The organism is Streptomyces sp. NPDC052701 (genome assembly GCF_040678355.1).
Classification (GTDB): domain Bacteria; phylum Actinomycetota; class Actinomycetes; order Streptomycetales; family Streptomycetaceae; genus Streptomyces.
Genome location: NZ_JBFATO010000014.1, coordinates 1 through 56,734 on the forward strand (window position 1 = coordinate 1; position 56,734 = coordinate 56,734).

Annotated in this window: 49 protein-coding genes, 2 pseudogenes and 1 riboswitch (1 of these 52 cut by a window edge); of the genes and pseudogenes, 32 read left to right on the forward strand and 19 right to left on the reverse strand. The window is 73.4% G+C overall.

The genetic code is table 11. The features are described 5' to 3' along the window. Both AB0L29_RS17700 and AB0L29_RS17705 read left to right on the forward strand, forming a co-directional pair. Positions 1-289, forward strand: a pseudogene (locus AB0L29_RS17700) (dehypoxanthine futalosine cyclase); the annotation flags it as partial. Between the two features lie 7 nt (positions 290-296). Then, a complete protein-coding gene (locus AB0L29_RS17705; RefSeq protein ID WP_365828095.1) occupies positions 297-902 on the forward strand; it encodes a hypothetical protein in 606 nt (201 codons plus the stop codon). Positions 903-929: 27 nt separating this feature from the next. Here the strand turns inward: AB0L29_RS17705 and AB0L29_RS17710 are convergent, their stop codons facing one another. Then, positions 930-1,931: a chitinase gene (locus AB0L29_RS17710; protein WP_365828097.1), complete on the reverse strand. Its 1,002-nt coding sequence runs from the start codon at positions 1,929-1,931 to the stop codon at positions 930-932. A gap of 201 nt (positions 1,932-2,132) precedes the next feature. Between AB0L29_RS17710 and AB0L29_RS17715 the strand changes: the two genes are divergently transcribed. Then, positions 2,133-2,828, forward strand: coding sequence for a demethylmenaquinone methyltransferase (locus AB0L29_RS17715; protein WP_365828100.1), 696 nt, complete (start codon positions 2,133-2,135; stop codon positions 2,826-2,828). Here AB0L29_RS17715 and AB0L29_RS17720 read toward each other — a convergent pair. After that, a complete protein-coding gene (locus AB0L29_RS17720) occupies positions 2,825-3,166 on the reverse strand; it encodes a PASTA domain-containing protein (protein WP_365828102.1) in 342 nt (113 codons plus the stop codon). The two genes, AB0L29_RS17715 and AB0L29_RS17720, sit on opposite strands and share 4 nt — an antisense overlap. Positions 3,167-3,258: 92 nt before the next feature. After that, on the reverse strand, positions 3,259-3,765 hold the full coding sequence (locus AB0L29_RS17725) for a GNAT family N-acetyltransferase (RefSeq protein WP_365828104.1): 507 nt from the start codon (positions 3,763-3,765) through the stop codon (positions 3,259-3,261). 97 nt (positions 3,766-3,862) lie between these two features. Here AB0L29_RS17725 and AB0L29_RS17730 point away from each other — a divergent pair, with 97 nt between their 5' ends. Further along, the gene (locus tag AB0L29_RS17730; RefSeq protein ID WP_365828106.1) at positions 3,863-5,155 is read left to right on the forward strand and encodes a geranylgeranyl reductase family protein; all 1,293 of its coding nucleotides are present in this window, start codon (positions 3,863-3,865) and stop codon (positions 5,153-5,155) included. A gap of 311 nt (positions 5,156-5,466) precedes the next feature. On the opposite strand, the gene AB0L29_RS17735 is transcribed toward AB0L29_RS17730, so the two are convergent. Further along, positions 5,467-6,282, reverse strand: coding sequence for a C40 family peptidase (locus tag AB0L29_RS17735; RefSeq protein WP_365828108.1), 816 nt, complete (start codon positions 6,280-6,282; stop codon positions 5,467-5,469). A gap of 794 nt (positions 6,283-7,076) precedes the next feature. On the opposite strand from AB0L29_RS17735, the gene AB0L29_RS17740 reads away from it, so the two are divergent. From AB0L29_RS17740 to nuoN, 14 genes are read left to right on the forward strand one after another with little or no spacing between them, the layout of a single operon-like run. Beyond that, entirely contained in the window at positions 7,077-7,436 is a 360-nt protein-coding gene (locus AB0L29_RS17740; RefSeq protein ID WP_003967084.1) for an NADH-quinone oxidoreductase subunit A, read from the forward strand. A 14-nt stretch (positions 7,437-7,450) separates the two neighbouring features. Continuing rightward, a complete protein-coding gene (locus AB0L29_RS17745; RefSeq protein ID WP_187747878.1) occupies positions 7,451-8,005 on the forward strand; it encodes an NADH-quinone oxidoreductase subunit B family protein in 555 nt (184 codons plus the stop codon). After that, positions 8,002-8,742 (forward strand): NADH-quinone oxidoreductase subunit C, encoded by a 741-nt coding sequence (locus AB0L29_RS17750; RefSeq protein WP_365828110.1) that lies wholly within the window; start codon positions 8,002-8,004, stop codon positions 8,740-8,742. Before AB0L29_RS17745 ends, AB0L29_RS17750 begins: the two co-directional genes overlap by 4 nt. Further along, positions 8,739-10,085 carry an NADH-quinone oxidoreductase subunit D gene (locus AB0L29_RS17755; RefSeq protein WP_365828112.1) on the forward strand — a complete coding sequence of 449 codons (1,347 nt, stop codon included), beginning with the start codon at positions 8,739-8,741 and terminating at the stop codon, positions 10,083-10,085. The genes AB0L29_RS17750 and AB0L29_RS17755 overlap by 4 nt, the downstream gene beginning before the upstream one ends. Next, the gene (nuoE, locus tag AB0L29_RS17760; RefSeq protein WP_365828113.1) at positions 10,082-10,942 is read left to right on the forward strand and encodes an NADH-quinone oxidoreductase subunit NuoE; all 861 of its coding nucleotides are present in this window, start codon (positions 10,082-10,084) and stop codon (positions 10,940-10,942) included. Before AB0L29_RS17755 ends, nuoE begins: the two co-directional genes overlap by 4 nt. After that, positions 10,939-12,288, forward strand: a complete 1,350-nt coding sequence (gene nuoF, locus AB0L29_RS17765; protein WP_365828115.1) for an NADH-quinone oxidoreductase subunit NuoF — start codon at positions 10,939-10,941, stop codon at positions 12,286-12,288. Before nuoE ends, nuoF begins: the two co-directional genes overlap by 4 nt. Continuing rightward, positions 12,285-14,789 carry an NADH-quinone oxidoreductase subunit G gene (locus tag AB0L29_RS17770; protein WP_365828117.1) on the forward strand — a complete coding sequence of 835 codons (2,505 nt, stop codon included), beginning with the start codon at positions 12,285-12,287 and terminating at the stop codon, positions 14,787-14,789. The genes nuoF and AB0L29_RS17770 overlap by 4 nt, the downstream gene beginning before the upstream one ends. Next, complete coding sequence (nuoH, locus tag AB0L29_RS17775) at positions 14,786-16,165, forward strand: NADH-quinone oxidoreductase subunit NuoH (RefSeq protein ID WP_365828119.1); 1,380 nt, start codon at positions 14,786-14,788, stop codon at positions 16,163-16,165. Before AB0L29_RS17770 ends, nuoH begins: the two co-directional genes overlap by 4 nt. After that, positions 16,158-16,808 carry an NADH-quinone oxidoreductase subunit NuoI gene (nuoI, locus tag AB0L29_RS17780; protein ID WP_365828121.1) on the forward strand — a complete coding sequence of 217 codons (651 nt, stop codon included), beginning with the start codon at positions 16,158-16,160 and terminating at the stop codon, positions 16,806-16,808. The genes nuoH and nuoI overlap by 8 nt, the downstream gene beginning before the upstream one ends. Next, complete coding sequence (locus AB0L29_RS17785) at positions 16,805-17,647, forward strand: NADH-quinone oxidoreductase subunit J (RefSeq protein WP_365828123.1); 843 nt, start codon at positions 16,805-16,807, stop codon at positions 17,645-17,647. Before nuoI ends, AB0L29_RS17785 begins: the two co-directional genes overlap by 4 nt. Beyond that, the gene (gene nuoK / locus AB0L29_RS17790) at positions 17,644-17,943 is read left to right on the forward strand and encodes an NADH-quinone oxidoreductase subunit NuoK (protein ID WP_030401737.1); all 300 of its coding nucleotides are present in this window, start codon (positions 17,644-17,646) and stop codon (positions 17,941-17,943) included. Before AB0L29_RS17785 ends, nuoK begins: the two co-directional genes overlap by 4 nt. A gap of 15 nt (positions 17,944-17,958) precedes the next feature. Continuing rightward, positions 17,959-19,929, forward strand: a complete 1,971-nt coding sequence (nuoL, locus tag AB0L29_RS17795; protein WP_365828125.1) for an NADH-quinone oxidoreductase subunit L — start codon at positions 17,959-17,961, stop codon at positions 19,927-19,929. 5 nt (positions 19,930-19,934) lie between these two features. Then, complete coding sequence (locus tag AB0L29_RS17800) at positions 19,935-21,506, forward strand: NADH-quinone oxidoreductase subunit M (RefSeq protein WP_365828127.1); 1,572 nt, start codon at positions 19,935-19,937, stop codon at positions 21,504-21,506. After that, positions 21,503-23,152, forward strand: a complete 1,650-nt coding sequence (gene nuoN, locus AB0L29_RS17805) for an NADH-quinone oxidoreductase subunit NuoN (RefSeq protein WP_365828129.1) — start codon at positions 21,503-21,505, stop codon at positions 23,150-23,152. Before AB0L29_RS17800 ends, nuoN begins: the two co-directional genes overlap by 4 nt. A 75-nt stretch (positions 23,153-23,227) precedes the next feature. On the opposite strand, the gene AB0L29_RS17810 is transcribed toward nuoN, so the two are convergent. Then, complete coding sequence (locus AB0L29_RS17810; RefSeq protein WP_365828131.1) at positions 23,228-23,830, reverse strand: Uma2 family endonuclease; 603 nt, start codon at positions 23,828-23,830, stop codon at positions 23,228-23,230. 200 nt (positions 23,831-24,030) lie between these two features. Here AB0L29_RS17810 and recQ point away from each other — a divergent pair, with 200 nt between their 5' ends. Next, entirely contained in the window at positions 24,031-26,046 is a 2,016-nt protein-coding gene (gene recQ, locus AB0L29_RS17815) for a DNA helicase RecQ (RefSeq protein ID WP_365828390.1), read from the forward strand. Between the two features lie 234 nt (positions 26,047-26,280). On the opposite strand, the gene AB0L29_RS17820 is transcribed toward recQ, so the two are convergent. Continuing rightward, positions 26,281-27,219 carry a M56 family metallopeptidase gene (locus AB0L29_RS17820; RefSeq protein WP_365828133.1) on the reverse strand — a complete coding sequence of 313 codons (939 nt, stop codon included), beginning with the start codon at positions 27,217-27,219 and terminating at the stop codon, positions 26,281-26,283. A 337-nt stretch (positions 27,220-27,556) separates the two neighbouring features. After that, a complete protein-coding gene (gene fahA, locus AB0L29_RS17825) occupies positions 27,557-28,768 on the reverse strand; it encodes a fumarylacetoacetase (RefSeq protein WP_365828135.1) in 1,212 nt (403 codons plus the stop codon). 332 nt (positions 28,769-29,100) lie between these two features. On the opposite strand from fahA, the gene AB0L29_RS17830 reads away from it, so the two are divergent. From AB0L29_RS17830 to AB0L29_RS17850, 5 genes are all read left to right on the forward strand, one after another. Then, positions 29,101-30,357: a DegT/DnrJ/EryC1/StrS family aminotransferase gene (locus AB0L29_RS17830; RefSeq protein WP_365828137.1), complete on the forward strand. Its 1,257-nt coding sequence runs from the start codon at positions 29,101-29,103 to the stop codon at positions 30,355-30,357. After that, positions 30,350-32,755, forward strand: coding sequence for a lipopolysaccharide biosynthesis protein (locus AB0L29_RS17835; RefSeq protein WP_365828139.1), 2,406 nt, complete (start codon positions 30,350-30,352; stop codon positions 32,753-32,755). Before AB0L29_RS17830 ends, AB0L29_RS17835 begins: the two co-directional genes overlap by 8 nt. Before the next feature lie 339 nt (positions 32,756-33,094). Then, positions 33,095-34,918 carry a glycosyltransferase gene (locus AB0L29_RS17840; RefSeq protein ID WP_365828141.1) on the forward strand — a complete coding sequence of 608 codons (1,824 nt, stop codon included), beginning with the start codon at positions 33,095-33,097 and terminating at the stop codon, positions 34,916-34,918. Next, complete coding sequence (locus tag AB0L29_RS17845; protein ID WP_365828143.1) at positions 34,915-35,355, forward strand: hypothetical protein; 441 nt, start codon at positions 34,915-34,917, stop codon at positions 35,353-35,355. Before AB0L29_RS17840 ends, AB0L29_RS17845 begins: the two co-directional genes overlap by 4 nt. Continuing rightward, positions 35,352-36,674 (forward strand): glycosyl hydrolase, encoded by a 1,323-nt coding sequence (locus AB0L29_RS17850; protein WP_365828145.1) that lies wholly within the window; start codon positions 35,352-35,354, stop codon positions 36,672-36,674. The genes AB0L29_RS17845 and AB0L29_RS17850 overlap by 4 nt, the downstream gene beginning before the upstream one ends. 15 nt (positions 36,675-36,689) lie before the next feature. Here AB0L29_RS17850 and AB0L29_RS17855 read toward each other — a convergent pair whose 3' ends face one another. The 3 genes from AB0L29_RS17855 to AB0L29_RS17865 form a co-directional block, all read right to left on the reverse strand. After that, positions 36,690-37,445 carry a polysaccharide deacetylase family protein gene (locus tag AB0L29_RS17855; RefSeq protein ID WP_365828146.1) on the reverse strand — a complete coding sequence of 252 codons (756 nt, stop codon included), beginning with the start codon at positions 37,443-37,445 and terminating at the stop codon, positions 36,690-36,692. 311 nt (positions 37,446-37,756) lie between these two features. Beyond that, complete coding sequence (locus AB0L29_RS17860; RefSeq protein ID WP_365828148.1) at positions 37,757-39,052, reverse strand: glycosyltransferase; 1,296 nt, start codon at positions 39,050-39,052, stop codon at positions 37,757-37,759. A gap of 15 nt (positions 39,053-39,067) precedes the next feature. Beyond that, a complete protein-coding gene (locus AB0L29_RS17865; protein WP_365828150.1) occupies positions 39,068-40,132 on the reverse strand; it encodes a GNAT family N-acetyltransferase in 1,065 nt (354 codons plus the stop codon). A 242-nt stretch (positions 40,133-40,374) separates the two neighbouring features. On the opposite strand from AB0L29_RS17865, the gene AB0L29_RS17870 reads away from it, so the two are divergent. Continuing rightward, entirely contained in the window at positions 40,375-41,187 is an 813-nt protein-coding gene (locus AB0L29_RS17870; RefSeq protein ID WP_365828152.1) for an HAD family hydrolase, read from the forward strand. Positions 41,188-41,251: 64 nt separating this feature from the next. Here AB0L29_RS17870 and AB0L29_RS17875 read toward each other — a convergent pair whose 3' ends face one another. Continuing rightward, positions 41,252-42,088, reverse strand: coding sequence for a LysM peptidoglycan-binding domain-containing protein (locus AB0L29_RS17875; RefSeq protein ID WP_365828154.1), 837 nt, complete (start codon positions 42,086-42,088; stop codon positions 41,252-41,254). 5 nt (positions 42,089-42,093) lie between these two features. Then, a riboswitch (cyclic di-AMP (ydaO/yuaA leader) is annotated at positions 42,094-42,250 on the reverse strand. A 602-nt stretch (positions 42,251-42,852) separates the two neighbouring features. Here AB0L29_RS17875 and AB0L29_RS17880 point away from each other — a divergent pair. The 5 genes and pseudogenes from AB0L29_RS17880 to AB0L29_RS17900 all read left to right on the forward strand — a co-directional run. Next, the gene (locus AB0L29_RS17880) at positions 42,853-43,863 is read left to right on the forward strand and encodes a polyprenyl synthetase family protein (protein ID WP_365828156.1); all 1,011 of its coding nucleotides are present in this window, start codon (positions 42,853-42,855) and stop codon (positions 43,861-43,863) included. A gap of 337 nt (positions 43,864-44,200) precedes the next feature. Next, a complete protein-coding gene (locus tag AB0L29_RS17885) occupies positions 44,201-45,418 on the forward strand; it encodes a sigma-E factor regulatory protein RseB domain-containing protein (protein ID WP_365828158.1) in 1,218 nt (405 codons plus the stop codon). Between the two features lie 81 nt (positions 45,419-45,499). Continuing rightward, positions 45,500-46,486, forward strand: coding sequence for an ABC transporter ATP-binding protein (locus tag AB0L29_RS17890; protein WP_365828160.1), 987 nt, complete (start codon positions 45,500-45,502; stop codon positions 46,484-46,486). Beyond that, positions 46,473-47,345, forward strand: a complete 873-nt coding sequence (locus AB0L29_RS17895; RefSeq protein WP_365828162.1) for an ABC transporter permease — start codon at positions 46,473-46,475, stop codon at positions 47,343-47,345. The genes AB0L29_RS17890 and AB0L29_RS17895 overlap by 14 nt, the downstream gene beginning before the upstream one ends. 85 nt (positions 47,346-47,430) lie before the next feature. Then, positions 47,431-47,763, forward strand: a pseudogene (locus AB0L29_RS17900) (nuclear transport factor 2 family protein); the annotation flags it as partial. Positions 47,764-47,856: 93 nt separating this feature from the next. On the opposite strand, the gene AB0L29_RS17905 reads toward AB0L29_RS17900, so the two are convergent. From AB0L29_RS17905 to AB0L29_RS17915, 3 genes are read right to left on the reverse strand one after another with little or no spacing between them, the layout of a single operon-like run. Beyond that, on the reverse strand, positions 47,857-48,441 hold the full coding sequence (locus AB0L29_RS17905) for an NAD(P)H-dependent oxidoreductase (protein WP_365828164.1): 585 nt from the start codon (positions 48,439-48,441) through the stop codon (positions 47,857-47,859). Between the two features lie 25 nt (positions 48,442-48,466). Then, the gene (locus AB0L29_RS17910) at positions 48,467-49,591 is read right to left on the reverse strand and encodes an amidase (RefSeq protein ID WP_365828166.1); all 1,125 of its coding nucleotides are present in this window, start codon (positions 49,589-49,591) and stop codon (positions 48,467-48,469) included. 38 nt (positions 49,592-49,629) lie between these two features. Beyond that, entirely contained in the window at positions 49,630-50,124 is a 495-nt protein-coding gene (locus AB0L29_RS17915; protein ID WP_365828168.1) for a DUF6668 family protein, read from the reverse strand. Positions 50,125-50,297: 173 nt separating this feature from the next. Between AB0L29_RS17915 and AB0L29_RS17920 the strand changes: the two genes are divergently transcribed. Beyond that, positions 50,298-51,647: a tetratricopeptide repeat protein gene (locus AB0L29_RS17920; RefSeq protein ID WP_365828170.1), complete on the forward strand. Its 1,350-nt coding sequence runs from the start codon at positions 50,298-50,300 to the stop codon at positions 51,645-51,647. 28 nt (positions 51,648-51,675) lie between these two features. Here AB0L29_RS17920 and AB0L29_RS17925 read toward each other — a convergent pair whose 3' ends face one another. From AB0L29_RS17925 to AB0L29_RS17940, 4 genes are all read right to left on the reverse strand, one after another. Beyond that, positions 51,676-52,623 carry a M28 family metallopeptidase gene (locus AB0L29_RS17925; protein ID WP_365828172.1) on the reverse strand — a complete coding sequence of 316 codons (948 nt, stop codon included), beginning with the start codon at positions 52,621-52,623 and terminating at the stop codon, positions 51,676-51,678. A gap of 133 nt (positions 52,624-52,756) precedes the next feature. Continuing rightward, a complete protein-coding gene (locus AB0L29_RS17930) occupies positions 52,757-53,221 on the reverse strand; it encodes a VOC family protein (protein ID WP_365828174.1) in 465 nt (154 codons plus the stop codon). A gap of 499 nt (positions 53,222-53,720) precedes the next feature. Next, a complete protein-coding gene (gene rarD / locus AB0L29_RS17935; protein ID WP_365828176.1) occupies positions 53,721-54,740 on the reverse strand; it encodes an EamA family transporter RarD in 1,020 nt (339 codons plus the stop codon). A 122-nt stretch (positions 54,741-54,862) separates the two neighbouring features. Further along, positions 54,863-55,717, reverse strand: coding sequence for an NAD(P)H-binding protein (locus tag AB0L29_RS17940; protein ID WP_365828178.1), 855 nt, complete (start codon positions 55,715-55,717; stop codon positions 54,863-54,865). 92 nt (positions 55,718-55,809) lie between these two features. On the opposite strand from AB0L29_RS17940, the gene AB0L29_RS17945 reads away from it, so the two are divergent. Further along, the gene (locus AB0L29_RS17945; protein WP_365828180.1) at positions 55,810-56,211 is read left to right on the forward strand and encodes a helix-turn-helix domain-containing protein; all 402 of its coding nucleotides are present in this window, start codon (positions 55,810-55,812) and stop codon (positions 56,209-56,211) included. A 13-nt stretch (positions 56,212-56,224) separates the two neighbouring features. Here AB0L29_RS17945 and AB0L29_RS17950 read toward each other — a convergent pair whose 3' ends face one another. Further along, a protein-coding gene (locus tag AB0L29_RS17950) for a 2-oxoacid:ferredoxin oxidoreductase subunit beta (RefSeq protein ID WP_365828182.1) crosses the window boundary here: on the reverse strand, positions 56,225-56,734 show its end. Its footprint extends 570 nt past the window's final position; the window shows 510 of its 1,080 coding nt (coding positions 571-1,080); its start codon lies beyond the right edge, outside the window; it ends in the stop codon at positions 56,225-56,227.

Below are 56,734 nucleotides of genomic sequence, written 5' to 3' on the forward strand. Positions count from 1 at the left end.
CCAGCTCTCCCTGCACTACGGCGCCGACGACCTGGGCTCGATCATGCTGGAGGAGAACGTGGTCTCCTCCGCCGGCGCCCGGCACCGCTCCAACCGGCTGGAGATCATCGAGCTGATCCGCTCGGCGGGCCGGGTCCCGGCCCAGCGCTCCACGACCTACGAGCACCTGGCCGTCCACGAGGACCCGGCCGACGACCCCGTCGACGACCGCGTGGTCTCGCACATCTCGTCCACGGCGATCGAGGGCGGCACCGCCCACCCCGAGCTGAAGCTGCTGGCCTCCAACTAGGGCCCGCGTGCTGACGATCCACGCCGACTCCAGGGGCCGGGCGCTCGTCGTCGAGGGCGCCCGGGTCAAGGACGCCGGGGCGGTGCAGGACCTCCTCGCCGCGCACCCGCACGCGCGCGTGCGGCGGTGGCCCGGCATCCTCACGCCCGGCCTGGTCAACCCGCACGGCACCGAGCTGCTGGAGGAGGCCTACCACCCGGATCCGCGGGAGGCCGGCGAGCTGGGCACCGAGCCGCTGACCGGCGACGCGCTGGCCGCGCTCGCCCTCGACGACGCCCGGTGGGGCGCGAGCGCCCGGCGCGGGGTGCAGCGGATGCTGGCGCACGGCACGGTCGCGGCGGCCTGCGAGGAGCTGCGCAACCGCGCGGTGCGGGACGCCGTGCGCCGCTCCGGGCTGGGGATCGTGGGCCGGCTCGGGCGTCCCGGCGGCGTCCCCGCGCTCGACCCGTACGCCGGTGGCGGGCAAGTGGAGTTCGCGCCCCCCAGGGAACGCGGCTCGGCCGCCCGGTTCGCCGTGTTCGACGTGCGGGACGAGGCCGAGCTGGCCGAGCGCGGATCGGGCACCTGCGTGGCCACGGTCGTGGACGGCCGACTGGTGTTCCGGCGCCGGTAGGACCACCCGGCCCGCCGCGCCGGCCGGTCAGCCCGCGAGCGCCTCCCCGAACGCCCCCGGGCTCTGCTCCACCCCGCTGCAGTCGGTCGGCGCGCCGTCGGCACCGGCGTCCCCGCCGTCCCCGCCCCCGCCGTCCCCGTCCTCGCACGCCCGGTCCCGGAAGGCCGCCCACATCGACACCCAGCCGATGCCCTTCTCCTCGGCGAACGCCCGCACCCGGGCCGCGTCCGCGAGCGTGAACGTCTCGCCGGCGACGTCGTTGACGCCGATCATCGGAGTCAGCGCCATGCCCCGCCAGGCCTCCGCGTCCGAGGCGGCGAAGACCTCCTTCAGCTGGGCGTGGGCGGCCCGGGCCGCCCGGAGCGCGTGGGCGCCCATGTCGCCGGTGCGGGACTCGCCGTAGTTCATCGTCATGAGGTTGACGGTGGAGACCCGCACGCCGTGGTCGTCGGCGGACTCCAGCAGCGCCAGAGCGTCCCCGTCCAGTCCGGAGGACATCACCGGGAGGGTGAAGGTCACCTCCAGGCCGCTGCGCTCCCGCTGCAGCAGCGCGACGGCCCGCGAGCGCAGGGCCACCGAGTCCGGGTCGGTCAGCTCGTCGCCCTCGACGTCGAAGTCGGCCCGGGAGGAACCGGCCGCGTCCAGCGCCTCGCCGTACGCCCCGGCCAGCTCCGGGGCGCTGTCGCAGGCCGCGGCGAGCTCGGTGCCGGAGGCCCCGCCGAAGGAGACGCGCAGGTCGGCGCCGTCCTGTCCGAGCCGCGAGATCCGGGCGGCCACCGCCGGGTCGCCGACGGCCCGGGTGCCGTCCCACGCCGGTGCGCAGTCGCCGCCGCCCGCGACCACGAACGCCAGGTTGTACGCCGTGGGGGAGCCCGCGAAGTCGCTGCCGGAGGCGGTGGTGGCGCTGACGTAGGGGGCGTAGGAGGTGCCGGCCGCGGGTGCCGCCGTACCGCCCTGCCCGGAGCAGCCCGTGACGGCCAGGGCGAACAGGCCCGCCAGGCCCGCCGCCGGCATCCTCGGACTCCTCATCGCGCAGGCACCCGCTCTCGGTGGTCCCCGTCCCGGCCCGGAGGCCCTCGGGAGGGGAACAGGCCGGTCCGCCTCTCCCGGGCTCTCCCGGGCCGCTCACCGGAAAGTCCGAGTTTACGCCGTGCGGGCTCCCCGGCGTCCGGGGAACGCGCTGCGGGCCCGTCACCGAAGGCCGTACCGCCGTGCTGCAAGAATGGGCCCGTGACCCGCGCATCCCTGGACAAGCAGCCGCACGAAGTCGCCTCGATGTTCGACGACGTGGCGGAGCGGTACGACCTGACCAACGACGTGCTGTCCCTGGGACAGGCCCGGCTGTGGCGCAGGGAGGTCGCCAGGGCGGTCGGCGCCCGGCCGGCGCAGAAGGTCCTGGACCTCGCCGCCGGCACGGCCACCTCCTCGCTGCCCTTCGCCCGCACCGGCGCGTACGTCGTCCCCTGCGACTTCTCCCTCGGCATGCTCCAGGTCGGCAAGGAGCGGCACGCCTGGCTGCCCTTCACGGCGGGCGACGCGACCCGGCTGCCGTTCCGCGACGACGTCTTCGACGCCGTCACCATCAGCTTCGGCCTGCGCAACGTGCAGGACACGGACGCGGCCCTGCGCGAGATGCACCGCGTGACCCGGCCCGGCGGCCGGATCGTCATCTGCGAGTTCTCGCACCCGACCTGGGCGCCGTTCCGGACCGTCTACACCGAGTACCTGATGCGGGCGCTGCCGCCGGTCGCGCGGGCCGTGTCGTCGAACCCGGACGCGTACGTCTACCTCGCGGAGTCCATCCGCAGCTGGCCCGACCAGCCCGCCCTCGCCGGGCGGCTGAGGAAGGCCGGCTGGGCGAAGGTGGCCTGGCGGAACCTGACCGGCGGGGTGGTGGCCCTGCACCGGGGCTTCAAGGCGAGCTAGGGGGAGCCGAGGACCGCGTACGCGGGGTCCTCCGGCTCGTCCAGTTCCCGTCGGAGCCCGCCGCCGGGCGGTCCCGGCAGCCGCGGCTCCCGTACGCCCCCGCCGCCCTCCCCCTCACCGAAGTCGAACCACACGTACACCAGGGAGTCCCGCGGCACCTCGGCGCCGGGCTGCGGGTACTGCCGTACGACGTGGTCGACGACGGTGCGGTGGAAGTCGGGCCGGTCGGGTGCGCCGAGGGCCAGGCCCCGCGTCCGGGCGGCCTCCCGCGCGTCCACGGCCATCAGGCCGACCAGGCGCGGTACGCGAACTTCGGATGTTCTGCGGGATCCGTGCACAGATGTCACCCCCAGCGGTACCGGCAGGGTAGCCCCGGGGCCGGCCGGCCGGAAGCGTCAAGTCGCTATCTGTGACACTTGATTACTCTCGGCTACAGGTCGAGTCGGTAGCAGTGCCCCAGCCGGCGCGAGAGCGGCGCGGTGAACGTCTCGGCCAGGCGCATGCCCAGCCGCTGCGTGACCGCGACGGACCTCCTGTTGTCCGCGGCCACCATCGCCACCACGCTCGGCACACCCGCCGCGCGCACCCGCTGGAGCGTCTGGAGCGCGGCCGCGGTGACGTACCCCTTGCCCCAGGACTCCCGCGCGAGCCGCCAGCCGATCTCGATCTCCCCCCGGGGGCCCCAGTCCTGCTCCCAGGGCTGGGCGCCGGTGAAGCCGATGACCCGGTCGTCCTCGTCGAGCATCGTCCACAGGCAGAAGCCGCGTTCGGCGTCGTGCCGGCGCTGGCGGGCGGTGAGCTCCTCGTACACCGACAGCTCCTCGGCCCGGCCGCCCTGGAACTCCATGACGTCCGGGTGGGCGAAGATCCGGTGCCAGGCGACCGCGTCCTCGTCGGTGGGGACGCGCAGCCGCACTGCGGGGAGAGCTCGGTTCACGGGGCAGCCCTTCAGCCGGGTGATCGGTGACGCTGAATAGACTGCCCGTGTCCTGTGCCGGTCGGCACGCAGATTTCGAACTTGGGGAGATCCCGCCGTGACCGTCGTGACCGAGCCCCTCTCCGAGAACACCGCCGATGTCATCGTCGTGGGCGCGGGGCCGGCCGGCTCCGCTACCGCCTACCACCTGGCCAGGGCCGGGCTCGACGTGCTGCTGCTGGAGAAGACCGAGTTCCCGCGGGAGAAGGTCTGCGGCGACGGGCTCACCCCGCGCGCCGTCAAGCAGCTCGTGGCCATGGGCATCGACGTCTCCGAGGAGGCCGGCTGGCTGCGCAACAAGGGCCTGCGCATCATCGGCGGCGGTGTGCGCCTCCAGCTGGACTGGCCGGATCTCGCCTCCTTCCCCGACTACGGACTGGTCCGCAGGCGCGACGACTTCGACGAGCAGCTCGCCCGCCAGGCGCAGAAGGCGGGCGCCCGCCTGTACGAGCGCTGCAACGTCTCCGGGCCGATCGTCGACGACCGCACCGGACGCATCACCGGCGTGAGCGCCAAGCTGGGCGAGGAGAAGCGCGAAGTCACCTTCCACGCACCGCTGGTGGTGGCCGCCGACGGCAACTCCACCCGCCTGTCCCTGGCGATGGGCCTGCACCGCCGCGAGGACCGCCCGATGGGCGTCGCGGTCCGCACGTACTTCACCTCCCCGCGCCACGACGACGACTACCTGGAGTCCTGGCTGGAACTGTGGGACCGCCGCGGCCCCGAGGACCGTCTCCTGCCCGGCTACGGCTGGATCTTCGGCATGGGCGACGGCACCTCCAACGTCGGCCTCGGCGTGCTGAACACCTCGGACTCCTTCAAGGAGCTCGACTGGCGCGAGGTCCTCAAGGCCTGGTGCGCCTCCATGCCGGAGGACTGGGGCTACACCCCGGAGAACATGACCGGCCCGATCCGCGGCGCGGCCCTGCCCATGGCCTTCAACCGCCAGCCCCACTACACCAGGGGCCTGCTCCTCGTCGGCGACGCCGGCGGCCTGGTCAACCCCTTCAACGGAGAGGGCATCGCCTACGCGATGGAATCCGGCCAGATCGCCGCCGACGTCATCGTCCAGGCCCAGGCCCGCTCCACCCCGGCCCAGCGCGAGACGGCCCTGCGGCGCTACCCGCAGATCCTGAAGGACACCTACGGCGGCTACTACACCCTCGGCCGCGCCTTCGTGAAGCTGATCGGCAACCCCAAGGTCATGAAGATCGCCGCCCAGCGCGGCCTGACCCACCCCCTGCTGATGAAGTTCACCCTGAAGCTGCTCGCCAACCTCACCGACCCGACGGGCGGCGACGCGATGGACCGCATCATCAACGGCCTGAGCAAGGTGGCGCCGAAGGCGTGACGCCCGCGGGGCGGCCACCGCCGTGAGGACGCCACGGGTGGCCGGGAACCGGGCTTCCGGCCACCCCCGCGGACGTTTCCTCGCGGGAGCCGGGAGCCGGGAGCCGGGAGCCGGGAGCCGGGAGCCGGGAGCCGGGAGCCGGGAGCCGGGGAGGGCTGAGGCAGGGCCGGGGCCGGGGGCCGCACCGCCCGCCCGGGCCCGACCGGTGGTATCGCCCGAGGTGCCCCGATGCGCCGGGGAACATGCCGGAAGGGCCGCTGCCCCCGAGCGGCTGCGGCCCTTCACTCCGTACGGCGCTACGGCCGGTGTACTCAGAGCACCCGCACCGCGCCGGTCGGCGGGTCGTACGACAGCGGCTGCTCGACGATGCCCGTGGAGGGGTTCTGAGCGCCGATGAACTTGCCGTCGCCGATGTAGACGGCGACGTGGTACGCGCTGCCCGCGCTGCCCCAGTACAGGATGTCGCCCGGCTGCAGGTTGCTCAGCGACACCGGCGTGCCGGCGGTCGACTGGTCCTGCGAGACGCGCGGCAGGCTGATGCCCACCTGCTTGAAGGCGGCGCCCACCAGACCGGAGCAGTCGTAGGCGGAGGGACCGGTGGCGCCCAGGACGTAGGCCTTGCCCACCTGTGCCTTCAGGAAGGAGATCACGCTCGCGGCCGAACCGGTCGCCGTGGACGTGCTCGCGGAGGTCGCCACGCTCGCCGTCGCCGTGAGGGTGGGCCGCTCGGTGTCGCGCGCGGCACGCTCGGCGCGCTCGGCAGCCGCCTGGCGCGCGGCCTCCGCGGCCTTCTTGCGGGCCTCGGCCTTCTTCTTGGCCTCGGCGAGGTCCGCCTTGGCCTCCTTGGCGGCCTTGGCGGCGGCCGCGTCACGCTCGGCCTGCAGCTCGTAGTTCGCGGCGGCCAGCTCCGTGGCGGTCGCGGACTCGGCGACCTGGGCGGCCAGGTCGGCCGTCAGGGTGGGCAGTTCCAGGGTCTGCGTCACCGGTTCGGCGGCGTTGGCCGCCCCCGATGCACCCGCCACTGCCAGGGTGCTGAGGACGCCACCGGCAACTCCGGCGCGCATCGCGATCTTCGACGCGCTGCGGCGGGGCTTCCGGTGGCTGCGTATGTGAGCGGTGTGGGACATGGGAACAACCGGTACCAGGGGCTCCTTCATATCTTCAAGGAACGTGTGCTGCGCCACAGTTGTTCAATCCACTCCCCGAATTCCGGCAAGACGATTCTTTATTGACGCCGTAACGGACATTACGGGCGCGACGTAATGGGCCTGTGATCTCGGTCTTTGATCATTTCGCCCGAATTGCCCCGCGCCTACCACTGGTTGGGGCAATTGGCCAACTCCCGCCGTCCGACGCCCCTTGCGAATGTGGCGGAGGTCACGGAACGGTCAACCCGGCGGGTGCGTCCCGCGCGGGATCGCGGACCGGTTGCGGACCGGTCGTGGGTCGGCTGCGGACGGACCCCGGGCGGACGCGGCTCCACGGAGATCGTGAAAGCGTGCACGCGTTCACAGCGCGCCCAGCGCCCCCGCGAGTGTGAACGCGGCCCTCTATCAAGAGATCGACTCCGGCGCCAATTTGCATGCAAGGGAACTCTCTTGATATAGAGACGCCCCTTCCGACCTGCTGCGACGAGCCAAAATGTCACCTGTCGTGATCACTCGGACGCTTCGCGTGTGAAGATCACCGCTCATACGACTTCATGATCCTTCGTCAGGTGGTGGAGATCACAAAGCTTGTGCAATACCCCGTGTCGCAGATCACAGAGCGACAGGCATAAGATGCACGCGGTTGGGCTTGTGACCTGCTTCACATGTTCCCGATCTCCGCCGGGGCGGGCGGGGCTCGAGGGACGGGTGGGGCGCGCGTGAGCCCGGCACAACCGCCAGCAGTCAGTGCCGACTGAGAGGAGCGAGGAGCGGTGAACGCGTATGCGCCCATCCTCGTACTGGGAGCCCTCGGGGCAGGCTTTGCGATCTTCTCCGTGGTCATGGCCACGCTGATCGGTCCGAAGCGGTACAACCGCGCCAAGCTCGAGGCCTACGAGTGCGGCATCGAGCCGACCCCCACGCCGGCCGGCGGCGGGCGCTTCCCCATCAAGTACTACCTGACGGCGATGCTCTTCATCGTCTTCGACATCGAGATCGTCTTCCTCTACCCCTGGGCCGTCAGCTTCGACGCCCTGGGGATTTTCGGGCTCGTGGAGATGCTGCTCTTCGTGCTCACCGTCTTCGTCGCCTACGCGTACGTCTGGCGACGCGGCGGCCTGGAATGGGACTGAGGGGCCTTTAAGTCATGGGACTCGAAGAAAAGCTGCCGAGCGGCTTCCTGCTGACCACCGTCGAGCAGGCCGCGGGCTGGGTGCGCAAGGCGTCGGTCTTCCCGGCCACGTTCGGCCTCGCCTGCTGCGCCATCGAGATGATGACCACCGGCGCGGGCCGCTACGACCTGGCGCGCTTCGGCATGGAGGTCTTCCGCGGCTCGCCGCGCCAGGCCGACCTGATGATCGTCGCCGGCCGGGTCAGCCAGAAGATGGCACCGGTGCTGCGGCAGGTCTACGACCAGATGCCGAACCCCAAGTGGGTGATCTCCATGGGGGTCTGCGCCTCCTCCGGCGGCATGTTCAACAACTACGCCATCGTCCAGGGCGTCGACCACATCGTGCCGGTCGACATCTACCTCCCCGGCTGCCCGCCGCGGCCCGAGATGCTGATGGACGCCATCCTCAAGCTCCACCACAAGATCCAGCACTCCAAGCTCGGCGTGAACGCCGAGGAGGCGGCCCGCGAGGCGGAGGAGGCGGCGCTCAAGGCCCTGCCCACGATCGAGATGAAGGGGCTGCTGCGGTGAGCGACGCCAACGGCAACGGGGTCAACCCCGAGAAGGAGCTCTCCGCCGAGAACCTCCCGGGCCGGCGCGGCCAGGGCGGCGAGGAGATCCGCGTCCAGCGCGGCATGTTCGGCGCGGACAACGGCGGCGACACCTCCGGCTACGGCGGCCTGGTCCGCTCGGTCCGGCTCCCGGGACCGGCGAGCAGGCCCTACGGCGGCTGGTTCGACGAGGTCGCCGACGAACTGGAGGGCGCGCTGGAGGAACAAGGGCTGCTGCCCGAGAACGCCATCGAGAAGACGGTCGTCGACCGCGGCGAGATCACCTTCCACATCGAACGCGAGCACCTGGTCCGCGTCGCCCGCACCCTGCGCGACGACCCGGCGCTGCGCTTCGAGCTGTGCACCGGCGTCAGCGGCGTCCACTACCCGGGCGACAAGGGCCGCGAGCTGCACGCCGTCTACCACCTGCGCTCGATCACCCACAACCGGCTGATCCGCCTGGAGGTCAGCTGCCCCGACGGCGACCCGCACATCCCGTCGCTGTTCCCGGTGTACCCGACGAACGACTGGCACGAGCGCGAGACGTACGACTTCTTCGGCATCGTCTTCGACGGTCACCCGGCCCTGACGCGGATCATGATGCCGGACGACTGGCAGGGCCACCCGCAGCGCAAGGACTACCCCCTCGGCGGCATCCCCGTCGAGTACAAGGGCGCCCAGATCCCGGCTCCGGACCAGCGGAGGTCGTACTCATGAGCACGCACACCCCGTCCTCCGCGTCCGGCACCGCCGCCTCGGCGCGCGAGACCACCGAGGGCACCGTCTACACGGTCACCGGCGGCGACTGGGACGAGGTCGTCCAGTCCGCGGCCCGCGCCGACGACGAGCGCATCGTCGTCAACATGGGCCCGCAGCACCCCTCCACCCACGGCGTGCTCCGCCTGATCCTGGAGATCGAGGGCGAGACGGTCACCGAGGCCCGCTGCGGCATCGGCTACCTGCACACCGGCATCGAGAAGAACCTCGAGTACCGGACGTGGACCCAGGGCACCACGTTCGTGACGCGCATGGACTACCTGACGCCGTTCTTCAACGAGACGGCGTACTGCCTCGCGGTCGAGAAGCTCCTCGGCATCGAGGACGACGTCCCGGACCGGGCCTCGGTCATCCGCGTGCTCCTGATGGAGCTGAACCGGCTCTCCTCCCACCTGGTGTGCATCGCCACCGGCGGCATGGAGCTCGGCGCCACCACGATCATGATCTACGGCTTCCGCGACCGTGAACTCATCCTCGACATCTACGAGCTGATCACCGGCCTGCGGATGAACCACGCCTACATCCGCCCCGGCGGACTCGCCCAGGACCTGCCGCCCGGCGCGGTGGACCAGATCCGCGAGTTCGTGAAGAAGATGGACAAAAACCTCCCGGAGTACGACAAGCTCGCCACCGGGAACCCCATCTTCAAGGCCCGCATGCAGGACGTCGGCTACCTCGACCTGGCCGGCTGCATGGCCCTCGGCGCGACGGGCCCGATCCTGCGCTCCACCGGCCTGCCCCACGACCTGCGCAAGGCCCAGCCCTACTGCGGCTACGAGACGTACGACTTCGACGTCCCGACCGCCGACACCTGCGACGCCTACGGCCGCTTCCTGATCCGCCTGGAGGAGATGCGCCAGTCGCTGCGGATCATCGAGCAGTGCCTGGACCGGCTCCAGCCCGGCCCGGTCATGGTGGCCGACAAGAAGATCGCCTGGCCCGCCCAGCTCGCCCTGGGGCCGGACGGGCTCGGCAACTCCCTCGACCACATCAAGAAGATCATGGGCACGTCCATGGAGGCCCTGATCCACCACTTCAAGCTGGTCACCGAAGGCTTCCGCGTCCCGCCGGGACAGGCGTACGCGGCGGTCGAGTCGCCCAAGGGCGAGCTCGGGGTGCACGTCGTCTCCGACGGAGGCACCCGCCCCTACCGGGTCCACTTCCGCGACCCGTCCTTCACCAACCTGCAGGCCATGGCGGCGATGTGCGAGGGCGGCCAGGTCGCCGACGTCATCGTCGCCGTCGCGTCCATCGACCCCGTGATGGGAGGCGTCGACCGGTGACCACCTCATCCTCCGAGCGGGGCGTCAGCCTGGGCATGCCCGAACCGCCCGCCCCCGCCTACCCGGACGACGTCCGCGCCCGCCTGGAGACGGACGCGCGCGAGATCGTCGCCCGCTACCCGGACTCCCGGTCCGCCCTCCTGCCGCTGCTGCACCTGGTGCAGTCGGAGGAGGGACACGTCACGCGCACCGGGATGCGGTTCTGCGCGGACGTGCTCGGCCTGACCACGGCCGAGGTCACCGCGGTCGCCACCTTCTACACCATGTACCGGCGCAAGCCGAGCGGCGACTACCAGGTGGGCGTCTGCACCAACACCCTGTGCGCCGTCATGGGCGGCGACGCCATCTTCGAGGAGCTCCAGGAGCACCTGGGCGTCGGCAACGGCGAGACCACCGACGACGGCAAGGTCACCCTGGAGCACATCGAGTGCAACGCGGCCTGCGACTACGCACCGGTCGTCATGGTCAACTGGGAGTTCTTCGACAACCAGACCCCGGCCAGCGCCAGGCGCCTCGTCGACGACCTGCGCGCGGGACGGCCGGTCAGCCCCACGCGCGGTGCGCCGCTGTGCACCTTCAAGGAGACCGCCCGGATCCTGGCCGGCTTCCCCGACGAGCGCGAGGGGGCCGTCGAGGCCGGCGGGAGCGCGGGACCCGCCTCCCTGGTCGGACTCAAGCTCGCCAAGGGGGAGACCGCTCCCGCGCGCGTGGTGCACCCGCGCGGCGCGGCGTCCGCGGACGAGCCGCCGCACCAGCCGTCGCCCACGGAGCACCTGAGCTCGCACGACGCGCCGCAGGACACGTCGGCCTCCGATCCCTCCCACCCGGCGGGACCTGTCGCCGAGGAGGGGGAGTGATGACCTTGGCAACCGAACTCAAGGACATGAGCCCGGAGAAACTGCTCGCACCGGTGCTGTCGGCCTTCTGGGACGAGGACAAGTCCTGGACGCTGGACGTGTACCGCAGGCACGACGGGTACGAGGGGCTCCGCAAGGCGCTGGCCATGTCGCCGGACGACGTCATCGCCTACGTCAAGGACTCCGGCCTGCGCGGCCGCGGCGGCGCCGGGTTCCCCACGGGGATGAAGTGGCAGTTCATCCCGCAGGGGGACGGCAAGCCCCACTACCTGGTCGTCAACGCCGACGAGTCGGAGCCCGGGACCTGCAAGGACATCCCGCTGCTGTTCGCCAACCCGCACAGCCTCATCGAGGGCATCGTCATCGCGTGCTACGCCATCAGGTCGTCGCACGCCTTCATCTACCTGCGGGGCGAAGTCGTCCCCGTGCTGCGGCGGTTGCACTCGGCCGTGCGCGAGGCCTACGCGGCGGGCTACCTCGGCACGGACATCCTGGGCAGCGGACTCGACCTGGAACTCACCGTGCACGCCGGCGCGGGCGCGTACATCTGCGGTGAGGAGACCGCGCTGCTGGACTCGCTCGAAGGCCGCCGCGGCCAGCCGCGGCTGCGTCCCCCCTTCCCCGCCGTCGCGGGCCTCTACGCGTGCCCCACCGTGGTGAACAACGTCGAGTCGATCGCCTCGGTTCCCGCGATCATGCACCGGGGCAAGGAGTGGTTCCGCTCGATGGGCAGCGAGAAGTCCCCGGGCTTCACGCTCTACTCCCTGTCCGGCCACGTCGCCAACCCCGGCCAGTACGAGGCCCCGCTCGGGATCACCCTGCGCCAGCTCCTGGACATGAGCGGCGGGATGCGCCCCGGGCACCGCCTCAAGTTCTGGACGCCGGGCGGCTCCTCGACCCCGATGTTCACCGACGAGCACCTCGACGTCCCCCTCGACTACGAAGGAGTGGGCGCCGCGGGTTCCATGCTCGGCACCAAAGCCCTCCAGTGCTTCGACGAGACGACCTGCGTCGTGCGCGCCGTCACCCGCTGGACCGAGTTCTACGCCCACGAGTCCTGCGGCAAGTGCACGCCCTGCCGCGAGGGCACCTACTGGCTGGTGCAGCTGCTGCGGGACATCGAGGCCGGCAAGGGCAAGCCCTCCGACCTCGACAAGCTCGCCGACATCGCCGACAACATCAACGGCAAGTCCTTCTGCGCCCTCGGCGACGGCGCCGCCTCGCCGATCTTCTCCTCGCTCAAGCACTTCCGCGAGGAGTACGAGCAGCACATCACGGGCCGGGGCTGCCCCTTCGACCCGGCCAGGTCGACGGCCTGGGCCGACCGCACGGAGGTGAACGCATGACCGTGACCACCAGCGCTCCCTCCGGCGGGGGGGAGGCGGCGGTCCCGCCGGAGGACCTCGTCACGCTGACGATCGACGGCATCGAGATCAGCGTGCCCAAGGGCACCCTGGTCATCCGGGCCGCCGAACAGCTCGGCATCGAGATCCCCCGGTTCTGCGACCATCCCCTCCTCGACCCGGCCGGCGCCTGCCGGCAGTGCATCGTCGAGGTCGAGGGCCAGCGCAAGCCCATGGCGTCCTGCACCATCACCTGCACGGACGGGATGGTGGTGAAGACCCACCTGACCTCGCCCGTCGCGGAGAAGGCCCAGAAGGGCGTGATGGAGCTCCTGCTCATCAACCACCCGCTGGACTGCCCGGTCTGCGACAAGGGCGGCGAGTGCCCGCTGCAGAACCAGGCGCTGTCGCACGGCAACGCCGAGTCCCGCTTCGAGGGCAAGAAGCGCACGTACGAAAAGCCCGTGCCGATCTCCACGCAGGTGCTGCTGGACCGGGAGCGGTGCGTGCTGTGCGCCCGCTGCACCCGGTTCTCCAACCAGGTGGCGGGCGACCCGATGATCGAGCTGCTGGAGCGGGGCGCGCTCCAGCAGGTCGGCACCGGCGAGGGCGACCCGTTCGAGTCGTACTTCTCCGGCAACACCATCCAGATCTGCCCCGTCGGCGCGCTGACCTCGGCGGCGTACCGCTTCCGCTCCCGCCCCTTCGACCTGGTCTCCTCGCCGTCGGTGTGCGAGCACTGCTCCGGTGGCTGCGCCACGCGCACCGACCACCGGCGCGGCAAGGTCATGCGGCGCCTCGCGGCCCTCGACCCCGAGGTCAACGAGGAGTGGATCTGCGACAAGGGACGGTTCGCGTTCCGGTACGCGCAGCAGCGCGACCGGCTCACCACACCCCTGGTGCGCAACGCCGAGGGCGAGCTGGAACCGGCCTCCTGGCCGGACGCCCTGCAGATCGCCGCCCAGGGGCTGCTCGCCTCCCGGGGCCGCACCGGTGTCCTGACCGGCGGCCGCCTCACCGTGGAGGACGCCTACGCCTACAGCAAGTTCGCGCGGGTGGCGCTCGACACCAACGACATCGACTTCCGCGCGCGCGTGCACAGCGGCGAGGAGGCCGACTTCCTCGCCGCCCGGGTCGCCGGGCGGGGCCGGGACCTGGACGGCACGGGCGTCACGTACGCCTCCCTGGAGAAGGCGCCCGCGGTCCTGCTGGTCGGGTTCGAGGCCGAGGAGGAGGCGCCCGGCGTCTTCCTGCGGCTGCGCAAGGCCTGGCGCAAGCACGGGCAGAAGGTGTTCGCCCTGGCCACGCACGCCACACGCGGTCTGGAGAAGGCCGGCGGAACGCTGCTTCCGGCCGCTCCCGGCACCGAGACCGAGTGGCTCGACGCGCTCGCCGGCGGTGTCGGCCTGGAGGGCGACGGCGCCTCGGCGGCCGAGGCGCTGCGCACCGAGGGAGCGGTGATCGTCGTCGGCGAGCGGCTGGCCGCCGTGGCCGGCGGTCTCACCGCCGCGGTGCGGATCGCCGCCGCGACCGGCGCCCGGCTGGCGTGGATCCCGCGCCGGGCCGGGGAACGCGGGGCCGTCGAGGCGGGCGCCCTGCCGTCGCTGCTGCCGGGCGGCCGCCCGGCGACCGACCCCCGCGCGCGTGAGGAGGTCGCCGCCGTCTGGGGCGTGGCCGCACTCCCGCACCGCTACGGCCGCGACACCGGCCAGATCGTCGAGGCCGCCGCGGCCGGCGAGCTCCAGGCCCTGCTGGTTGCGGGCGTGGAGATCGCCGACCTGCCCGACCCGGCACGCGCGCGTGCGGCCCTGGACGAGGTCGGCTTCCTGGTCTCGCTGGAGCTGCGGCCCAGCGAGATCACCGAGAAGGCCGACATCGTCCTGCCCGTCGCTGCCGTCGCCGAGAAGGCCGGCACCTTCCTCAACTGGGAAGGCCGGGTCCGCTTCTTCGAGGCAGCGCTCAAGCCCGACCAGATGACCCACCGCGTCGCCCCCACCGACGGGCGCGTGCTGCAGATGCTGGCCGACGCCATGGACGTCCACCTGGGCCTGCCGGATCTGCGCACCACGCGCGCGGAGCTGGACCGGCTCGGCGTCTGGGACGGCCCGCGGGCCACCGGACCCCTGGAGACGGCGGGCACGCTGCCGCGGCCCGCCGCCGGGGAGGCCGTGCTCGCCGGGCACCGGCTGCTGCTCGACCAGGGCGTCCTGCAGGAGGGCGACGAGGCGCTCGCCGGCACCCGGCACGCGGCCCACGCGCGCCTGTCGGCCGCCACGGCCGCCGAGGCGGGCGTCGAGGACGGCGGCCTGCTCACCGTGACCGGCCCCGCCGGGGCCGTCGCACTCCCGCTGCGGATCAGCGAGATGCCCGACCGCGTGGTGTGGCTCCCGCTGAACTCCACGGGCGGGGGCGTCGCCTCCGACACCGGGGCGCTGCCCGGCTCCCTCGTCCGCATCGGCCCGGCGGCGCCCGCCGCCGAAGCCCCCGAGGAGGTGGAGGCATGAGCCCGTACCTCGCCGCTGAAGACCTCTCGATGTTCGGCCGCGACCCCTGGTGGCTGGTCGTCGTCAAGGCGGTGTTCTGCTTCGCCTTCCTGATGGTGACCGTGCTGGTCTCCATCGTCATGGAGCGCAAGGTCGTCGCCTGGATGCAGCTGCGCATCGGCCCGAACCGGCACGGCCCCTGGGGCCTGCTCCAGTCGCTCGCCGACGGCGTCAAACTGATGCTCAAGGAAGACCTCGTCGTCAAGCGCGCGGACAAGGCGGTGTACGTCCTCGCGCCGGTCGTCGCGGCCATCCCGGCCTTCATGGCGATCGCGGTGATCCCCTTCGGCCCGGCCGGCAACGAGATCTCGATCTTCGGCCAGCGCACCACGATGCAGCTCACCGACCTGCCGATCGCGATGCTCTACATCCTCGCGGTCGCCTCGGTCGGCATCTACGGCATCGTGCTCGCGGGCTGGAGCTCCGGTTCGACCTACCCGCTGCTGGGCGGCCTGCGCTCCTGCGCGCAGATGATCTCCTACGAGATCGCGATGGGCGCCGCCTTCGCCTCGGTGTTCCTCTACTCGGGGTCGATGTCGACCTCGACGATCGTCGAGCAGCAGACCGACCGCTGGTACATCCTGCTGCTGCCGGTCTCCTTCATCCTCTACATCGTCACCATGGTCGGCGAGACCAACCGCGCCCCGTTCGACATGCCGGAGTCCGAGGGCGACCTGGTGGGCGGCTTCAACACCGAGTACTCGTCGATCAAGTTCGCGATGTTCATGCTCGCCGAGTACGTCAACATGGTCACCGTCTCGGCCGTCGCCACCACCCTCTTCCTCGGCGGGTGGCGGGCCCCGTGGCCCGTCAGCACCTTCTGGGAGGGCGCGAACCACGGCTGGTGGCCGCTGCTCTGGTTCACCGTCAAGGTCCAGCTGCTGCTGTTCTTCTTCGTGTGGCTGCGCGGCACCCTCCCACGGGTCCGCTACGACCAGCTGATGAAGCTCGGCTGGAAGGTCCTCATCCCGGTCTCGCTGGTGTGGCTGATGCTCGTCGCCTCCGTGCGGGCCCTGCGGAACGAGAACTACGACTTCGCCGACATCGCCCTCTACATCGGCGGCGGCGTCCTCGCCCTGCTGCTGCTCTCCTTCGTCGCCGACATGTTCCGCGAGAAGACGAAGCAGGCCGAGCGGCCCGCCGGGCGGCCGGCCGCCTTCGACCCGATGGCGGGCGGATTCCCCGTACCGCCGCTGCCCGGACAGGAACTGCCGCCGGTGCCCCGGCGCCGTCCGCGCGGCGAGCAGCGGGAGCTGATCGTCAGTGGCGGCCCCGATACCCACGGTGACGGACCTGTGGGCGGACCTACGGATGGAAAGGAGGCGTCCGATGGCTGAGGAGCCCAAGGAGGCCGGGCAGTCGAAGCCCGGTTTCCAGAACCCCGTGGCCGGCTTCGGCGTGACCTTCAAGGCCATGTTCAAGAAGCGGCTCACCGAGCAGTACCCGGAGCAGAAGAAGACCACCGCTCCGCGCTTCCACGGACGGCACCAGCTCAACCGCCATCCGGACGGCCTGGAGAAGTGCGTGGGCTGCGAGCTGTGCGCCTGGGCCTGCCCCGCCGACGCGATCTACGTGGAGGGCGCGGACAACACCGAGGAGGAGCGCTACTCGCCGGGCGAGCGGTACGGCCGCGTCTACCAGATCAACTACGCCCGCTGCATCCTGTGCGGCCTGTGCATCGAGGCGTGCCCCACCCGCGCGCTGACGATGACCAACGAGTTCGAGCTCGCCGACTCCAGCCGCGCCAACCTCATCTACACCAAGGAGCAGCTGCTCGCCGGGCTCGACGAGGGCATGGTGGAGGCCCCGCACGCGATGTACCCGGGGACGGACGAGCAGGACTACTACCGGGGCCTGGTGACCGAGGCCGCGCCCGGCACGGTCCGCCAGGTCGCGCACTCCAAGGGCGAGGTCGTCCAGGAGGCCGACTCGACCTTCGGGGGGACCGAACCGGCGTCGGAGGAGGTGACCGGCCGATGAGCGCCCAGCTCGCCGCCTACACCACCTCCGCCGGCGAGGCCGTCCAGTTCTGGATCCTCGGCACGGTCGCCGTGATCGGCGCCCTGTGCACCGTCTTCATGAAGAGGGCGGTGCACAGCGCCCTCTGCCTCGCCGGGACCATGATCGTCCTGGCGGTGTTCTACCTCGCCAACGGCGCCTACTTCCTGGGCGTCGTCCAGATCGTCGTCTACACCGGCGCGATCATGATGCTGTTCCTGTTCGTGGTGATGCTCGTCGGCGTCACCGCGGCGGACTCCCTGAAGGAGACCATCAAGGGGCAGCGCTGGCTGGCCCTGCTGTGCGGGCTCGGCTTCGGCGTCCTGCTGGTCGCGGGCATCGGCAACGCCTCCCTGACGGAGTTCAACGGCATCGGCCGGGCCAACGCGGGCGGCAACGTGGAGGGCATCGCCGCCCTGCTGTTCACCAGGTACGTCTTCGCGTTCGAGATCACCGGCGCCCTGCTCATCACGGCCGCCGTCGGTGCCATGGTGCTCACCCACCGGGAGCGCACCGAGCGGGCCAGGACCCAGCGCGAGCTCGCCGAACAGCGCGTACGCGAGGGGAAGTACCTGCCGCCGCTGCCGGCGCCCGGCGTGTACGCCCGGCACAACGCCGTGGACATCGCGGGCCTGCTGCCCGACGGCACCCCCTCCGAGCTCACCGTCAGCAAGACGCTGCGCGAGCGCGGCCAGGTCCGGGACGTGTCGCAGGAGGCGCTCAACGACCTGCGGGCCCTGGAGCGGCGTGCCGAGGAGCGCCTGGAGCGCAGGGCCGTCGAGCCGGCGACCTTCAAGCGGCCCGAGGAGGCGTCGAAGTGAACCCCGTCAACTACCTCTACCTCGCGGCCCTGTTGTTCACGATCGGCGCCACCGGCGTGCTGGTCCGGCGCAACGCGATCGTCGTCTTCATGTGCGTCGAGCTCATGCTCAACGCCTGCAACCTCGCATTCGTCGCCTTCTCCCGGATGCACGGCAACCTCGACGGCCAGATCATCGCCTTCTTCACGATGGTCGTCGCCGCCGCGGAGGTCGTGGTCGGGCTCGCGATCATCGTGTCCCTGTTCCGTTCCCGCCACTCGGCCTCGGTCGACGACGCCAGCCTGATGAAGCTGTAAGGGGCACTGGACCGTATGAACACAGAGAACCTGATTGCGCTGCTGGTGGCGGCGCCCCTGCTCGGAGCGGCGGTCCTGCTGTGCGGCGGCCGGCGGCTGGACGCCGTCGGCCACTGGATCGGCACGGTGCTGGCGGGCGTGTCCTTCGTGCTCGGCCTGGTGCTCTTCACCGACCTGCTGGGCAGGGGCGCCGGCGAACGCACCGTCACGCAGCACCTGTTCAGCTGGATCCCGGTGGAGGGCTTCCAGGCCGACGTCGCCTTCCGGCTGGACCAGCTGTCGATGACGTTCGTGCTGCTGATCACGGGCGTCGGCTCGCTGATCCACCTGTACTCGGTCGGGTACATGGAGCACGACGAGCGGCGCCGCCGCTTCTTCGGCTACCTAAACCTGTTCCTCGCGGCGATGCTGATCCTCGTCCTCGCCGACAACTACCTGCTGCTGTACGTCGGCTGGGAGGGCGTCGGTCTCGCCTCCTACCTCCTGATCGGCTTCTGGCAGCACAAGCCCAGCGCCGCGACCGCCGCGAAGAAGGCCTTCCTGGTCAACCGCGTCGGCGACATGGGCCTGTCGATCGCCATCATGCTGATGTTCCTGTGGTTCGGCACCTTCGCCTTCGGGCCGGTGCTCGGCACCCACGAGGAGGCCGGACTCGCGGGCGCGGCCGGTGAGGACAAGCTCACGGCGATCGCGCTGATGCTGCTGCTCGCCGCCTGCGGCAAGTCCGCCCAGGTGCCGCTGCAGTCCTGGCTCGGCGACGCGATGGAGGGCCCGACCCCGGTCTCGGCCCTGATCCACGCGGCGACCATGGTGACCGCGGGCGTGTACCTGATCGTCCGCTCCGGCGCGATCTTCAACGGCGCCCCCGACGCGCAGCTGGTCGTCACCATCGTCGGCGCGGTCACGCTCCTGTTCGGTGCGATCGTCGGTTGCGCGAAGGACGACATCAAGAAGGCGCTGGCCGGCTCGACCATGTCGCAGATCGGGTACATGGTGCTGGCCGCGGGTCTCGGCCCGATCGGCTACGTCTTCGCGATCATGCACCTGGTGACGCACGGCTTCTTCAAGGCCGGGCTGTTCCTCGGCGCCGGTTCGGTCATGCACGGCATGAACGACGAGGTCGACATGCGCCGCTACGGCGGTCTGCGCACGTACATGCCGGTCACGTTCGTCACCTTCGGCCTCGGCTACCTCGCCATCATCGGCTTCCCCGGCCTGTCCGGCTTCTTCTCCAAGGACAAGATCATCGAGGCGGCGTTCGCCAAGGGCGGCACCGAGGGCTGGATCCTCGGCGGCGTGGCCCTGCTCGGCGCGGCCATCACGGCGTTCTACATGACGCGCGTGATGCTGATGACGTTCTTCGGCGAGGAGCGCTGGCGGCACGCGCCGACGCCGTCCCCGGCCGAGCCCGACGTGGAGCCCGCCGCCGAGACCCGCGGCACGTACGCGCCGCCGCACCCGCACGAGTCGCCGAAGATCATGACGATCCCGATGATCGTGCTGGCCGTCGGGTCGGTGGCGGGCGGCGCCTTCTTCAGCATCGGCGACCGCTTCCTGCACTGGCTGGAGCCCGTCACCGCGCACGACCACGGGCACGCCCCGATCGGCGCCCTGACGGTGACGCTGTCCACGGTGGCCGTGATGGTCCTCGGTGTCGCCCTCGCCTGGGCGCAGTACGGGCGCCGCCCGGTGCCGGCCGTCGCCCCGCGCGGGTCGCTGCTCACCCGGGCCGCCCGGCGCGACCTGCTCCAGGACGACTTCAACCACGTCGTCCTGGTCCGCGGCGGCGAGCACCTGACGCGCTCCCTGGTGTACGTCGACCACACCCTGGTCGACGGGGTCGTCAACGGCACGGCGGCCTCGGTCGGCGGCCTGTCCGGCCGGATGCGCAGGCTGCAGAACGGCTTCGCGCGCAGTTACGCGGTCTCGATGTTCGGCGGCGCGGCGGTCCTGGTCGCCGCGACCCTGCTGATGAGGGCGGTCTGATACCGATGTCCTTTCCCCTGCTGACAGCGACGGCGGCGCTCCCGGCCGTCGGCGCGATCGCCACGGCCGCCGTGCCGGCCGCGAAGCGCACGGCGGCCAAGTGGCTGGCGCTGCTGTTCTCGCTCGCCACGCTCGCCCTGGCGGTCACCGTCCTGGTGCGCTTCGACCCGGACGGGGACCGCTACCAGCTCACCGAGTCCCACTCCTGGATCAAGGACTTCGGGGTCCGGTACGAGCTGGGCGTGGACGGCATCGCGGTGGCACTGATCGCGCTCACGGCGGTCCTCATCCCGTTCATCGTCCTGGCGGGCTGGCACGACGCCGACCCCCTGGAGACCGGCAGCAAGCGGTGGCGGCCGACGCAGGGCTTCTTCGCCCTGATCCTGGCCGTCGAGGCGATGGTGATCCTCTCCTTCGAGGCCACCGACGTCTTCCTCTTCTACATCTTCTTCGAGGCCATGCTGATCCCGATGTACTTCCTCATCGGGGGCTTCGGGGACCGTGCCCACGAGCACGGCGAGAGCGCGGCCTCCACACAGCGGTCGTACGCGGCGGTGAAGTTCCTCCTCTACAACCTGGCCGGCGGCCTGATCATGCTGGCCGCGGTGATCGGCCTGTACGTGGTCGCCGGGAACTTCTCCCTCACGGAGATCGCCGAGGCCCGCGCCGACGGCTCGCTGGACATGGCGACCAGCACCGAACGCTGGCTGTTCCTCGGCTTCTTCCTCGCCTTCGCGGTGAAGGCGCCGCTGTGGCCGCTGCACACCTGGCTGCCCAACGCGATGGGGGAGGCCACCGCCCCGGTCGCCGTGCTCATCACGGCGGTCGTCGACAAGGTCGGCACCTTCGCGATGCTCCGCTTCTGCCTCCAGCTGTTCCCGGAGGCGAGCAAGTGGGCCACGCCGGTCGTCCTCGTCCTGGCGCTCGTCAGCATCATCTACGGGGCGCTGCTCGCGGTCGGCCAGCGCGACATCAAGCGCCTGGTGGCGTACGCGTCGATCTCCCACTTCGGCTTCATCATCATGGGCATCTTCGCGATGACCAGCCAGGGCCAGTCCGGGGCGACGCTCTACATGGTCAACCACGGCATCTCGACCGCCGCGCTGATGCTGGTGGCCGGCTTTCTGATCTCCCGGCGCGGCTCGCGGCTCATCGCCGACTACGGCGGGGTCCAGAAGGTGGCCCCGGTGCTCGCCGGCACGTTCCTGATCGGCGGTCTGGCGACCCTGTCGCTGCCGGGACTGGCACCGTTCGTCAGTGAGTTCCTGGTCCTGGTCGGCACGTTCACGCGCTATCCGGTCATCGGCATCATCGCCACCTTCGGCATCGTGCTCGCCGCGCTCTACACCCTCGTCCTGTACCAGCGGACGATGACCGGCCCGGTGAAGCCGGAGGTCGCCGCGATGCCGGACCTCAGGGCGCGTGAGCTGGTGGTGGTCGCCCCGCTGGTCGTGCTGCTGATCTTCCTGGGCGTCTACCCGAAGCCCGTCACGGACATCGTCAACCCGGCGGTCGAGCAGACCATGTCCGACGTACAGAAGAAGGACCCCCAGCCCGAGGTGGAGGCGGCCAAGTGAGCGCATCAGCCGTCCACAGCCTGTGGACAACCGCGGCCGATCCGATCTCGAAGATCGACGCGCCCAAGTTCGAGTACGGGCAGCTGTCGCCCACCCTGATCGTCGTCGGCGCGGCGATCGTCGGAGTGCTGGTCGAGGCGTTCGTGCCGCGCAGGTTCCGTTACCACGCCCAGATGTTCGTGTCCGTCGTCGCGCTCGCCGCCGCGTTCGCCGCGGTCGTCGCACTCGCGGCGGACGGGTACGGCACCACCAAGGCGCGCATCGCCGCCATGGGCGCGATCGCCGTCGACGGACCGGCGCTCTTCCTGCAGGGCACTATCCTGCTGGCGGGCCTGGTCGGCCTGTTCACCTTCGCCGAGCGGCGGCTCGACCCGGTGGTGCACGGCAACCGCGTCGACTCCTTCGCCGCGCAGGCCGCGTCCGTGCCGGGCAGCGAGAGCGAGAAGGCCGCGGTGAAGGCCGGGTTCACCACCACCGAGGTGTTCCCGCTGCTGCTCTTCGCGGTCGCCGGCATGCTGGTCTTCCCGGCGGCCAACGACCTGCTGACGCTGTTCGTGGCGCTGGAGGTCTTCTCGCTCCCGCTGTACCTGATGTGCGCGCTGGCCCGCCGCAAGCGGCTGATGTCGCAGGAGGCGGCCGTCAAGTACTTCCTGCTCGGCGCGTTCGCCTCCGCGTTCACGCTGTTCGGCATCGCGCTGCTGTACGGCTACGCGGGCTCGATGTCGTACGCGACGATCGCGCAGGTCGTCGACGGCACGGTCGCCGAGGTCACCCCGGCGCTCGCCGACACCATGGGCAACGACACGCTGCTGCTGATCGGCGCCGCGCTGCTCGTGATGGGCCTGCTGTTCAAGGTGGGCGCCGTGCCGTTCCACATGTGGACCCCGGACGTGTACCAGGGCGCGCCGACGCCCGTGACCGGGTTCATGGCGGCGGCGACCAAGGTGGCGGCCTTCGGCGCGCTGCTGCGGATCCTGTACGTCGTGCTGCCCGGCCTGCGCTGGGACTGGCGGCCGGTCATGTGGGGCGTCGCGATCGTCACCATGCTGGGCGGCGCGATCGTCGCGATCACGCAGACCGACATCAAGCGGCTGCTGGCGTACTCGTCGATCGCGCACGCGGGCTTCATCCTCGCGGGTGTCATCGCGACCACGCCGGACGGCGTCTCCTCGGTGCTGTTCTACCTGGCCGCGTACTCGTTCGTGACGATCGGCGCCTTCGCGGTGGTCACGCTGGTGCGGGACGCGGGCGGCGAGGCCACCCACCTGTCCGAGTGGGCCGGGCTCGGACGCCGTTCGCCGCTGGTGGCGGCCGTGTTCGCGGTGTTCCTGCTGGCCTTCGCGGGCATTCCGCTCACCTCCGGCTTCGCGGGCAAGTTCGCCGTGTTCAAGGCGGCGGCGGAGGGCGGCGCGGCGCCGCTGGTCGTGGTCGGTGTGATCTCGTCGGCCATCGCCGCGTTCTTCTACATCCGCGTCATCGTCCTGATGTTCTTCAGCGAGCCGCGGCCCGAGGGGCCGACGGTCGCCGTGCCGTCGCCGCTGACCATGACGGCGATCGGGGTCGGTGTGGCGGTCACGCTGGTGCTGGGCGTGGCGCCGCAGTACTTCCTGGACCTCGCCGGCCAGGCGGGGGTGTTCGTGCGCTGACGCGGCGCCGGCCCGTACGGGGCGGCCCGGCACCCCTGGGAGGGGTGCCGGGCCGCCGGTTTCGAAGGGGGAAGGTCACTCGCTCTTCTCGCGGCGCGTCCTGATCCCGGTGAGGTCCAGGTCCACCGGGAACGGCGCGTCGACCTTCATCCGTTCGCGGAAGATTCCCACGCTGGTGTACGCGCCCGTGGTCGGCTCCAGCTCGAAGGCGTGGACCGCGGCGCGGCCCTTCTCGTTCTCGACGCGCCAGTAGTGGGGGATCTTGGCCCGGGCGTACTTGAGGGGCTTGGTCTCGCGGTCACGGGACATGGAGTCCTCCGAGACGACCTCCACGGCCAGGAGGACGGCCTTTGCCGGGAACCGGGTCTGATCCGGCTCCTCCACCACGTCCCCGTGCACCACGACCACGTCCGGCTCCGGCCTGTTCTGACGGTCGATGTCGATGGTGAACTCACGGAACACCTCGAACTCCGCGGGCGCCAGAGACTGGAGTTGCCATTTGAAGAAGTCGATGGCGCGTTCGTGGAAGATGGTCTGCGGACTCACGAAGACGAGGCTCCCGTCGATCAGTTCCGTGTGCGGAGGCAGATTCGGAAGCCGGTCCAGGTCGTCGGCGGTCCAGCCGCCCTCCGGCGGGATCGGCCAGGCGGGCGTGGACGCCTTCGGTGCGACGCTCATCAGTGCTCCCATGGGACGGAGTCTCGCCGGAGCATTCAGACTATCCGCCGGAAAGGGACGGGTCTCCCGCGAACGTGTGAACGACGGTCGTGTCCTTGACGCGGTCCGGGCGGGGAGCCTGTGGACAACTTCGAGGGCTGTCGGTGCCGCCCCCTATCGTGGACGCAGTGGTCGAGGGACGACGTACGGGGGACACGACGATGGGTGGGACGGGCGGTATCGCCGAGATGGAAGCGACCGAGAGCGAGGCACTGGCCACGCTGCGTCGGGTGTTCGGGTACGAGGCCTTCCGCGGTGAGCAGGAAGCGGTCGTCGAGCACGTGGTGGCCGGCGGGGACGCCGTCGTGCTCATGCCGACCGGTGCCGGCAAGTCGCTGTGCTACCAGATCCCGTCCCTGGTCAGACCGGGCACGGGGATCGTCGTCTCGCCGCTCATCGCCCTGATGCAGGACCAGGTGGACGCGCTGCGCGCGCTCGGCGTGCGGGCCGGGTTCGTGAACTCCACACAGGACTTCGACGAGCGGCGGATGGTCGAGGCCGAGTTCCTGGCCGGGGAGCTGGACCTGCTCTACCTGGCGCCGGAGCGGCTGCGGCTGGAGAGCACGCTGGACCTGCTCTCGCGCGGGAAGATCGCCCTCTTCGCGATCGACGAGGCCCACTGCGTCTCCCAGTGGGGCCACGACTTCCGGCCCGACTACCTGGCGCTGTCCCTGCTGGGCGAGCGCTGGCCGGACGTGCCCCGGATCGCGCTCACGGCGACGGCCACGCGCGCCACCCACCGGGAGATCACCGAGCGGCTGAACATGCCGACGGCCCGGCACTTCGTGGCGAGCTTCGACCGGCCCAACATCCAGTACCGGATCGTGCCCAAGGCGGACCCGAAGAAGCAGCTGCTGAGCTTCCTGCGCGAGGAGCACGCCGGGGACGCGGGCATCGTCTACTGCCTCTCGCGCAACTCCGTGGAGAAGACGGCCGAGTTCCTCACCCGCAACGGCATCGAGGCGGTGCCGTACCACGCCGGCCTGGACGCGGGCACGCGCGCGGCGCACCAGTCCCGGTTCCTGCGGGAGGAGGGCCTGGTGGTCGTGGCGACCATCGCCTTCGGGATGGGCATCGACAAGCCCGACGTCAGGTTCGTCGCCCACCTGGACCTGCCCAAGTCGGTGGAGGGCTACTACCAGGAGACGGGCCGGGCCGGCCGTGACGGACTGCCGTCGACGGCGTGGATGGCCTACGGGCTCAACGACGTCATACAGCAGCGCAAGCTGATCCAGTCGAGCGAGGGCGACGAGGCGTTCCGGCGGCGGGCCGCGCAGCACCTGGACGCGATGCTCGCGCTGTGCGAGACGGTCCGGTGCCGTCGCGGCCAGCTCCTCGCCTACTTCGGCCAGGACCCCGACACGGCGGACTGCGGCAACTGCGACACCTGCCTCACCCCGCCGGAGACCTGGGACGGCACGATCGCCGCGCAGAAGGTGCTGTCGACGGTGGTGCGGCTGCAGCGGGAGCGGGGCCAGAAGTTCGGCGCGGTGCAGATCGTCGACATCCTGCTCGGGCGGCGCACCGCCAAGGTGATCCAGTTCGACCACGACCAGCTGTCCGTGTTCGGCATCGGCGAGGACCTGACCGAGGGCGAATGGCGGGGCGTGATCCGGCAGCTGCTCGCCCAGGGCCTGCTGGCGGTCGAGGGGGAGTACGGCACGCTGGTGCTGACCGAGGCCAGCGGGGCGGTGCTGCGCCGGGAGCGGGAGGTGCCGCTGCGCAAGGAGCCGAAGAAGCCGGCGGCTTCCTCGGCGGGAGCCTCCGGGGCGTCCGGTCCGGCGGGTTCCGGGCGGGGCGAGCGCAAGCCGAAGGCCGCCGCGGCCGAGCTGCCCGAGGACCTGCTCCCCGCGTTCGAGGCGCTGCGGGCCTGGCGTGCCGAGCAGGCCCGCGAGCAGGGCGTTCCGGCCTACGTCATCTTCCATGACGCGACGCTGCGGGAGATCGTCACGGTGTGGCCGACGTCGGTGGCGCAGCTCGGCGGTGTCAGCGGGGTCGGTGAGAAGAAGCTGGCGACGTACGGGGAGGGGGTGCTGGCGGTGCTGGAGTCGCTGGGCGGACCGGGTGCCCCGGACTCGGCCCCGGTGCCGGACGCCGAGCCGGAGCACGGCGCCGAGCCGGGGCCGGACGACTGGCCCGGGCCGGACGCGGAGCCCGAGCCGGACGACTGGGCGTAGGCGGCAGCCGGACGGAGACGGGGGACGGAGACAGCCGGAGGGAGACGGCCGGACGGAGACGGCTGGTCGTGGGCGGCTGGACGGGGCGGAGCCGGGCGGCTGGACTGCTTGCCGCGGGGGCGGCTCCGACGAGCGGCGGGAAGCCGCCCGTCGAGCCGATGCCGGTCTCCTGGGCGGTCATCCGCGCGCTGCCGGCCCGGTGCCGCCGGTCCTGCGGTGCCCGGCCCGGTGCCGTCAGCCCAGTGCCGTCAGTCCCGGCGCGAACACGATCAGCAGCGGTAGCAGCGGGACCAGTGCCGCCACCGTCGTCGTCAGGGCGCGGCGCCGGCGGTCCAGGCGGGGCGGAGGCTCCAGGAGGCGGTCCACCCGCTCGCCGAGCAGGCGGTGGCTGGAGGCGCAGGACAGGACGCCCCGGTGCTGGTTGAGCTCGATCAGGGCCAGGGCGGTGGTCAGGTGGCCGCAGCGGCGGGAGGCGGTGTCGTCGGCGGCCAGTTCGACCAGGCGGTGGGTCTGGTCGCAGAAGTGGGCGAAGAGGGGGACGCGGGGGAAACCGGTGGCCAGGGCCGTGGACAGGTGCAGCAGCCAGTCGTGCCGGGCGCGGGCGTGGCCGCGCTCGTGGGTGAGGACGGCGTCGAGCTGGTGGCCGGTGAGGCGGTGCAGGGCGCCGGTGGTGACGATCAGCTGGGGCGGATTGCCGGGCATCCACCAGGCGTCGGGGTACTCGTCCTCCAGGACCAGCAGCGGGCCGCGGGCCGCGGGCAGGCCGGCGGGCAGGTCGGGGGCGCGTTCGCGCAGGTGGGCGCGGGCCTGGGCACGGCGCCGGCGCGCCTCGACGAGCTCGCGGGCGAGCATCGCGGCCGTCCAGGCCGCGCCGCACGCCAGCAGCACGGTGAGGACCGTCGCCCAGACCGGCGCCGAGGAGAGGTCGTACGCCGCGGTCACGGCCGGCGGCGCCGGGGCGAAGAGCTGGGCGCGGACGGTGCCGAAGACGGCGGCGGCCCCCAGGGCGAGGGCCGTCACGCAGCACAGCAGGACGGTGGCGACCAGGCACTGCCACACCCACAGCGCGACCACCGGTTCCCGCTCGGGCCAGGCGGCCCGGGTCAGGGCACGCGGGGTGGGGACGGCGGCCGTCACGGCGACAACGCTCAGCAGGAGCAGGCAGACGGTCATGCCACGGGCTCCGGTTCCTGGTCGGAAGAAGGGCGGCTTCGGGTCGTGCTGGAGGACGGTGCGTTTCCCGGGCTCGCGGCGCGTGCGACGAGCGCGAAGCGCGTGCCGGTGCCGGGCACCGCACCGCCCGGGGCCAAGTATGACGGCGCCGGGCGGTGTGAGTCAGGGGTCGGAGGCGATCAGCCGCGTCCGAAGCGGCGACCGCGGGCCACGGGGCGTCCGCAGGGCGGCTGTTCGGCCGGGGCACCCCGACGTCACCCGGTGCGGCGCCGCGGCCGGAGGCCCCTTCCCGGCACCGCCCCGGCAACGGCACCGCCCCGGCACCGCCGTCGTCCCGTCACCCGGCCACGACCCGCCCCGTCACCTCGCCCAGCCCCACCCGGAGGCCGCCCGGTCCCGGGGCCCAGGCCGACAGCGTCACCACGTCGCCGTCCTCCAGGAACGTCCTTTTGCCGTCGGGGAGTTCGAGGGGGTCGCGGCCGTTCCAGGTCAGTTCCAGCAGGGAGCCGCGCTCGCGATCGGCGGGGCCGCTCACCGTGCCCGAGCCGTACAGGTCGCCGGTGCGCAGGGAGGCGCCGTTGACGGTCATGTGGGCCAGTTGCTGCGCGGCCGTCCAGTACATGGTGGAGAAGGGCGGCTCGGAGACGACGTGGCCGTTGACGGCGACGGAGATGCGCAGGTCGTAGCCGCCGGGCTCCTGCTCCGAGTCGTCCAGGTAGGGCAGCAGCGGGTGGGTCCGCTCCGGCGGTGCCACGCGCGCGTCCTCCAGGGCGTCCAGCGGGGTGATCCACGCCGACACCGACGTGGCGAAGGACTTGCCGAGGAACGGGCCGAGGGGGACGTACTCCCAGGCCTGGATGTCGCGCGCGGACCAGTCGTTGAGGAGGCACAGGCCGAAGACGTGCTCGCGGAAGTCGGCGAGCGGCACCGGCCTGCCCGGCGGCGAGGGCGTTCCGACGACGAAGCCGACCTCGGCCTCGATGTCCAGGCGGACGGACGGGCCGAAGACGGGCGCGGGGTCGGTGGGCGCCTTGCGCTGGCCGGAGGGGCGGACGACGTCCGTGCCGGACACCACGACCGTGCCGGAGCGGCCGTGGTAACCGATCGGCAGGTGCTTCCAGTTGGGGGTCAGGGAGTCGGCGGCGTCGGGGCGGAAGATCCGGCCGACGTTCCGGGCGTGGTTCTCGGAGGCGTAGAAGTCGACGTAGTCCGCGACCTCGAAGGGCAGGTGCAGGGTCACCGAGGACAGGGGGTGGAACAGCGGTCCGACGGTCTCCCGGTGCGACGGCACGGTCACCCACGCGGTCAGTGCCCGTCGCACGTCCGACCACGCCGTGCGCCCGGCCGCCAGCAGGGGGTTCAGGGTGGGCTGCGCGAGGAGGGAGGCGTACGGGGAGCCGAGCGCGTGGGCCGCCGCGCCGGCGTCGAGGACGTGGTCGCCGAGGCGGACGCCCACCCTCCGGTCCGGCGAGCCGGGGAGCGAGAACACGCCGTACGGCAGGTTGTGCGGGCCGAAGGGGTCGCCCTCGGGGACATCGAAGGGGGGCATCGGGTGCTGCCTCGCTTTCGTGTGCGCCATGTGCTCCACGAGTCCGTGGGTGGGCCACACGTTACGTGGGGCGCGCCGGTCTTGGGCAGATCCGCGGGGGCGGCGGCGCGGGGACCGCACGATGCGCCGGCGGTGCTCGCGCACCGCGGGGCGCCCGTCGGAAGCCGCCTGCCGGAAGCCGCCTGCCGGAAGTCGCCCGCCGGAAGTCCCCTGCCGGAAGTCGTCCGTGGAGCGGGACGCAATCTTGACGGAGCGGTGCGAACGGGGCGACTCTGGGCGGGTGCCGGGAGGCCTCGGGGAGGGGGCGATCCGACGGCACACCAGGGGGGCGGATGGCCATTGGGGAGGCCGGCCGCGGCGCGGCGCGCCCGGGCTCGCAGCCGGAACGGCTGGAGGAGACCATGCGCGGCCGACTCGGCGGCCGGGAATGCGTGTACGTACCGTCGTGCAGGTTCGGGCTGTTCGTGGCGCTGCGCCACTGGTGCCCGCCCGGCGGCCGGGTGCTGATGTCGCCGGTCAACGACGACGTCGTCTTCTTCGTCGTGCTCGCGGCCGGACTGCGGCCCGTGCAGGCGCCGCTGAACCCGTTCGACGCCTCCCTCGACATCGACGCCGTGCCCGACGAGACGTGGGACACGCTCTCCGCCGTCCTGACCACCAACCTGTACGGGAACCCGGACCGGGCGCCGCGCCTGCGGGCCAGGTGCGACCGGTCGGGGATACCGCTGCTGGAGGACGCGGCGCACGCCATCGGCAGCGAGGTGGGCGGACGGCCGGTCGGTACGTGGGGCGACGCCTCCGTCTTCAGCCTCTCCAAGCACGCCGGCGCCCAGGCGGGGGGCTTCCTCGCCCTCGCCGACCCGGCCCTGCGCCCGGCGGTGGAGCGGACCTGCGCGGACCTGCTCCTTCCGCGGCGGGCGGGGGCCGAACTCGCCTACGCGGTGCGGCCGTACGCGGAGGCGGCCGTGCGGACGCTGCGGCTGCGGCGCGCCGCCCGGGCCGCCCTGCGGGCGCTGGGGCGCGCGGAGCGCGAGGACATCCGGATGCCGCTGCGCCCCGGCGAGCTCGCCCGCGCCGCCGGCTGCGCCCCCGGGTTCGACGCCCACGACCCCTGGGTGCGGGTCGACATGCACGACTACCGCCTGACGCCCGGCCGGCTGCGGCTGCGGCGCGCCGGGCGGCGGCTGGAGCGGCTGGACGACGTGCTGGAGGCCTGCCGGGCGGGTACGGAGCTGCTGCTGTCGACGGAGTGGGCGAAGCCGGCCGGGAGTGTTCAGCCGTTGTTCCGGGTGCCGCTGTTCGTCGCGGACCGGGACGCCGCGATCGCCGCGCTCGCGCGGCGGGGCATCACCGTCGGGTACCTGTACGACCCGCCCCTCGACGACTACGCCGGCCCGGACTTCACCGACCCCTCGTCCTCCGCCGGGGCGGCACGCTGGTTCGCGCGCCACGCGCTGCCCGTCGACCCGCTGCGCGCCCGGGACTCCGTCGAGGTGCTGGAGCGGTCCGGGGCGCGCCCGGCCCGGGCGCCGGCGGGCCGGACCCGGTGGGGGCCGGCGACCGGAGGGCCGGGTCCGTCGCGTGGCTGAGGTCCGGGTGCGCGAACACGCCGGGGCGCGCGCCGGCGGCGGGCCGCAGCCCGCCGGGAGCGGGCCCGGCGGCTCCGACTCGCTGTTCAAGAACGCCTACTTCCTGATGCTCAGCACCGGCGTGTCCGCCGTGCTCGGCCTGGGCTTCTGGCTGGTGGCCGCCCGCTACTACGCGGAGGACGCCGTCGGCCAGGGCTCCGCCGCGATCGCCGCGATGCGGCTGCTCGCCAGCATCACGGCGACCACGATGATCGGCGCCGTGGTCCGGTTCGTGCCCCGCGCCGGCCGCCGGACCGGACGGCTGGTGTGGGGCACGTACGTGGCCAGTTCGCTGGTCGTCGCCCTGGCCGCCGCCGTGTTCCTGCTCACGCTCGACCGGTGGGGGGCGTCGTACGCGCCGCTGGGCACGCCCGCCGCGGGCGCGGTGTTCGTCGCGGCGTGCGTGGGCTGGGCGCTGCTCACCCTGCAGGACGGGGTGCTCACCGGACTGCGCAAGGCCGAGTGGGTGCCGGCCGGGAACGCGGTGTTCTCCGTCGGGAAACTCGTCCTGCTGGTCGTCCTCGCCGGCACGCTGCCGGTGCTCGGCATCTTCGTGTCGTGGGCCGTGGCGATCGCGTTCTCCACCCTGCCGCTGGGCTGGCTGATCTTCCGCAGGCTCATCCCGCGGCAGACCGCCGCCGACCGCGACCTGGAACCCCCGCACCTGCGGGACATGGGCCGCTTCCTGGCGGGGGACTCGCTCGGCGCGCTGTTCAGCCTGGCGATGATCAACCTGCTGCCGGTGATGGTCGCCGTCCGCTTCAGCGCCGCCGAGAACGGCTACTTCTACGTGGCGTACACCGTCGGCGGCACGATGGAGTTCATGGCCATCAACATGGCCTCCTCCCTCACCGCGCACGCCTCGCACGACCCGCGCCAGCTCGCCGACGGCGTCCGCGGGGCGCTGCGCCGCATGACGCTGCTGCTGGTGCCGGTGGTGCTGGTGCTGGTCCTCCTGGCGCCGCAGATCCTCGCCCCCTTCAGCCCGGACTACGCCGAGCACGGCTCCACGGTGCTGCGGCTGCTGGCCCTGGGGGCACTGCCGCGGGTCGTGGTGGAGCTGTACATCGGCGTGCTGCGCGTGCAGGGGCGCACCGGCGTGCTCGCCGCGCTCCAGGGCGCGATGTGCGCGCTGGTGCTGGGCAGCGCGGCCGTGCTGCTCACCCCGGCGGGGATCGCGGGCGCGGGCTGGGCGGTGCTGATCAGCATGACGCTGATCGCCGTCGTCTCCGTGGCCGGGCTCCGTTCGGCGCTGCGCCGCACCGCCGCACCCGCCGGACCGGCGTCCGCCCCGCCCTCCTACGGCACCCGCTGGGCACGGCTGAACGCCACCGCCGGGTACGGCACGAGCTGGGCGCGGCGGGCCGCGTACGAGGACCGGGAGACCGACGAGGACACGGTCACCCTCTTCATCGGGCGCCCCGGATACGAACGCGAGGCCCTGCAGGCGGACACCCTCGCGGTGATAGCGCGGCCGCACCGTCCGGACACCGGTGAGGAGGCCGTACGGCCGCACCGCCCGGATGCCGGTGGGGAGACCGGGGAGGCCAGGGGCACGGACCGGACCGGGCAGGCCCGGGAGCACCGCGGGGGCACCGCCGGGCGGCAGGGAGCGTCCCGGGACCAGGACCCCGGCCGGGCGCACCGGCCGCCGGCGGCCACCCGGCCCGCGGTGGCCGACGACGTCCGGGAGCGGCGTCTCGCAGGCGCCCTGTGGGGCCTTCTCGGTCTGGCAGCCGTGGTCTTCTGGGCGGCGACGCGCGACCTCCCCCGGCTCGAGGACTCCCCGGAAGCCGGGCTGACGGGCCGTCGGCTGCTGGACGGCCTGCCGCTGCCCGCACTCGTCGCCGGCGCCCTGCTGCTCGTGGTGTTCGTGGCCGCGGTGACACTGCGCGCACGGCGCGGCCCGTGGCTGCCCGGGGCGGCGCTGGGTGCCGCCCTGCTCGCCCTGCACGCCGCGCCCGCGGCCCTCGGCCGGGAACCGCGGCCGGTCGACGGGGCGTTGTACGCGAGGACGGCCGGCTTCCTCGCGGACGCGACGGGACTGGCCGGACCCGAGCCGCTGCTGCGGTGGGTGCCGCCGGTCTGCCAGCTGCTGTGCCTCGTACCGCTGGGGGCGCTGCTCGCGAGCGCGGGCGGCCGGCTGACGTGGCCGGGGCGCTGGGGGGTTCTGTATCTCACCGGGGTGGGCTGCTGGGTATGGCGGGAGGAGCTCGCGCCGGCCGCGCCACCCCTGCTCGTCGTGCTCGTCGTGTGCGCCGTACTCGTCCGTCTCCCGCCGCTTTTGCCGCTCCGCCGCGCCGCACCGGCGCCGGGGCCCACGAACCGTGGACGGCCCGAGGGCCGGTCCAGCCACTGAACCAGCTCCGGAACCGAACCGAACAGGGCCGAATAAGTACGAACAGGGTCGAACAGGGTCGAACCGTCAGGGGGAACCGCCGTGCGTCCGCCGACCACTCCACAGGAGAGAGCCGCGCCAGAGCCCGTGCCCGTGCCCGCGCGGGAGACCCCCGGCGCGCCGGCGAGCACGCCCCCGGCGCGCCCGGAGTCCGCCCCGTCCACCTCGGCCGCCCCGCCCACCGGGCCCACCCCGCCCACCGGACCCACCCGGTCCACCCGGTTCACCTGGCCCACCCGGTCCTCGTCGTCCTCGTCGTCCTCGTCGTCCTCGGAGGCATCCAGCCCGGCCCACGACCCCGTGACGGACCTCTCCGACCTGCCCCCCGTGTGGCCCGGGCGCGGTACCGCCGCCCGGCCCGGCGTTCCGCTGCTCGTGGCGCTCGCGCTCTGGGGGTACGCCGTGCGGCACACCGACGTCTCACGGCTCGACGACTTCGGGCTGGTCACGGCGTTGCACCCGGCGTTCTGGCTCGGCCTGGCGGTGCTCACCGCCGGTTTCTGGTTCACGGTCCGCGACCCGCGCCGGCCGCAGGCCTGGCCGGCGGCGTACGTCCTGGGCCTGCTGGTGATGGAGCGGGCCACCCAGGCCGTGCTCTACCCGACCCCGCTGTACGCCTGGGCGTGGAAGCACGACGCGGTCGTCGACCACCTGCTGACGGACGGGCTGCAGAGCGCCGGCCAGGTCGGCGACATGGCCGTGTACGACCAGTGGCCGGGCTTCTTCGCCGCCCAGGCCGCGCTGGTGCGGCTGCTCGGCGTCGACAACGCCGCGATGTACATGGCCTGGTGGCCGCTGGTCTCCAGCCTGATGCTGCTGCTCCCGCTGCTGCTGGTCTACCGCACCTTCACCGAGGACCGGCGGCTGCTCTGGACCGCGGTGTGGCTCTTCTACGTCGCCAACTGGGTCGGCCAGGACTACTTCTCCCCGCAGTCCGTGGCCTTCGCGCTGCACCTGGGCGTCCTGGCCGTGGTGCTGCGCCGGTTCGGCCGCAGCGGCGGGCGGCGCGGCCGGCAGCGGCAGGCGGTGTGGACGGCCGTGATCACGGTGATGGTCGTGGCGATCGTCATCTCCCACCAGCTCACGCCGGGCATGCTGGCCGTCTCGCTGCTCGCCCTGTGTCTGGCCCGCCGCCACCGCGACTGGGTCCCGCCGGTCACCGCGGTCGTCATCTTCCTGGCCTGGTGCGCGACGGCCGCGCTGCCCTTCCTGTCCGCCGCGCTGCCCGACATGATCCGCTCCGTCGGCGACGTCGGCGGCAACGTCTCCACCGGGTACGGCGCCACCCCGACCGGCACCGGAGCCCTCGCGACCTCCTGGGCGGCCCGGCTGCTGTCGGGCTCCGTGCTGCTGCTCGCGGTGGCCGGCGTGCTGCGGCAGCGGGTGCTGCGCCACCGGGCGCTGCCGCTGCTGCTCCTGGCGGCGGCCCCGCTGCCGATGCTCGGTGCGAGCAGCTACGGCAGCGAGATGATCTTCCGGGTGCTGATGTTCATGCTGCCCGGCGCGGCCTTCTTCGCTGCCGCCGCGCTGCTGCCCAGGGTGCGCACCCTGGCCGCCGAGGCCACCGCGCGGGAGTCCGGCGCCCCGCCGCCCCGGACCGCCGGGCACCGGGGACGGCTGTCCGCGGCGCTGTACGGCACCTGGGTGCCGCTGCTCGCGCTGCTCGCGTCGACGCTGGCGTTCGTCCCGAGCTACGCGGGCAAGGACCGCATCAACTACTTCCCGCCGCAGGAGGTGGCGCTCGTACGGCAGCTCCTCGACCGGGCCCCCGAGGGCTCGCTCGTCGTCGCCGCCAACCGCAACTACCCGCTCGCGTACGACTCCTACGGGAGCGTCGGCCACTACTGGTTCCTCGACGACGACCGGCGCCACGTCGACCGGATCGTGCGCAGCCCGGCCGCCACCCTCGCCGACGACATGGCCGGGGTGGCGCGGCCGGGCCGGGCCTACCTGCTGTTCACACAGGGCCAGTTCGCCAACTCCGAGATGAACGGCCAGCTCACCGAGGGCCAGTTGGAGCGCATCCACGGATCCGTCGCCGCGTCGCCGCGGTTCCGGCTCGTGGCGCGCAACGGCGCGGGCGCGGTCTACGTCCTCGAACCGGCGGGGGGAGCGAAGCGATGACACCGCAGGACCTGGTGGTGCGGATGCTGCCGCCGTTCGGCGGCTGGCTGGCGCTCGCCGCGCTGGCGCTGCCCGGCGGATCGCCGCTGCGCGGTGCGGCGGTCGCCGTCTTCCTGGCGGCGGGTCCGGGCGCGGCCCTGGTCGGTGTGTGCGGTCCCGCGCTGCGGGCGCGGCCCGCCCACGGGCCCGTCGAGCGCCGGGACCCGGACTTCGCACGCCACTCCGACCTGCTGGAGCGGCTGATGCTGGCCGTCTTCCTGAGCGTCGGCGCCGCGATGACCGTCTCGACGGTGCTGATCGCCACGCACACCTTCAGCGCGTGGCGCGTGCTGCTGGCGCTGACGCTGCTGACCACGCTCGCCGCGCTCGGCCCCCGGCTGCGCGCCGCCCCGTCGCCGAGGGCGACGCCGAGTCCACGGAAGGGTTCCGCCCAGTGAGGTTCGCCCGTCCCTTTCGCCGTGTCCCGGGCGCCGTGCGCCGCGTCCCCGGCACCTCCGGCCGTACGCCCGCCCCGGCCGGACAGCACCGCGGAGCGAGGCCGCGGTCCCGCGCGGAGCGGCCCGCGCGGCAGAACGCGCAGCAGAACGCGCAGCAGAACGCGGGGCAGAACACGGAGCGGCCCCCGCGGCAGAACACGGAGCGGCCCGCGCGGCAGGACACCGCGGCGGCGGCCGGACCGGTCGCGCGGGGCCGGCGCCGCCTGCTGACCGCCTCCGCCACCGTGGCCTGCGCGGTCCTGGTGGCCGTGCTCGCGCTGCGTGACGCCGCCGGGCCGGAGGAACGGGACACGGCCGGGCCGCCGCCCTCCGCCCAGGGCGCCGGGTGCCGCCCCACGGCCCTCCTCGAACCGCCCTGCGGCGCGTGGTTCGGTGCCTTCGTGCCGCACGAGCGGGACGATCTGGGGGAGAGGGTGCGCGCCTACGAGAAGCGCGCGGGCCGCAGGCTCGACATCGTGTACACGTACCACGACATGTCCCTGGCCGAGGGCGGGCGCCGGGAGGGCCAGCTGCTCACGCCGGAGGAACAGCGCGTGGGCGAGGACCACCTGCTGCTGCTGTCCTGGGAGAGCAAGTGGTGGGGCGGTACGAGGAAGCAGCAGCCGACCTGGCGGCAGATCGCCTCCGGCGGCCTGGACGCCACGGTCGTCGACGTCCAGGCCCGGCGCATCAAGGACTACGGCCGGCGCACCGGCGGCAAGGTCTTCCTCTCCTTCGACCTGGAGATGGACACCCGCACCCCGGACAACGGCACCCCGGCCGAGTACGTCAGGGCCTACCGCCACCTCCACGACCGGTTCCGCGCACTGGGCGTCGACAACGTGGTGTGGACGTGGATCACGACCGGCTACCTGGGCCACGCCGACCTGATGAGGCGGATGTACCCCGGGGACGAGTACGTCGACTGGATCGGCTACAACCAGTACAACTACTACCGCTGCCACGACACCGGCTGGCGGACCTTCGCGCAGACCCAGCTCGACACCCACGCGTGGATCCGCGCGAACATCTCCGACGACAAGCCGCTGATGCTGTCCGAGTTCGGCACGGCCGCCGACCCGGCCCGGCCCGGCCGGCAGGCCCAGTGGTACGCCGAGGTGCCCCGGGTGCTCAAGCGCCTGGAGGGCGTCAAGGCCGCCCTCCAGTGGAACCACCGCGACCCGGGGCCGCACTGCGACCTGTCGCTGGCCGACGACGCGGCCTGGGCGAGCCTGCGCGAGGCGGTCGCCGACCCCTACCTGAACCAGCCGCTGGAGTAGGGCGGCCGCCAGGGGTCAGCCGGCGAAGACGGGCCCGCGCACCGCCGCGCGGGCCCTGCGGTACCAGCGCCACGCGATCGTCCGCGGCCCGTCGCGGTACGGGGCGGTCCGCGCCCCGCGCCCCGCCAGCCAGCCCTCCACGTCGGCGACCGTGTGCCCGCGCCGCACGATGAGCCGCGCGATGCGGTACCGCTCGTCCCGGTCCGAGCTGAGCGCGTGCCGTACGGCGGTCGCCGTCTCGTAGCCGGCGCGGGCGGCCATGGCCCGCACCCGGGGGCTGTTGTAGCCGTGCGGGTAGGCGAGGTGCCGCACCGGATGGCCGAGGGCGTCCTCCAGCACGGCCTTGGAGGCGCGCAGTTCGTACGCCAGGGCCCTGGCGGGCAGGGTGTCGAGCTGGGCGTGCGTGACCGTGTGGCTGCCGACCTCCATGCCGTGGCGTTCCAGCTCCGCCGCCCGGGCCAGGGGCATCATCGGCGCGGGCGGCAGCAGACAGCGGCCGCCGGGGACGAGGGCACCGGTGGTGAGGTAGGCGGTGGCGGGCAGCCCCCGCTCGGCCAGCGCCTCGGCGGTGGGCCCGGGCAGGTCGGCGAAGCCGTCGTCGAAGGTGAGCAGCACCGGCCGGGGCGGCAGCGGCGCGCGCCCGGCGAGGTGATCGGCGACCGCGCCGATCGTGACCGGGGTCCGCCCGCTGGCGACGACGGCGTCGAGGTGGGCGGCGAACTCCCCCGGTGTGACGGTGAACTCGGCGATCCACGCGGGCGGGTCGTCCATCACGGCGTGGTACAGCAGGACGGGGACGGCACGGGCGGCACCGTCCGCGCGGGCCGCGTGCGCGCCGGCCCGGTCCGGGCCGGCGCGACCACCGCGGCCGGCCGGTGCGACCTGCCCGGGCTCGCCGTTGCACGCGCCGCCTCCGTTGCCCGTGCTGCCTTCCGGTCCTCCGCCTCCGCGGCCCGTGCCGCCTTCCGGTCCTCCGCCTCCGCGGCCCGTGCTGCCTTCCGGTCCTCCGCCTCCGCGGCCCGTGCCGCCGTCCGGTCCTCCGCCGTCCGCGCCCCCCGTGCCGCGTCCGCCGGCCGGCGTTCTCATCCCGGCCGCCGGACGGTCGCCGCGCGTACGGCCCGCCGGGCGCGGAGGTAGCCGAGGGGTCCGTGGAGCATGCCCCTGCGCTGCAGGCGGGACAGGCGCCCGGGCCACGGGTGCGCGCGGGCGTCGTGCGCGCCCGGCGTGCCGCCCCCGGCCGCCTCGCGTACGGCGGTCAGGGCGCGGGCGCGGGCCAGGCCGCGCGGCAGCCGGGCGAGGAACGCCGGCAGCAGGGCGGGGCGGTTCACCAGGATCGCGGTGAGGTAGGCGGTCAGGCCCGCGCCGTAGCCGTACGCCTGGGCCTCCAGGTCCCGCCAGGTCTCGCGATGGTGGTGCCACACCAGCGCCCACGGCGTGTAGCGCAGCCGGTGCCCCTGGGCGAGGACGCGGACGAAGCCGTACAGGTCGTCGCCGCCCCGGGCGGCCGTTCCGGCCCCGGTGGCCGGGTCGAAACCGCCGACCGCGCGCAGCACCTCCGTGCGGAAGGCCATGTTGGCGCCGGAGCCGAACCGGCCCGCGGTGAACGGGAACAGCGGCTCGTCGGCCGGCGGGTCCTCCGGGTCGTACGTGCGGGGGGCGAAGCCCTTCGCGAAGCCGCCGTGGCTCTCCAGCAGCACCTGGGCCGGGGTGCCCAGCCGCGCGGGCAGGATCAGCCCGGTGGCGCAGCCGAGGGCCGGGTCGGCCGCGAAGGGCGCGGTCAGCTCGGTGAGCCAGCGCGGGTCGGCGACGACGTCGTCGTCGGTGAAGGCGACCACCTCGCTGCGGACGGCGGCGAGCCCGGCGTTGTGCGCGACGGCGAGACCGGGCACCGGCTCGCACAGGTACCGCACCCGCTCGGCGTACTTCCGCTCGACCAGCTCCCGCGTCCCGCCCGTCACGGGCGCGTTGTCGACGACGACGATCTCGAAGCGCGGGTGGTCCTGCGCGAGGAGCGAGTCCAGCGCGCGGGCGAGCCGATCGGCGCGCTCCCGGGTGGCGACCACGACGGTGGCGCGGGGCGGCGGGACGGCCACCGCCCGGTCCCATCCGTCCTCCCGGTGGCCTTCCCCCTCCTCCAGGGCCAGGGCCCGCTCCGTCAGGACGCTCCTCGGGTCCGCCCCCGGCGGAACCTGCCCGAGCAGCGTGCCGATCGGCCGCCCCGCCCTCCTGACCAGCACGAACACCTCGCCCGGGGTCACCGGCGGGCTGCCCGGGCCGGGCCTGAGGACGTGGTCGTCCAGGTCGAGCTCGGCCACCTGGACGGGGCCGATGTCCAGGAACCGCCGTATCTCCTGCTGCGCACGCGTGGTGCGGGACATGAACCCTCCCCTTGGTCAGGACCGGCGCAGCCGTGCCGCGCCCTTCAGGGTCCGAGCCGCCAGCGACGCGAGCCGCGGCCGGCTGCGGACGAAGCTGTGCGCGCGGCGCGCGGGCTCGCGGCTCAGCCGGTGCAGCGCGGCGCCCGCCCCCCAACGCGTCGCCGCCCCCTCGTACACGGGCAGTTCGCCGGTCTTCAGCGCGTCCTTGTACTCGGCCGCGCCCCGGCCCAGGTCGAGCAGGCCGATCCCTTGGCCGGCCGCCGCCCGCGCCATCCGCAGATGCAGCACCAGCCCCGGGGAGTACTTCGCGAACTCCGGGTCGTACGCCGGGAACCAGCAGGCCAGCACCGAGGCCGAGCGCAACCCGAAGTGCGCGGCGACCGGGCGGTCCGCGGCGTACAGCACGGACAGCGTGCCCGCGCACTGCGGCGTCCGGGTCGCGGCGAGCCGCGCCACGAGCCGGGTGATCCACTCCTGTGCGAACCGGTCCCGGCGGCCCGTCCGGCGGTACTGGGCCGACTTCCACTCCATGAGCGTGCGCAGCGCGGCCGGGTCGCGCTCGTCGAAGACGAACCGCAGCCCGCCGACCTGGCGGCCCATCCGCCGCTCCTTGGCGAGGGTGGTCTTCAGGAACTTCGGCGACCGGGCGCGCAGCACGGACTCGTAGGTCTCGTAGCCTTTCTCCACGTCGATGACGTACGTGGCGTGCTCCTCGGCGGCGTAGGGGACGAACACCTCCTGCTCCGCGCCCAGGTTGTCGAAGGCGTAGCTCGACAGCGAGCAGGCCCGCAGCAGTTCACCGGCCCGCAGGGCGAGACCCGGGCGCAGCACCGCCCCCTGGCTGTCCGACACCCCGAGCCCGATGGCCCGGCCCTGCCCGAGCGGGCCCCGCTCGTAGGGCAGGAAGCCGGCCGGTTCGGGCCCGTCGTGGATCACGGCGACCCGGGCCCGCGGCCGTACCCGGCCCACGGCCTCGGTGAACTCCGGTTCCATGAACGGGTTGCGCGGCGTTCCTGCCGCGGCGCGCAGCTCCCGCCAGCGCTCCCTGTCCCCCTCGCCGAGCTCCCCGGTCCTCAGCACGCGAATGCGTCCACCGCTCAACTCGACCCCCCGATCAAGTCCCCCCTGGACACAGGGAAGGTACCGCCCGGGACCGCCCTGACGGTAGGTAGCGGAGCAAGTTGCCGCCAAGTGGTGCAGAGGCCTTCAACCGGCCTGTACCCGGCGATGCCGGAAACCGCCCCGCGGGCGCGCGCCCCGGGGAGCGGTGTGCGCCCCGCGCGTGGTGAATGGGACGGGCGCGCTGTCCGTATTCTCTGATCATGGCCGCTCCCACCCCGTACTCACTCATCGCCACCGACCTGGACGGAACGCTGCTGCGCGGCGACGACACCCTCTCCGACCGGTCCCTCGCCGCGCTCGCGCGGGTGGCGCGGGCCGGTGCCCGGCATCTGGTGGTGACGGGACGTCCGGCGCCGAGGGTACGGCCGCTCCTGGACGACCTCGGCTGCGAAGGGCTCGCGGTGTGCGGGCAGGGCGCGCAGGTGTACGACGCCGGCGCGGACCGGCTGCTGTGGTCCGTCACCCTGGACCGGGAGCTGGCCGAGACCGCGCTGGAGAAGGTCGAGGCCGAGGTGGGGGAGGTGTACGCCGCGGTCGACCAGGACGGGGTCGACGGGCTCACGCTCATCGAGCCTGGCTACCTGATGCCGCACCCGACGCTGCCCGCCCTGCGGGTCGCGCGCCGCGAGGACCTGTGGTGCGCGCCGATCAGCAAGGTGCTGATGCGCCATCCGCGCCTGAGCGACGACGAACTGGCGGCGACCGCGCGCTCGGTGGTCGGTTCCCTCGCTACGGTCACCATGTCCGGGCCCGGCACCGTCGAGCTCCAGCCGTGCGGCATCACCAAGGCGACCGGTCTGGCGCTGGCCGCCGAGCGCCTGGGGCTGGGCCCGGAGCGGACCATCGCCTTCGGCGACATGCCCAACGACATCCCCATGTTCGACTGGGCCGCCCGTGGCGTCGCCATGGCCAACGCCCACCCCGAACTCAAGGCCGTCGCCGACGAGGTCACCCTGTCGAACGAGGACGACGGCATCGCCGTCGTCCTCGAGCGGCTCTTCGGCGCTTCTTGACCCGGTCGGGTACGGGCGGGTGCGAGCGGGCGCCCGCCCGCACCCGCCTCGCCCGGGCCGCGGCCTAGTACGGGCCGTTGACGTTGTCGATCGAGCCGTACCGCTGGGCCGCGTAGTTGCAGGCCGCGGTGATGTTGGCGACCGGGTCGAACGGGTCCCACGAGGTGCCGGGCACGTGGTAGGCCTGGAAGGTCGGGTCGATGACCTGGAGCAGGCCCTTGGACGGGGTGCCGGCGGCGGCGTTGGAGTCCCAGTTGTTGACGGCCAGCGGGTTGCCGGAGGACTCGCGCATGATGTTGCGGTGGATGCCCTCGTAGGTCCCCGGGATCCCGTGCTGCGCCATGATGTCCAGCGCTTCGCGGATCCAGCCGTCGAGGTTGTCCGGGTAGGTCTTCGCGGCGACCGGGACGGCGTCGGCGACGGATCCGGCGGCCTTCGCCGCCGGCCCGGCCGCCGTGCCCGCCTGGGCGTCCGCGGCGCCCTCGGCGTCGGTGGTGTCGGCGGTGCCCTCGGCGTCAGTGGTGCCGGCGGTGTCGCCGGCCTTCGCCTTCGCCGTCTTGACCTGGAGTTCGAGGCCCGGGTGGATCAGCCCCGGGTCGTCGCCGACGGCCGCGCGGTTGTCCTCGTACAGCTGGCGCCATCCGCCGCGCACGTCGTGGGTCTTTGCGATCCGGTAGAGCGTGTCGCCCTTGACCACGGTGTACGTCAGGGGCCGGGGCGTCTGGACCGCCTGGGCGGCGGACTGGACGGTGGTCTGCGCGATCCGGGGCGGCTGGGCGGCGTTCGCGGCGGTCGCGCCCAGGAGGGGGAGCGTGAGGGCGGCTCCGCCGGTGCCGGCGGCGACGACACCTCGGATGAGGGGGTTGGTCCTGGGGCGGCGGTGGTTGCCTCGTCCGGGCATTGCGGTGTTCCTCTCCGACGCCTGCGAGGTGAGCTGTCGGGTTCGGGCGGGAGGTGCCCGGCCGCGTGAGCGCGGCTTCACCCCGAGCCGTTCCGGTGCGATGCCCGGTCCGGCGGCTTGCCTGGGTCCCCCGCTCCTGCCGTACGTGAGTGAAGTGGTCATCGGGTGGCTCGGGCGGCGGCAGGATTCGGCGTCCGCCCGGCAGGCCCGGAACGTATGCGAGAGCACATGTCGGGAACAAGTGCCGACGTCACATAAAACCCCCTTCGATCTTGTCATGGGGTTTATGGGGCACTTGATCCTTTGCGGTCGCCAAGCCCAACTCGCGCTTCCGGAAAGGCGGAACGGCGGTGTCCGGCGCGACGGGACGCGGGGACCGTGAGTGATTTACTTCACTGATCGTGAGCTCGAAGTGCATTTCCCGCCAAGGGGAATTCCAATTGCTTTCTATGTCAAATCGGGCACGGTGGAGAAATGGACTGTATGCCGGAATAGGGGCTATATGGCGTGACCCGGGGCGCGGGTCGCCGCTTTCCGGCGGGCCGCTCCACCGGCCGGTTCCCGCCGGCCGGCCGAGGACGCTCCGTGTGTGATCCGACACCCCCGGCCCGGGAGGGCCGTTCCCGGTCGGGCGACGTCACGACCGGGGGAGTGGGCGCTGGCAGTGATCGAAACGTGACCGGATACGCTGACTTGAGTGAGGGCAGCGACGTATCGACAAACCGCGTAATCGCCAGTAGACACCAGCAGACAGGAGACCCCTCGTGACCGTCGTCGGGCCGTTCGGGCTGAGCGTGCGGGACCAGGCTCTGGAAGCCGATGTCCAGGCCGGGTTGACGGCTGTCGAGGAAGGGTTGCTCGAGGCGACCAAGAGCGAGGTGCCCTTCATCACCGAGGCCGCCCAGCACCTGGTGCGCGCCGGCGGCAAGCGGTTCCGGCCGCTGCTCGTGATGCTCTGCGCACAGTTCGGCGACCGGCACGCGCCCGGGATCGTGCCGTCGGCCGTCGTCGTGGAGCTGACCCACCTCGCCACGCTGTACCACGACGACGTGATGGACGAGGCCGAGGTGCGCCGCGGGGTGTCCAGCGCGAACACCCGCTGGGGCAACTCCGTCGCGGTCCTCACCGGCGACTTCCTCTTCGCGCGCGCCTCGCAGATCCTCGCCGACCTCGGGCCGGAGGCCGTGCGGGTGCAGGCCGTGGCGTTCGAACGGCTGGTCACCGGGCAGATCCTGGAGACGGCGGGGCCGCAGGACGGGCGGGATCCGGTCGACCACTACCTCGACGTGCTGGGCGGCAAGACCGGCTCGCTGGTGGCGGTGTCGTGCCGGTTCGGCGCGATGATGTCCGGCGCCCACGAGACGGTCGTCGACGTCCTGACCCAGTACGGGGAGCGGCTCGGGGTGGCCTTCCAGCTCGCGGACGACGTGCTGGACATCGCCTCCGACTCCCACGAGTCCGGCAAGACGCCCGGCACGGACCTGCGCGAGGGCATCCCCACGCTGCCGGTGCTGCGGCTGCGGGAGCGGGCGGCCCGGCTGGGCCTGGCCGAGGACGTCGCCCTGTGCGAGCTGCTGGACTCCGACCTGACCGACGACGCCCGGCACGCGGAGGCCCTGCGCCGGCTGCGCGTCCACCCGGCGCTGGAACAGGCCCGGCGGGACACCGTGCGCTACGCCGAGGAGGCCCGGGCGGCGCTGGCCCCGCTGCCGGAGTGCGCGGCGAAGGGGGCACTGGTGGAACTGTGCGACGCGGTGGTGCACCGGGCCGGCTAGGGCCCGCCGTCCCGGGGCGCCTCGCGCCGGGACGTGACCCATCTCACGAGGACGAACGGGGAACGGGCGGCGTCCCCCCACGACCCCTACGGGTCGGGGGAGGCGCCGCCCGCGCGTGTCATACCGCAGCAGTACACGGAGTTGAGCCCGGGGTCTGACGCATCCGTCCGGCCGATTTGGTCAGATGGAAACCACGGAAAACACCAATCCTCACCCATTCGGGTGAGAATGGCGGCTCAGGGATGGGTCCCCCCGCTCACGCGAAGCCGGGAGCGGCGGGGGCGCGTGCAGTGAACACGGACGGACAGCCGCCGCCGACAACGGAGGTAGGGCACACATGGCACCGTACGCATCCGACGACAACACGACCGCCGGGGAGGCCGGCGACCCGCGCGCGGGCCGGCGCAGGGCCGCCCGGTACGTGGTCCCGGTCGCGGTGATGGGAGTGGCGGCCGCGACGATCGGGCTCGTTCCCGCGCTCGCCGACTCCGGTGACCCCGACCTCCCGAAGATCACCGCCCAGCAGCTCGTCGAGAAGATCGCGAAGTCGGACGTCGAGCAGCTGTCCGGCACGGTGAAGATCAGCACCGACCTCGGTCTGCCGAACCTGGGCGGTCTGGAGAGCGGCCTGCTGTCCGGCGCCGCACGGCCGGACGACGGCGGTTCCTCCGCCGACCCGTCGGCCAAGCTCACCGAACTCGCCTCCGGCACGCACACGTTGCGCATAGCCGCCGACGGCCCCGACCGGCAGAAGCTGTCGTTGCTGGAGAACGCCGCCGAGTACAGCCTCATCCGCAACGGCACGGACGTCTGGGGCTACGACAGCGAGTCCAACGAGGTCTACCACGGCACCGTCGCCGAGAGCGCGCGGGACGAGGAGCGGCGGCCCCCGGCCACGCCGAAGGACTTCGCCGAGGAGGCGCTGAAGGCCGTCGACGACACGACCTCCGTCACCGTCGACGGCACCGCGCAGGTCGCCGGCCGCGACGCGTACAAGCTGCTCATCGAGCCGAAGCAGTCCGGTTCCACGGTCGGTGCGATCAGCGTGGCCGTGGACGCCGAGACGGGCCTGCCGCTGAAGTTCACGCTGACCCCGGCGAGCGGCGGCGCCGCCGTCGTGGACGCGGGCTTCACCCGGGTCAGCTTCGCCCGGCCGCCCGCGTCGGCCTTCGACTTCACGCCGCCCAGGGGCGCGAAGGTCACCGAGGACGGCGACCTGGCCGGGCACCACGCCGAACGCGGCGAACGCGCCCCGAAGTCCGCGGACGGCCTCGCCGGGGGCCTCGGCGGCCCCGACGGCCCGAAGACGATCGGCGAGGGCTGGAACACCGTCGCGACCTTCGACACCGGCGGCGAGGGCCTGCCCGCCGCCGGCGCCGGCGGCGACCTCGGCGGCTTCCTGGACTCGCTCGGCGACCCGGTCTCCGGGAAGTTCGGCTCCGGCACCGTCTTCAGCACCCGCCTGGTCAACGCCCTGATCACGGACGACGGCACGGTGTACGTGGGTGCCGTCACCAAGGACGCGCTGGTGAAGGCGGCCGGCGCCGGGAAGTAGGGACGTACGCCGCGACACCGCCGCGCAGGGGCCGGCCCCCGCGCGGCGGTGCCGCACGGACACGACGGATCGGGGGAGCCGATGGGCCAGCCGCCCGGCACGGGGCCGGACCCGGCGGGCGCGGGCGCCGCAGCCGGGGAACCGGTCATCGCCACCCGCGCGCTCACCAAGCGCTACCGCGGCGGACAGCTCGCCGTCGACGGCCTGGACCTGACCGTCCCGGCGGGCAGCGTCTTCGGCTTCCTCGGCCCGAACGGCTCCGGCAAGACCACCACCATCCGCATGCTGATGGGGCTCGTCGAGCCGACCTCGGGCACCGCGCGGCTGCTGGGGCGGCCCATGCCCCGGGCGGCCCGCGCCGTGCTGCCGCACGTCGGCGCCCTCATCGAGGGCCCGGCCCCGTACGGCTTCCTCTCCGGCCGCGACAACCTGCTGCGCTACGACGCCGCCGACCCGACCGCCGATCCGCGCACCCGGCGCGCCCGGGTCGCCGCGGCCCTGGACCGGGTGGGCCTGACGGCCGCCGCGGGCAAGAAGGCGAAGGCGTACTCGCTGGGCATGAAGCAGCGCCTCGGGCTCGCGGCCGCCCTGCTCCGGCCGCGCAGGCTCCTGGTGCTCGACGAGCCGACCAACGGCCTCGACCCGCAGGGCATGCGGGAGATCCGCGCGCTGGTACGCGAGCTCGCCTCGGACGGCACGACCGTCTTCCTCTCCTCGCACCTGCTCGACGAGATCGAGCAGGTGTGCACGCACGCGGCGGTGATGGCGCGGGGCCGTCTGACCGCCCAGGGCGCGGTCGCCGACCTGGCCGCCGGCGCGCGCGGCCGGCTGGTGGTGACCACGCCGGACCCGGCGGACGCGGCCCGGGTGCTGAAGGAGCAGGGCGTCGGCGACGTCGCCGTCACCGGCGACCGGGTGACCGGCGCTCCCCCCGGCCGCGACCTCGCCGAGGTGAACGCCGCCCTGGTGGCGGCGGGGGTCCGGGTGCGCGGCTTCGGGGTCGAACGGGCCTCGCTGGAGGACGTGTTCGTGGCGCTGACGGGGGAGGGGTTCGATGTCGCGGGCTGAGGCCGCCCCCACCGTGCGCGCTCCGGGGCCGTCGTGGCCCCTCGGGCTGCTGCGCAGCGAGCTGCTGACCACCTTCCGGCGCCGGCGCACCCTGGCGCTGCTCGGGGTGCTGGCGGCCGTGCCGGTCCTCGTCGGGATCGCCGTCCGGATCGAGACGGGCGACGGCCCGCCGTCCGGCGGGGGCGGCGGACCGGCGTTCATCTCGCAGATCACCAACAACGGCCTCTTCCTGGTCTTCACCGCGCTGGCCGCCACACTGCCGTTCTTCCTGCCCATGGCGGTCGGCGTCGTCGCGGGCGACGCCATCGCCGGCGAGGCGAACGCCGGCACCCTGCGCTACCTGCTGGTCGCCCCCGCCGGCCGAGGCCGTCTGCTGCTCACCAAGTACGCGACCGTGCTGGTCTTCTGCCTGGTCGCCACCCTGGTGGTCGCCGTCTCGGCGCTCGTGGCCGGTGCCCTGCTCTTCCCGCTCGGCGACCTGACGACCCTCTCCGGCACCCGGATCGGCTTCGCCGCGGGACTGGGCCGGGCCCTGCTGGTCGCCCTGGCCGTCGCCGCGTCACTGACCGGCATCGCGGCGCTCGGCCTGTTCGTCTCGACGCTGACCAACAGCGGCGTCGCGGCGATGGCCACCACCGTCGGCCTGCTGATCACCGTCCAGATCCTCGACCAGATCCCCCAGTTGCACGCCCTCCACCCGTACCTGTTCTCCCACCACTGGCTGTCCTTCGCCGACCTCATGCGCGACCCGGTCCACCGGGACGGCCTCCTGGACAACCTCGGCCTGCAGGCCCTGTACGCGGCGGTGTTCGGCTCGGCGGCCTGGGCGCGCTTCACGGCGAAGGACATCACGGTCTAGGGGACGCCCGGACGGGAACGCCGGCCCGGGCGGCGGCGGGCGAACGCGGTTGCGGCGGGGCGGGCGGGCCCGGTGGAGTACGTCCATGGACAGCGCCACGGAGCAGGTGAACCAGGCGATCGCGGCCGAACTGCAGCTCATGGACCCGGACGTCCGCGCGGTACGGGAGCGCGCCGCGCGGCTCCTCGACCCGGAGTTCGTGGAGGTCGGCGGGTCGGGGCGGCGGTGGACGTACGAGACGATGCTCGCCGGACTGCCCGGCCACCCGGGCAGCGCGCCGGACGCGCCCCGCTACCGGCCCTCGGACATCTCGGGGGTGCTGCTCGCGCCGGGCCTGGTGCACCTGACGTTCGAGACGATGCTCGGCGACGTCAGGACCCGGCACAGTTCGATCTGGCGCAAGGGGGAGGGAGCCGCGGGCTGGCGGATGTACTACCACCAGGCCACGCGCGTGCCGCCCGGCGTGGACCAGGGTCCGCCCCCAGCTCCCGCCCCTGACCCGCCGGCCCGCTCAGGGGGTCTCGTACGGGAAGCGGGCGAGCGGCGCCTCCTGGGCGAAGAACGTCTTGGCGCGGGTCAGCGCCGCGTCGTCCTTCAGGACGTCACCGGGCTTGCTGCCGTTGCCGAGCAGCACGCCGCCGAAGCGCATCCCCATGTACGCGGCCGAGTTGTTCAGCGTGCCGACCAGCGGGTCGGCGACCTCCTGCTCCTCGTGCGCGAGCGCGGTGACGCCCCACAGGGTGCGTCCGGCCAGCGTCTCCTTGAAGTCCAGGCCGGGGGTGCGCAGCCAGCCCGACCAGTAGTCGAGGTAGCGCTTGGTGAGGCTGGACACCGAGTACCAGTACAGCGGCGAGACGATCACGATGTCCGTCGCCGCCAGCGTCGCGTCGAGCAGCAGGGCGACGTCGCCCTCCCGGGGCCGGACGTGGTCGCTGTCGTGGCGCAGGTCCTCGAAGTCGGGCAGCGGGTGGTCGGCGAGGTCGATCCACTGCTGCTCCACGTCCGCGGGGAGCTGCTCGGCGGCCCGGCGGGCCAGCAGCTCGGAGTTGCCCTCGCGACGGGCGCTGCCCAGGACGAACAGGAAACGGCGGGTCATGGCGGTCCCCAGAAAGTAGACGCAGTCAATTACACGCACCTGCATCATATGCGCATGCATGAAAATGTCCAGGGGTCCTCTCCGCCACCGCCAGCAGCAGCCCCTCCCGCCCGTGCGGCGCCACCAGCTGCAGCCCGGCCGGGCAGCCGTCGCCGCCCAGGCCCGCCGGGATGCTCAGCGCCGGGTGACCGCTCAGATTGAACGCCCAGGTGAGCGCCGTCGAGTACCGGTCACCGGGACCGTCGTGGCCGTGCGGCGCGGTGGGGGCCGTCGGCGTCAGCAGCAGCCGGGCGCCGCCGAGCAGCCGGGCCAGCCGCCGGTCGTTCGCCGCCCGGATCCGGCGGGCGCCGGCCGGGTCGGCGCCGGGCGTCCGCAGGGCGAGCCAGGCGGGCGCCGGATCCGCCAGCCGCAGCGGCACCCGCGGCCGTACCAGCCGCACCGCCCCGGCGTCCACGAGCCGTTCGACCGCCGCCCGGGCGAGTGCCACGGGCTCCGGGTCGGGGTCGGCGAAGCCGAGGTCGGCGGACCAGACGGCGGTGACGGGAAACCGCACCGGCCCGGACGCCGGCTCCCCCGACACCACCCGCCACCACAGGGCCGCGTCCGGCACCGAGCCGGCCAGGACACCGGGCGCCGCCAGGCCCGTGCGGTCGCCCGCCGGCAACCGGCCGTTGGTGACCTTGAGCCCGGCGACCCCGCACCACGCCGCCGGGATCCGCACCGATCCGGCCCCGTCGCTCCCGGTCGCCAGCGGCACCAGCCCGGCCGCCACCGCCGCCGCGGCCCCGGCCGAGGAGCCGCCCGGCGTACGGTCCGCCCGCCACGGGTTGACGGTACGGCCGCGCGCCCCGAGCCCCCAGGTCTGCCAGGCGGTCCCCGGCCCGGGCACGGAGGTGGCGCCCACGGCGACGCACCCGGCCGCGAGCAACGGCCCGGCCGCGCGCAGCCCGTGCCGGCCCTTCACGGCGACCGGCACCCCGGCCAGCGGCAGCCGCTCGCCGTCCCCCACCCGCGCGTCCACCTCACCGGCCCGCCGCAGCGCCTGCTCGCCCCACACCTCCACGAACGCGCACAGCACCGGATCGGCCCGCTCGATCCGGTCGAGCGCCGCCGCGACCACGTCGACCGCGCGCAGCCTCCGGGACCGCACGGCCGCGGCGATCTCCCGCGCCGACGGGGACGCGGCCGTCAGCGCGCCGCCCCCGTCAGACGGGCCAGCGCCCGCGTCCCGCGGGGCAGGCGCCCGCCCGGGGCGCCCAGGCGCCAGGCCGGCACCCACGGCACGCGGTGGACGTCGACGGCCGACTCCAGGGACCGGATCCGCCGGGCGAGCGGGCGCGGCAGCCGCCCCGGCGCGTCCGCCACGAGGACGACGGCCTCCAGGCCGAGCCCCGGCGGGACCTGCCCGCGCCGGAAGGCCTCCACGGCCCGGGCGACGGCCTCCAGCCCGGCCGCGTGCGTCCGGGCGACGAGCAGCACCGACCGCGGACCGGCGGGGCCCGGCCAGGCGCGACCGCAGTCGTGACCGCCGTAGACGGCGGCGAGCGTGGAGGCGCCGGCGCCGCCGTGCGCGCCGACCCAGGCGAGGCGCCGTGCCGTGGCCGGGGCGCGCGCGGACCCCGGCGGCGCCGGTTCCGGCACGGCCACCGGTCCGCGGATCCAGATCTCCGGTCCCTGTCGCATCCCCGCCCCCGTGCCCTCTTCCCGCCTCGCCACCTCGGTGTTCATGCTGCCCCGCGCGCCCCGGGACCATCCCCGCGGCCCTTGGGACGAGTCTGTGACACCGCGGTGACGTGAGAACCCGGCGCGAGCGGACAGACTCGACCGTAGGTGTACGACGCCCGAATGAGGGGACGATGGCTCGACTCAGCCGCGGGAAGAAGCGGGAACGGAAGCAGGCCGCGCACGCGGCGGCCCCTGCGGCGGCGCCGATCGAGGTCAGGGTCCCCGGGGCCGGACCGGGTGCGGGCGGGGCGTCGGTCGGCGGCGTCCCGGTGGCCGCGGAGCCGGGCGAGGAGATCCAGCGGGCCGTCCTGGACCGCCTCCACCGCATGGCCCTCGCCTGCGGCCGGCCCGTCCACGCCACGGTCCACGACGACCGCATCGGCTACGTCGTCCCGCTCCGGGTCGATCCGGACGGCTCCAGCCACTGCACGGCCGAGCCGGTCCGCACCGGGCCGCCCTCGGACGCGGCGCCCGCCGGGACGGGAGGTGTCCCGCCGGCGCCCGCGGCACCGGCTCCCGCGCCGCCGCCGGCGGCGGCGGCCCCGGGCTCCGCGCCGGAGCCCGCCCGGCCCCCGCGGGAGGAGCCCACCCGCCTCCCGCGCCCGGCGCCGGAACCGGTGCGGGACGCCGTGCCGGCGTTCCCCCCGCGGACCGCGCCCGGGCCCCGGGCGCCCGCCGAGCCCGTACCGCCGTCCGAGCCGCGGGCCGTCCCGGAGCCGCCCCGCGCCACGCCCCCCGGGACGGTCCTGCCGCCGACGGGACGGTTCGGCCCGCCGCCGGCCATGGAGGCGCCGGTGCCGACGGACACCCCGGCACCGGCCGCGGACGGGAAGTCCCCCGGCCCCGCACAGCCCCGGCGACCGCAACCGCGGACCGGACCCGCATCCGCCAGGAGGGCGGGCGCCTCCCCGGCCCTGGACCGCGGGCCCGCCGCCCTCGACCCCGACCCCGACCCGGCCCCGGCGCGCGGCTTCGACGCCGTGGCCGAGGCCGTGCTCGACGACGGACCCCGCACCGGGCCCGGGGAGGCGCCCGCCCTCCTGGCGGAGCCGGTCGCACGGATCAACGAGGCGGTGAGGGACGGGCGGATCGAGACGGCCGCGGCACTCGCGGAGCGGACCGTGAGGCAGGCGTCGCACACCCTGGGGCCGGAGCACCCCGAGGTGCTCCGGCTCCGCGAACTGGACGCCTACATCGCCTACTTGGCGGGCGACCCGGTGCGCGCCCTCCGGCTCTCCCTGGAGCTGGCCGGCATCCACCGCCGCGCGGGCGACGCGGAGGCCGCGTACGGCAACGTGCACAGCGCGGCCACCGCCTGGCGCGCGGTGCGCGAGCCGCTGCTGGGGCTGGAGCTGGGCGGCGAGCTCATCGGCCTGTGGAGCGAGCTCGCCGCCGAGGGCGGCCCGGCCGCCGCCGACGCCGGGCAGCTGGAGTCCGCCCGGGCCCGCATGGACCGCCTCACCGCCCGCGCCCGGGGTTAGCCCCGGGGCCGTTCCCCGGGAGCGGGAGCTACTGCGACAGCTCCCACACCGCGTGCGCGAGGGCGTCGCTGTTGCGGTTCAGCGCCGTGTCGTTGATGTTGGCGGTCGTGTCGCAGGAGGAGTGGTAGCAGCGGTCGAAGGCCTGGCCCGCCGTACCGCCCCACTTCGCGGCCTGCGCGGCGGTCTTGGTCCGGCTCGCGCCGGTGAAGAGGCCGCCGACCGGCACGCCCGCGCTCTTGAACGGCGCGTGGTCGGAGCGGCCGTCGCCCTCGGTCTCGATCTCCGTGGGCACGCCGATGCCGGTGAAGTAGTCCTTGAAGGTCTTCTCGATGGCCGGGTCGTCGTCGTAGACGAAGTAACCGGGGTTGGGTGAGCCGATCATGTCGAAGTTCAGGTAACCGCTGATCCGCGAACGGTCCGCCGAGGAGAGGCCGTTGACGTAGTGGCGGGAGCCGACCAGCCCCAGTTCCTCCGCGCCCCACCAGGCGAACCGCAGGTGCTTGGCGGGCTTGTACTGCGCCCGCGCCACGGCCAGCGCGGTCTCCAGGACGGCGGCCGAGCCGGAGCCGTTGTCGTTGATGCCGGGCCCGGAGGAGACGCTGTCGAGGTGCGAGCCCGCCATCACGACCTGGCCGGTGTCGCCGCCGGGCCAGTCGGCGATCAGGTTGTAGCCGGTGCGGCCGGAGGCGGTGAACTGCTGGACCGTGGTGGTGTATCCGGCCGCGTCCAGTCTGGCCTTCAGGTAGTCGAGCGAGGCCCGGTAACCGGCCCGGCCGTGCGCGCGGTTGCCGCCGTTGGCGGTGGCGATGGACTGCAACTGCGTCAGATGGGCCTTGACGTTCGCCACGGGTATGTCGGGCGCCGCGGCCGCGCCCCGGGGAGCGGGCGCGGCGCCGGCCACGGACCCGCCGGTGACCAGCAGGGCTGCGGCGACGGCACCGGCCGCCGTCGCGCGTGCGGAGACGGAGAGCTTCATGGGGGAGCTCCGACTTCCAGGGGAGACCCCGTGGGATCGCCACGGGGAGTCCACAGTGAATGGGGTCCCTGGATGGTGAAGCTGTTGCTGACTCTCCGTCAAGGTCCTTAACAGGTCACGGACTTCGCGCTCCTTACTGGACGCAGAACTCGTTCCCCTCCGGATCCGCCATCACGGTCCACTCCCCGCCCGGCTCCTTCACCCGCCGCAGCACGCTCGCCCCCAGCCCCTCCAGCCGTGCCACCTCGTCCTCGCGCCGGCCCCCGGCCGCGTGCAGGTCGATGTGGAGCCGGTTCTTGACCGTCTTGGCCTCCGGCACGCGCTGGAAGAGAAGCCGCCGCCCCAGCCCGGCGCCGCTCCGTGCGTCGACCGGATCGTCGGGATGCCGTACGGCGATCAGGTCCCGCCAGGCGAGCCGGCCGTGGAACTCGACGGTGAGGGCGGCCGGTACGGTGCCGAGGCCGAGCAGCTCCTCGATGAGCGCGCTGTTGTCCTCGATCTCGTAGCGCAGCGCGGCGGCCCAGAAGTCGGCCTGCGCGTGCGGATCGCCGGCATCGACGACGAGTTTCCAGTGCAGGGGTGCGGGTGTCTCGGTCATGTGACCATTCATAGTGGTCACCTGACCGAGCGGACAACGGAAATGCCGGGGCGCCCCCCGGCCGACCCTAACCTCGTACGAGGGGAAGCCCTTCCGCTTCGGCCCCGGAGCCCGTGCCTGGAGCTGGCGGCGACGGGGGGCCCGGGCGACTTCGCGCACTTCGAGGTGTTGCGCGAACCCGCCGACCTGGTGGCCCGGGACGGACGCAGCCGGCTGCCGGCGGGAGTGGACGTCACCGTCACGCGGGAGGAGCCGGAGCGGGTCCGCGCCGTCCGCGACACGCTCTTCCCGCTCACCGCCGGCCGGCACGGACCGGCCGTACGCCCCGATGCCGCCGACGCCGTTCCCGGCCGGGGCGGCCTTCGCCGCCGGCCCGCGGGCCGGCGGCGATCGCGGCGACGACCGGGGCCGCCGCGCCGGAGCAGGGTCCGGCGGGCGGACCGCCGGACACGGCGGGCCGGTCCGGCTCCGCGCTCGGCGCCCGGGCGGTGACCGCCGTCTACGGCCTGGCGTCGGCCGGATCCGGCTCCGGCCCGCAGGGGACGCTCTGCGTCTTCCGCGCGGCGCTCACGGTGCCCGTCGCCATGGCGGTCCTGGGCACGCCGATCCCGGTGGCGAGCGTGCGGGCGGCCCGGCGCGCGGCGCGCAGCGCGTCCCAGGTGAGCAGGACCAGCGCCAGCCACACCAGCGCGAAGCCGGCCCAGCGCTCGGGCGGCATGGCCTCGCCGAAGTAGACGACGCCGAGCAGGAACTGGAAGACCGGCGCCAGGTACTGCAGCAGGCCCAGCGTGGACAGGGGCACGCGGATCGCGGCCGCGCCGAAGCACACCAGCGGCAGCGCGGTGACGACGCCGGTGGCGGCGAGCAGCGCCGCGTGTCCCGGCCCCTGTTCCGTGAAGGTGGCCCCGCCCTGCGCGCCGAGCCACAGCAGGTAGCCGAGCGCGGGCAGGAACTGGATCGCGGTCTCGGCGGCCAGCGACTCCACGCCGCCGAGGTTCACCTTCTTCTTCACCAGCCCGTACGTGGCGAAGGAGAAGGCCAGGCAGAGCGAGATCCACGGCGGCCGGCCGTAACCGACGGTCAGCACCAGGACGGCCGCGCAGCCGATCCCGACCGCCGCCCACTGCACCGGCCGCAGCCGCTCCTTCAGCAGCAGCACGCCCATCGCGATGGTGACCAGCGGGTTGATGAAGTAGCCGAGCGAGGACTCGACGACGTGCCCGGCGTTCACCGCCCAGATGTAGACGCCCCAGTTGACGGTGATGACGGCCGCGGCGACGGTGACGAGCCCCAGCTTGCGCGGCTGCCGCAGCAGCTCGCCCAGCCAGGCCCAGCGCCGTACGACGAGCAGCGCGACGGCGACGAAGGCCAGCGACCACACCATCCGGTGGGCCAGGATCTCCACCGCTCCCGCGGGCTTCAGCAGCGGCCAGAACAGGGGGACGAGCCCCCACATCCCGTAGGCCGCGAAGCCGTTCAGCAGTCCTATGTGCCGCTCGCCCCTCGGCTTCCCGGTCATGGGCCCTCCTCCTCACGCGCTGCTCCGGAAGAAGGTAACGCCGGAAACCCCCGCCTGTCATGTCCGTATCGCCATACGGTCATGACAGGCGGGGGCGGTGCCCGCACGGTCCGGCGGGGGAGTCAGCCCTTGAGCGCGGCGGTGACGGCCTGCGAGATCGGCGTGGTCGGGCGGCCGATCAGCCGGGACAGGTCGCCCGTGGAGACGACCAGCTCGCCCTTCTCTATGCAGGCGTCCACCCCGGCGAGGACCGCGGCCAGCGGCTCGGGCAGGCCGGCGCCGGCCAGGATGCCGGTGAGCGCCTCGGGCGTGACCGCGTTGTAGGTGATCTCCCTGCCGGTCTGCCGGCTCAGCTCGGCCGCGTACTCGGCGAAGCTCCACGCCTCGTCGCCGCCCAGCTCGTAGGTCCTGTTCTCGTGCCCCTCGCCGGTGAGCACGGCGACGGCCGCGGCGGCGTAGTCGGCGCGGGAGGCGGAGGAGACCCGGCCCTCGCCCGCGGCGGCGACGACGGCGCCGTGCTCCAGCACCGGGGCGAGGTTCTCGGTGTAGTTCTCGTGGTACCAGCCGTTGCGCAGCAGCACGTACGGCACACCGGAGGCCAGCAGCGCCTCCTCGGTGCCGCGGTGGTCGTCGGCGAGCGCGGCGCTCAGGCTGCCGGGGGCGCTGGTGTAGGCGAGCAGGGCGGCACCGGCGGCCCGCGCGGCCTCGATGACCGTCCGGTGCTGCCGGACACGGCCCTTGTCGAACTCGTTGCCGGAGATCAGCAGCACCTTGTCGCCCGCCGAGAACAGGCCGCCGAACGTCTCGGGGTCGTTGTAGTCGGCGACCGCGATCCGCACTCCCCGGGCCGCGAGGCCGGCGGCCTTCTGCGGGGTGCGGACGACGGCGGTGATCCGCTCGGCCGGGACCTTCTCCAGCAGCTGCTCCACGACGTGACGGCCGAGGTGTCCGGTGGCTCCCGTGACGACGATGCTCATGATCGGAACTCTCCTTGTGGGGTGCGTCTTGCACTAACCCTAGGAGGAGCGCTAACTATGTGAAAGTACCCACTTAGAAGTAAGGTACTGGCATGACGGTAAGTGATAGGGGCGGCGACGGCGAGACCATGTGCCCGCACCGGCTGGTGCTCGAACACGTCACCAGCCGCTGGGGCGTCCTGGTGCTGATCGCCCTCCTGGAGCGCCCCCACCGCTTCAGCGAGCTGCGGCGTGAGATCAACGGCCAGGGCAGGAGCGTCAGCGAGAAGATGCTCACCCAGACCCTCCAGACGCTGGAGCGCGACGGCCTGGTCCACCGCGACGCCAGGCCCGTGATCCCTCCGCGCGTCGACTACTCCCTCACCGGGCTGGGGCGCGAGGCGGCGGAGCAGGTGCGGGGGCTGGCGCTGTGGACCCAGCGGCGGATGGCCGACGTGCAGCGGGCGCGCGCCGCGTACGACGAGGCCCGGGCGGCGCGGGCCCGGGCCTCGTGAACCTCCGGCGGCGTCAGCCGACCACGGTCCAGGTGTCCCCGCCGGCCAGCAGCGCGGTGAGGTCGCCCTTGCCGTGCCGCTCGATCGCGGTGTCGAGCTGGTCGGCCATCTGCGTGTCGTAGACGGGCCGCTCGACGGAGCGGAACACGCCGATCGGCGTGTGGTGCAGGGTGTCCGGGTCGGCGAGCCGGGACAGGGCGAAGGCCGTGGTCGGCGACACGGAGTGCGCGTCGTGCACCAGGATCCGGTCCTCGTTCTCCGGCGTCACCGCGACCACCCTCAGGTCGCCGGTCAGCTGGTCCCGTACGACGCCCTTCGACAGACCGGCGCCGAAGCGGACGGGCCGCCCGTGCTCCAGCCGGATCACGGCCTCCTCGGCCCGCTGCTTGTCCTTCAGGGCGTCGAAGGCGCCGTCGTTGAAGATGTTGCAGTTCTGGTAGATCTCCACCAGGGCCGTCCCCGGGTGGGCGGCGGCCTGCCGCAGCACCTCGGTCAGGTGCTTGCGGTCGGAGTCGATCGTGCG

Coding starts and splice junctions, on each gene's coding strand:
- AB0L29_RS17710 (WP_365828097.1), bottom strand. CDS start 1,931: ATGAGGAGTCCGAGGATGCCGGCGGCGGGCCTGGCGGGCCTGTTCGCC.
- AB0L29_RS17735 (WP_365828108.1), bottom strand. CDS start 6,282: ATGTCCCACACCGCTCACATACGCAGCCACCGGAAGCCCCGCCGCAGC.
- AB0L29_RS17745 (WP_187747878.1), top strand. CDS start 7,451: ATGGGACTCGAAGAAAAGCTGCCGAGCGGCTTCCTGCTGACCACCGTC.
- AB0L29_RS17755 (WP_365828112.1), top strand. CDS start 8,739: ATGAGCACGCACACCCCGTCCTCCGCGTCCGGCACCGCCGCCTCGGCG.
- AB0L29_RS17770 (WP_365828117.1), top strand. CDS start 12,285: ATGACCGTGACCACCAGCGCTCCCTCCGGCGGGGGGGAGGCGGCGGTC.
- nuoH (WP_365828119.1), top strand. CDS start 14,786: ATGAGCCCGTACCTCGCCGCTGAAGACCTCTCGATGTTCGGCCGCGAC.
- nuoI (WP_365828121.1), top strand. CDS start 16,158: ATGGCTGAGGAGCCCAAGGAGGCCGGGCAGTCGAAGCCCGGTTTCCAG.
- AB0L29_RS17785 (WP_365828123.1), top strand. CDS start 16,805: ATGAGCGCCCAGCTCGCCGCCTACACCACCTCCGCCGGCGAGGCCGTC.
- nuoL (WP_365828125.1), top strand. CDS start 17,959: ATGAACACAGAGAACCTGATTGCGCTGCTGGTGGCGGCGCCCCTGCTC.
- AB0L29_RS17800 (WP_365828127.1), top strand. CDS start 19,935: ATGTCCTTTCCCCTGCTGACAGCGACGGCGGCGCTCCCGGCCGTCGGC.
- AB0L29_RS17810 (WP_365828131.1), bottom strand. CDS start 23,830: ATGAGCGTCGCACCGAAGGCGTCCACGCCCGCCTGGCCGATCCCGCCG.
- recQ (WP_365828390.1), top strand. CDS start 24,031: ATGGGTGGGACGGGCGGTATCGCCGAGATGGAAGCGACCGAGAGCGAG.
- AB0L29_RS17820 (WP_365828133.1), bottom strand. CDS start 27,219: ATGACCGTCTGCCTGCTCCTGCTGAGCGTTGTCGCCGTGACGGCCGCC.
- fahA (WP_365828135.1), bottom strand. CDS start 28,768: ATGCCCCCCTTCGATGTCCCCGAGGGCGACCCCTTCGGCCCGCACAAC.
- AB0L29_RS17830 (WP_365828137.1), top strand. CDS start 29,101: ATGGCCATTGGGGAGGCCGGCCGCGGCGCGGCGCGCCCGGGCTCGCAG.
- AB0L29_RS17845 (WP_365828143.1), top strand. CDS start 34,915: ATGACACCGCAGGACCTGGTGGTGCGGATGCTGCCGCCGTTCGGCGGC.
- AB0L29_RS17855 (WP_365828146.1), bottom strand. CDS start 37,445: ATGGACGACCCGCCCGCGTGGATCGCCGAGTTCACCGTCACACCGGGG.
- AB0L29_RS17860 (WP_365828148.1), bottom strand. CDS start 39,052: ATGTCCCGCACCACGCGTGCGCAGCAGGAGATACGGCGGTTCCTGGAC.
- AB0L29_RS17870 (WP_365828152.1), top strand. CDS start 40,375: ATGGCCGCTCCCACCCCGTACTCACTCATCGCCACCGACCTGGACGGA.
- AB0L29_RS17875 (WP_365828154.1), bottom strand. CDS start 42,088: ATGCCCGGACGAGGCAACCACCGCCGCCCCAGGACCAACCCCCTCATC.
- AB0L29_RS17885 (WP_365828158.1), top strand. CDS start 44,201: ATGGCACCGTACGCATCCGACGACAACACGACCGCCGGGGAGGCCGGC.
- AB0L29_RS17890 (WP_365828160.1), top strand. CDS start 45,500: ATGGGCCAGCCGCCCGGCACGGGGCCGGACCCGGCGGGCGCGGGCGCC.
- AB0L29_RS17895 (WP_365828162.1), top strand. CDS start 46,473: ATGTCGCGGGCTGAGGCCGCCCCCACCGTGCGCGCTCCGGGGCCGTCG.
- AB0L29_RS17905 (WP_365828164.1), bottom strand. CDS start 48,441: ATGACCCGCCGTTTCCTGTTCGTCCTGGGCAGCGCCCGTCGCGAGGGC.
- AB0L29_RS17915 (WP_365828168.1), bottom strand. CDS start 50,124: ATGCGACAGGGACCGGAGATCTGGATCCGCGGACCGGTGGCCGTGCCG.
- AB0L29_RS17920 (WP_365828170.1), top strand. CDS start 50,298: ATGGCTCGACTCAGCCGCGGGAAGAAGCGGGAACGGAAGCAGGCCGCG.
- AB0L29_RS17925 (WP_365828172.1), bottom strand. CDS start 52,623: ATGAAGCTCTCCGTCTCCGCACGCGCGACGGCGGCCGGTGCCGTCGCC.
- AB0L29_RS17930 (WP_365828174.1), bottom strand. CDS start 53,221: ATGACCGAGACACCCGCACCCCTGCACTGGAAACTCGTCGTCGATGCC.
- rarD (WP_365828176.1), bottom strand. CDS start 54,740: ATGACCGGGAAGCCGAGGGGCGAGCGGCACATAGGACTGCTGAACGGC.
- AB0L29_RS17940 (WP_365828178.1), bottom strand. CDS start 55,717: ATGAGCATCGTCGTCACGGGAGCCACCGGACACCTCGGCCGTCACGTC.
- AB0L29_RS17945 (WP_365828180.1), top strand. CDS start 55,810: ATGACGGTAAGTGATAGGGGCGGCGACGGCGAGACCATGTGCCCGCAC.